This is a genomic window from Pedobacter steynii, assembly GCF_900103665.1.
GTDB lineage: Bacteria > Bacteroidota > Bacteroidia > Sphingobacteriales > Sphingobacteriaceae > Pedobacter > Pedobacter steynii.
On record NZ_FNGY01000006.1, the window covers coordinates 57,672 to 115,342 of the forward strand.

The window sequence follows — 57,671 nt, forward strand, 5'->3', positions numbered from 1 at the left end:
GGTCAAGCCAGCTGTCTCCGGCTGCATTGGCCGGTTCAGCTTGTTTTTTGGCTTCAACCGATTCCGTATCGGTTGGCTTATCGCGGATAAATATCAGAAAGATCAGGGCGGCAAATGCCAGGGGGATCAGAGGCAGACGGAACAACATGCGCCATTCCAGGTGCATTTGTATCAGAATGATAGAAAAAAGATAAGTCACGACAGAGGACAGGCCTGCGGCCATGGTATAGAAACCAAAGGCCTTTCCATGTTCGTCTTTGTGCCACCAGTTGGAAATAACCTTAGCTCCGGGTGCCCAGGCCATGGATTGGAAATAGCCGTTCATTGCCCAAAGTAACATGATTAACATGGGGTTACTGCTGAAGCTGATGGCCACATTTGCGGCGATTGACAAGAATGCACCGGTAGGGACCATCACTCTGGCGCTTATTCTATCTGCAAGGTTTCCATTGATCAATTGGCCTATGGAGTAGCCGATCAGCATAGAGAAACTGATCCATCCGATCGTGGTGTAGGAAATGGCCAAAGCGGAGCCCATGTCTTTTACTGCCCAACCGAAATTATGACGTCCGGTATAAAAGAACAGGTAACAGAGCATGGTTACCAATAACATTTTCCACTGTTGATTTCTAAAAGACATAGGAATGCAGGTTATTGGTTCATTTTTATACCTACCCTCAGAGGGCGGTGTTTAATCGCGTACTCAAAGGCTTCCTGAGCTTCTGCTAAGGGGAATTCTTTGGAAACCACCTCCGAAAATGGAAAATGTAGATGATGATCGGTGATGAAATTCAGGGCATATTGCAGGTCCTCGAAATTGTAATTGTGCAGACCTTTGATGGTAATGAGTTTTCTGATGACCTGCTCGGCATCAATACCGATTTTCCTGGTCTTGAAAACAGCTCCTGCCCAGATGGCCGTTCCACCGATGGTTAATGATTCAATCCCCATCTCAATGGCATCTGGAGAACCACTCATATCGAATACGACATCAATTTTATGATTGGCCAATGTTTCTGTCAGGTTTGTCTCTTTAGTGGAATTGTAGCTGAAATCGGCACCAAATGCCTTTGATCCTTCGAGGCGCTCGTCGATTACATCCACTGCAATAACCGCTTTGGCTCCTGCTATCTTGCTCATCGCTGCGGCAATGTTTCCGAGCAGACCTAAACCGGTAATCAATATGTTTTTTCCTTCTACAGGGCCAGCCAACCTCATGGCTCCGGCAACAGTAGCCATGGCACAATTGATGGTTGCAGCAATGGGTAGGGGCAATCCCTCAGGGATTTTCAGTATACAGGTGTGTTCTTTCAGGATGCAATACTCACTTAGTCCTCCATGAAAAGCGTCTTCTGCTATGATCTGTGCATGGCCATATTTGAACAGACCTTCCGATTTTTGAGGCATGCCTTTCGATAACCAGTTTTCCTGAGGAGTGCAGCAAAATATTGCCCAGGTAACCAGGTCTCCTTTAGATAAGGTATTTCCGGCCATGTCTGTTCCGGGATGGTCTTTGTCCAATGTGACAATCCGGCCAACAATCTCGTGTCCAAGGACAGTGGGTGTTTTTTCCTTTCTCAGACCAGCAAATGTATGTAAGTCGCTCCCGCAAATGGTGGTATAGAGATTCTCAATAAGTACCTCTCCGGATTTGAGTGCTGGTATTGCTCTTTCTTCTGATGTCAGCTTTTTGCCAGCTGCCTCAAAGACCATGATATTTCCTTTCATAATTTGCATATTCTTAATATAGCGCATAATTACTAAACAATTGTTTAGTAATATTAAACTGTATGTTAGGAAATTGTTATTTTACAGAAGGATACAAAACGCTGGGATACCTGACCGAATACGAGAAAAGGTTTGTCACAATTAAATTTGTGACAAACCTTTTGCTAATTGACTTTGTTTAATCAGTTCCTAACTTAATTATTATGCAAATTGAAGTAAAAGAACCCGGCACAGGAGCGTTGTTGCGACTGGATGCAAAAACCGAAAACTACAAAGGACTACACGGAATGAGAATCAGATACCCAAACGGTGCCAGCTTTTTTATTGTTGCCAAATCTGGAGCCTGGCGTTCGGCAGATGACCATCATGTGGCCCCTGGCTTTTTAGCGAATATTGGTTTAGCATTAGAAGGAAGAAAACTAAGTGAGCAGATTGTGGATCATGAGTACCATTCTTAAAAAACTGTTAATCCTGTATTGAGTACCAAAATATAGCCCAGCATAAAAACGATAAAAAAGGATAAGGAAAGCGAGAAATAACGGGTTACACCAGGACTTCCTTTTTTGAAAGGCAGCAGGAATAAAACATTAAATATCTCCGCAAGTATTGCGCATACAAAATTCAGGCTCACCAGCACACAGGTAAAAGCAATGGCAAATACCGCCGGTTGAAGGATTATGCCTGAACCCAAACCATAAAGCGCGCCTGAAAGTGCTGTTAAAGGCCATACGATCGCCGCATATTTAAATCCGCTTTTGAGGTTACTTTTGAAGTTCTGCCATAGCGGGATTTTAAACTTGGGTGCTTTTTCTTTTTTAGGACTTTCTACTAAGACATCTGTTTGTTTTTGTCTTTTTTCTTTCTGCTTTTTAAAACGGGGCCACCAGATGATGAATCCTGTAATCAATAAGGCCAGTGGGATTAAGCCTCCGATTAGTGCTAAAATCTGTGTAGGGAGGCCGCCAAAACTACCGTAATGAATGGGCGTAAGCCAGCTCAGATAAGCATTGCCTACATTAGGAAAGTCTTTTCTGCTGTTCAGCAGAATCTTACCGGTATACTGATCTACCGTTAGCATCTCTCTTTTTCCTTCTTTTGGCAGCTGACCGGAAATCATATCGAACCTGTAAACGCCAAACTTATCTTCAGGAAGAGCCAGTCCTCCTATATGGGCATCAGGCATTTGCGCTTTTACCTTTTCGATGACCTGCTTTAATGGCATTTGCAGAATATTTTTCTGATACTGGGATTTAGCCCCAAAGACTTGTTGTAAACCCGCCGGGTTTTTACCACTGAAGATAAATAAAAGCGGAATAACAAGATTGGAAAAGGTAATGCAAAAGCCGGTCAGGCTGAGCATAAAAACAACCGGAGAAGAATAAAATCCAAGCACATTATGCCAGTCGTAATTCTGACGTTTGAACTTGCCGCTGAATTTTACCCTGAGAACTGACTTCAGTTGCTTCCATTTTTTAGGTAACCATAGACGCAGACCGGAAATGGTCAGAATCAGCAAGCAGAGCGATGCCATACCAACAATGTAACGGCCAATGGTTGGAACGAGTAAAGTCCGGTGTAAGTCCATTACAACACGGATAAATGAACTGGAAATAATTCTTTTTCCACTCAGTTTACCGTTATAGGGATTTATAAAGAACTGTTCTTCTGTTTTAAAATTGAAGGCGCTATAGGCTTCTAAAGGGCTATCTCCCTTTTCGACCATGACGTAATCAAATTTTAACTTAGGGTTTTGTTGCCTGATTTGAGGAATCAGTTCATCAAAAGATAATTTTTTTTGTTGGGCAATGATATCAAATAACTCTTTGTTTAAAGCCCGGTCTATTTCATCCTGGAAAACCAGAATGCTTCCTGTAGCACCCACAAAGGCGAGAATGGCACCCGCGATGATGCCCAGGTAAGTATGCCATTTGCCGAACCAGCGTTTTTGATGTTTTGCCCATTCCCAGGACCTTTTTATTCTTGTTGCCATTTGTAAATTGTACTTAATGATAAAAGCAATAGGATATTTTGCCTTGATGCCATGTTTTTTGTGAATGAATCAGAAATATGCCTGAAAATTTAGACAGGCCAGGTTCAGGATCAAGGATGTAAAGTGCAAAGACCGTATAGGCATAGGATCATTTTTATGGCCAGCAATAGTAAGAAGATGCAGATCGCAATACGCTTTACAATGTTCATATTGATGGTGCTTTTTTTGACCTTTTCCTTCAACTTTAACATTAATTTTAAGCCTGGACCATTTGATAGATTTGTTGCATGTAAACTGCCTGGTGCAGCGCTGCAAAGAATTCATGCCACTCTACCCGGGTAAAAACGAGGCTGATATCCGGAAATGGTGAGGCCAGAATGACCACTTCCAGTCCGTCAGGATGGTGTTCAATATAGTCATCAAACTGAAGTCCTCTGGTGGAATCTACAAAGGCATTGAACTGTTCAAAAGAAAAAGTGATTAAAACATTCCTGTTCCATATATTGACAATTTTGCAGTCCATGCAATGTGTCACGGAAACATCTCCCTCACGACTGATTATAGTTGGTTTACACATAAGCTTTATTTTGCATTTTAATAGGTTAAGTTTTTCCTGATTCCGGCAATGAGCAGGTTGTTTGCATACAGCTGTGGGATATGCTCCATAAATAACCATGTCCGTTGCAAATCTGTACATTATTTAGAATAATTACAAATAAGTAAGGTGAATGATTGCTCATGACCTGGCTGACTCAATCGGGGAATTCATGTTTTAACGCGATACTTAAACTAATGTGCTTTCCAGTTGTTGTATTTACATCATCAGAACCTAACCTATTGAAAATCATGAAAAATTGAACGCAGGCTATCCGCAAAGCAGTTCTTGCTTCCAGTCGACCGAAAAAAATCTGAAATTCAGCATCAAAAAATTACTTTTAGTGTTTAAATAATGCTACATTTCCTTAAACAGGATGAGAAGGGTATAAGCTAAACAATGGAAAATAATAGTTATTATCATTTATTTGAAAAGTCCCCACTGCCAATGTGGGTGGTTGACATCAGTACGCTCCGTTTTCTTGACGTAAATCATGCTGCCATAGTACATTATGGTTTTTCCAAGGATGAGTTTTTAGTGATGACGGTTACTGATATATTGGCTCCTGAGGACGTTCCTCTTGTTAAAAATGAAAATACCTTAAGGCATGTTAAAAAGAACGGACAGCTGATACATGTCGAAATAGAGAGTAATCAGATGGAATTCAAAGGGACGCTTGCCAGACTGGTATTGAGTCATGATATTACAGAAAGAATCGCTCATCAGAAAGAGATTTTGGAAAATGTGGAACGCTATGATATTGTATCCAAAGCAACCAGTGATGTCGTTTGGGATTATGACCTGACTACAAAGGTGGTAAGTTGGAATCAGGGAATCAATGGTGTTTTAAAATACGAAACCATAGGCAATACGACAGATATTGACTGGTGGAGAGATCGGGTTCATCCCGAAGACCAGCAGCGGGTTTTGGCCGGATTTGATGAAAGTTTAATCAATGGAGGAAAAAGCTGGGAAGATAAATATCGCTTCTTTTGTGGTGATGGGAGTTACAGATATATACAGGACAGGGGATACATCGGTTTGGATGAACACGGAACAGCCTATAGGATGATTGGTGCAATGCAGGATATCACCAGACAGATGGAGGAAGAACACTGGTCAAAATTGCTGGAATCTGTCATTATCAATACTACCGATGGGGTCTTGATTACAGATGCCAATTATGATGCCGGCTTGTCTATTGTTTATGTAAATGATGCTTTGGTTGAAATGTCTGGTTATTCAAGAACAGAATTGATTGGTGCCCGTCCCGACATTTTTCATGGTGATGATCATAACCAGCAGGGTTTGGAAAAAATATATCAGGCGATAAAAAAGAAGGAACCATGCAATATTGAGCTTAGCAATTATACGAAAGAAGGCAGGTTATATGATGTCAGTATTAATCTCTCTCCGGTTACCAATAGTGTTGGAGAGATTACACACTGGATTTCTATCAGAAGGGACATTACAGAGACCAGGGCTTATGTAAAAGCCATAGAAGCGCAGAATAAAAAAATGATGAATATAGCCTGGTTGCAATCGCATAAGGTTCGGGGGCCTTTGACGAGGATCATGTCTTTGGTGGAACTTCTTGCAAATTCAGATCCGGATAACGAAACGAAGGTTTTACTGGAATATTTATCTAAATCTGCAATGGAACTGGATGAAATAATTGTCGATATCACGAACCATGCCGGCAACCACAACGTAGATTAGCAGCATATAGAAACTAAATCATATTGAAAAACTAATGATGACTACCATTTCTAAATCTTTTAAAAATATTATTGCTTTAACTCCGGTTCCTATGGCCATTGTGGATACCGAAATGAGGTATCTGGCTGTTTCAGAAAGATGGATCAGGATGTATGAACTTCATGATCAGGAACTGATTGGGAAATCGCATTATGAAGTGTTTCCGGAAATTGAGGAGCGTTGGAAAGAAATTCATACCGCTTGCTTAAGCGGAATAGATGATCAATCTGCAGAGGATCGGTTTGAGCGGATGGACGGCACCGTGATCTGGTTAAAATGGGAGGTAAAGCATTGGCTGGACGACGAAGGTAATATCGGTGGAATGATGATGTACAGTGAAGATGTTACCAGGGAAACTCATATTGTGATGAATGAAAAGCGGTTCCAGCTGTTTATGGATGAATTGCCTGGTTTATGCTGGATCACGAATAGGGAACATATCTTAAAATATGCCAATAAATGTTTCTTTGATACACTTCATTTACCTGTGGAGGTAATTGGTAAAAGCCTTGAAGAGATTTTTGGATTGGACATTGCCCATACAGCGGCATTAAATAATACGGATATTCTGCAATCTGGAAAAAATAAGGAGTTTCTTCAGACGGTGAGGGATAAAAACGGGCATCCCCAATATTATAAAACCTATAAGTTTCCTTTTCAGGGGATGGGACATGAAGGTGATATGGTAGGCGCTGTTGCGTTTAATATTACCAAAAGTATGTTGCTGGAGGAAGAGTTGTATCAAAGCGAAACTCAGTTTAAACAGGCTTTTGAACATTCTTTAATTGGAATGGCCCTGATCAGTCCTGAAGGGAAATGGAAAAGGGTCAATAAAAGCTTGTGTCTCATCCTGGGCTACACGGAAGATGAAATGAAGGAATTGACGATTAGAGATCTCACCCATAAAGAAGATCTTGAAGTGAGTCTTGAAATTCTGGAAGACCTGGCAGCCGGTAAAATCGGAGAAGTAAAGTATGAAAAAAGATATATCCATAAAAATGGAAAGCCAATATGGGTAATTATTGCAGCTACCATGCTTTACGACAGCACGGGTATGCCGTTACATTATGTTTCTCAGATTGAAGACATCACCAAAAGAAAAGAAATTGAAAATGACCTGGTCCTGAGTGAAAAAAAATACCGGACAATTTTTGAAAATGTGCAGGATGTATTTTATCAGACCGATCAGGAAGGAATAGTGACGGAGATCAGTCCTTCCATTGAAAAGCATTCCGGGTATACACGTACCGAGATCATAGGGATGCCGGTAGATATGTTTTATTACTACCAGCAAGACCGGGAACGCATCATTGATCAGGTTCGCATTCATGGCTTTGTGATTGATTTTGAGGTGAGATTGAAGACTAAAAATGAAGAACTGCGTTATGCCTCTGTGAATGCCAGATTGATTATCGAAAAGGGGCAGATCGTTGGTACGGAAGGGAGCATGAGGGATGTGACTACAAGGAAATTTCAGGAGAATGCGCTCCTGGCCCTGAATACTGAACTCACCGCATCAAATGAACAGAAAAATAAGCTTTTCTCGATCATAGGTCATGACCTTAGAAATCCGATATCGGGGAGTTTACAGTTGTTAGACTTAACCCTTAACGATTTTGAATCCAGCTCAGCAGATGAGGTCTATACTTACCTCTCAATGATGAAAACGGAGTTGTCTAATGCCAATATACTTTTGGAAGACCTGCTGATCTGGGCGAGGTCGCAGTTTAACGCAGTAAGTTTTAATCCCATTGAGATTAAAAACCTGAGAGAATTGATCCATAAAAGCATTCAGACCGTTTCTCCGATGGCTTTAAAAAAGCAGATTGAAATTGTGGAGTGCCTGAAAGGTGATCTTTTGGTGTATGCAGATACAGGGATGCTGGAAACAATTATCCGAAATTTACTTTCTAATGCCATCAAATTCACCAATCCTGGAGGAGTGGTGACGATTACCGTGTTGGAGAGCGATAAAGAGATTGTGTTTTCTGTTAAAGATACCGGCCTGGGAATTCCCGGCGATAAGTTGAAAGAATTGTTTAACAAGAATTCTAATTACACCACTTACGGCACTTCAGGAGAAAAAGGAACCGGGCTTGGTTTGAGCCTGTGCTATGATTTTGTATTGAAACACGGGGGTAAATTATGGGTGGAGAGTGAAGAAGGCAAGGGAGCTGCATTTTATTTTATAATCCCTGATTTGCTCGATGAGTAACTATGGTGAAAGCGAGGGTAAATAAAAAGACAGGGAAGTCTCTGGTTAATTTATAAACCGGGTATTTTTACCTGTTTTTTATAAGAAAAAAATGTTGTTACTTTATTGATAACTGCTCAGTTGTTTTTAACGCTAATTCTCTCATATCTCGACATAAATACGCTTATCCCTAATCATAGAACTCTCTCATCCCTAACCATAAAACTCTCAAAACATGAAAACACCACTGAACTTCGAAGAAAGATTGGACGAAGTATGGAAACACTGTCAACGCGGACTGGTTTATCCATCTCCATTTGCAATTTTCACCACCTTCTGGTTGAACAAACCAGCAGACAAACCACTCGAGAGAGCACACCTGGCTCAGTTAATGGCCTCCTTCCGCGAGGTAATCAACAAAAATCCCGAACTAAAAAACAAGAACACCTCTGTTGTATTGGGTGTTTCTTTTAGAAACTGGGCAATCCTTTGTGAGGAATACGGCATGTCTCTGCCTAAAGGCATGCGTTTAAATTTCCCTGCGAGGGAAGATGAATATACTTCTGATGTTTTTGATGCATCTAAAGGAGTTTTTGACGATTCTCAGGGCGATATCTGGTTCCATATCAAAAGCGATAAGGAAGAAGCCTGCGATGAGGTATTGGAACTGATTGTTGCCGCACTGAAGAATGATACCAAAGATTATTTTGCACAGAAGGCTGCCTCTAAATCTGACCAGGAAGATGGGCACAAAGGAAAAGTATTGGGTTGTCGCTTTTCGGAAAACCTGAACAATCCTTCCGATCCGATTACGATTGCAAAACATACCCTCATTGGTGGCGAAGATGTGGAACATTTGGGCGGCTCATTTGTGCTGGCACAACGTTTTCTAATCAACTGGAACCAGATCAACATGATGACGGAAGATCAGATCGAAGACCTGATCGGCCGGAAGACAGACGATACCATTATTCCGGATCGCGATTCACGCAGTCACATCAAATCAGCAAGGATTCAGGACGAAAATGGGAATACCACTCCTGTATTGCGTTTAGGTTTGCCTTTTGGCAGGGCTAAAAAAAGCGCCAATGGATTCAGAGCACCAAAATCAGTAACGGTTTCTGATGAAGAAGGAATTTATTTTGCCGGATTTGCTAAAGAAGCAGGTATCCTTGAAAATATCATGAGCAATCAGATTGGAGGAGATCGTGGCTTTATGAACGACCGTTTGTTTAACCACCTGAAATCAGACCTTGGCGGCTTCTTCTATATCCCAAGTGTAGATGACCTTAAACTTGATGAAGAGGAGGGGTATTCGAATGATTTCTCTCACATGGAAAACGGGAATTGGAGCTTGTTTCCTGGGGTAGACTGGACCAGACTTGACCGTCATTACCAGGATGCTTCTGAGAATGGGTTAATGTATTACAGTCATCAGAATTTCCTGTTCACCATGTCTACCGGAATCGGCAGGAGTAATGCTTTCTTTAAGGTTCCTACCAATCGTATCCTGAGTTTACTGGAAAACATCTTTTCCCTGTGGCAGGACAATTGGTATTTTAACCGCAAGCAGGAAGAAATTAAGGAAGATCTCAGTTACTATATAAATGCCTATCCCGGTGCCGATAAGCCTGCAGATATCATGAAAGAATCGATCATGATCCGGAAAGGATGGGCCATACGTCTGAGTTTACAATTGTTCAGTTCTGCTGATTATGGTTTCAGAGGACGTAAGATCAGAATGCCGGACGGTTCCCTGATCCCTTATTCTGCATTCCTGGAGGATAAAGGGGAATGTGTTTATGGCTCTGATACCTTTAGAATTTCCCCGGAAGAAATCATTGTTGGTGCGATGCCAAACCTCTCTTTGGGAGAAGGGCGCTATGTGATGAAGTACCTTTCTGAACTGGAACGTATGGATGGATTTTTAAGCAACCTTAGTGAAGCCTCTGGTGTTGGACATGTCATCCCACATTATGAAAAAGCATTGCAGAAAGGTTTAAGCGCAATGAAAGATGAGGTGCTGGCTTACGAAGAAAAAGCAGGTACTCCGGAGCAGAAAGAATTGTATCGCTCTGCTTATCTGTCATTGGAAGGTATTTCTGAATACATCAAAAACTACGAAACACTGGCCAGAGAAACGGCAGAGAAAATGAGTGCCGGACAGGCCTGGGAAAAAGAAAATCTCCTGGCCATTGCCGGACGAATGAAGAAACTGGCCAATGATAAGCCGGAGAGCTTTGTCGAGGCCGTACAATTCATTTTTACCTTACATACTTGCTTGCATTTGAATGGAGAGCCAACAGCCATCGGGCGAATGGATCAGCTGTTACAGCCTTTCTATGAAAACGACAACATTACAGAAGACGAAGCACAGGAAATTATTGATGCTTTCTATATCAAACTGGACGAAAAAGTACAGCAGAACAGGATCTTTATGGAAGACCATCAGCCTTTTGGCAACCTGGCCATGGGTGGAAGTTCCGGACCATATCCGCAAGGTGCCTCTTTGGGCCAATGGATTCAGCAAATCACAGTAGGCGGAACGGTTGCCGATGGTACTGCCGATTTTGAAAACACAAAACCGGCCTATAACGATGTAACCAAACTATTCATCCGTGCTTCCGGCAGATTGCCTTTAAATGCACCTTGCCTTTCACTTCGGACGAGGAAAGACATTCCGAAAGACATTCTGGAAGAAGCAGCACATGCGATCCTTTCAGGCGGTGCCCATCCGATATTGCTGAATGACGAAAAGATCATCGAAGGTCTTTATCGTAGTGGCGACAATGTAGGCGGAGATTTGAGTTCTGAAACCAAAAACTGGAATTCTTCGGTAACGATGAAATCTGCACAGAACTATGCATGTGATGGTTGCTATGAGCCACAATTCCCAGGTGAAAACTGGTTCTCATTAGGCGGTTTTTCTACATTACAGCCTTTGGAATGTGCTTTAAACCAGGGAAGGACCTATTCTTCTGCCGGACAATCGTATCTGTTCGGACAAACGGTTTCTCTGAATTCTAAACCTGCTGATCAGATCAAAAGTTTTGATGAACTGGTTAAAATTTACTTCCAGCATTTTGAACTCTTAAACAGAAAAGCCTTTAATGGTCAGTTGATGGGCTACGGTGCCAATACCAAATTCTGCCCTTCGCCATTGTTAAATGTGCTGATGGACGATTGTCTGGCAAAAGGACTCGATTTTTATAGCGGTGGTACCAAGTACAGCATTTATGGACCTTGTTATATCTCTTTAAGCTCAACGATCAATTCCCTTTATGCCATTAAAGTGATGGTATTTGATGATAAAAATGCGGTGACTACGCTGCCAGAACTTTTAGAGTGCCTATGTTGCGACTGGGGCTATAAGATGACGGAACCTTTTATCAGTAACCTGGCAGGTGAATCCCGTATTGCCGGCCGTTCTGACCGTTTTAAACGCCTGAGAGAAATGGCGCTGGATTTACCACGTTATGGCAGAGGTCATGAGGAAATAGATACTTTCGGAAACACGATTGTGGAAGGTATAGCCAGGATTTCGGTAGAAACATTTACACAACCACTTCCGCAAATGTACAAGACCTTACAAGCTTTGGCTGCCCGCTATGGTACGGAAGAACATCCTTTCGGACTTCAGATTCAGCCTGGTGTAGGTACTTTTGAAAACCATGTGGAAATGGGCGCCTGGAATGGGGCAAGCGCTGATGGACGCAGGTTGGGAACAGCCGTGGCTTCTGATTTGAGTGCGGCACCAAGTCCTATGGATTTGCCTATTGATCATCAATATGCCGGATTTGAAGAATCCCTGGCCGGATTCGACGGAAAAGGCGCAGAAATGATGACCGATGGTGCGCCAACAGATTATAATATCGATGAGAACTTCCCTGTGGAGAAAATCGTCACGATTATGCAGCAGTTCGCAGAAGGCCGGTCGTCCAATATCTTAACGATTACAGTTGCCAGTCCTGAAACCTATGGTAACGCTGTGGATTCACCGGAACAATATAATTTGTTGCGTGTGAGGACCGGTGGCTGGTCTAACTTCTTTACTTCAGTATTCCCGCTTACGCAGGATCAACACCGCAGACGACCGGTGTCAACTCCGGTAGCCGTAACAAAAGAAAAGAAGGTCATCGAAGGCTGTCCTTATCATTCCCAGCAAGTGGTAGAGGAATAAATAGCAAAGGGGCTGAGCAGATCAGCCCCTTTTTTTCTTTTAGGCCTCCAGGCCATGTATTTTCTTCATCACCAAATCAAAGCCAGATCTTAATGTAGCAAGCGTATCTGCGGGGTGAACATGTTGCTGATAGTGTTGTATTGCTTCTTGCTCATCCACCTGATTTTTCTTAATGGCATGTAATATTGCCCTGGCTACGACTGATTTTTGTAAATCATTTGCAGGCTCATCTTCAGCAACGGTTTCATAATCATTTGGTGTGATCAGTGGGGTATCTTCCCTTAGTTTTGTCGCATTTAATACCGCTTCAAATGTAGGTGCATTGGCTACCCTTGCGCCTAGTCCGCAGGTAGCAGGATCAATGTTTTTCCATTTTAAGATGGTTGCAATAAGAGAAGTATGGTCAAAAGGGGTGTTTCCCGGAGCTTCCCGGAATACGGTATTGGCCTGAATTTGAGGGGAAACAAAAATAGCAGGTACACGGACCCCAAATGTATCAAAAGCAAAGTTGCATTCCAGTTGATTGGGTTTGGCCGGATGGCCGTCCTGCCAGGGTGGTGTTGCATTTTTAGCGATAGGGAAATGATCGTAGGTGCCGCCATGTTCATCAAAAGTGATGATAAATAAAGTCTCCTTCCAGCAGGGACTTTTGGAAATGGCCTGATAAAGATCATAAAGGAATTCTTCTCCCGGACCCACATTGGTCGGCGGATGGTAATCATTTCCCTGGATACCTATGGGACCAAGCATATTTCCCCAGGAAGGTTCGATATAGGAATAAGACGGTAAGGTACCTGCTGCGGCGCGTTCATAAAATGTGGTGATGTGATCAAAATGATCATTAAAGCTGCTGTCCTGAATTTGTGAGAACAAATCACGGGTATAACAGTAATCGCTCAGATACCATAATTTGTTGTAATAAATCATCCAGTCGTCCGTGCTGTGGTAGCCCTGGTTACTCAGGATGTTCCAATGGGTAGGTTCGCTGAAGTTTACTTTCAATTTAGCCGGATCAAAGGTGTCAAAATGGTTGTCTACCCAAGCGCCCTGCTGCCCTGTATGATGGTCTATACCAATTGAATTTCCTGTTGCAGCAAAGGCCCGGTTACAATTGGTTTGCGAAGGGATGGAAGCAAACCACTGGTCGCAGACGGCGAAATTCTTTGCTAATCCGTTGATCACCGGCAGGTCTGTCGGGGTATAGGTTTTCATGATGTCTTCGGGGTTCTCGAACCAGCCATAATAGTCCTGATAAAAACCACCCATTTCGGGGTTGTCTGTAGGGTTTTCGACACCAGGCGTCAACGAAGTATAACATTGTTTGTGTACATGTTCAAACACTTCATGTGGATCCCAGGCAGGGATTTTTAAATCACCATCCGTTCCCTTGATCACAGGTTGTGGAGTGCCGTTTACATCGAGATTGAACAAATCCGGCCGGAGTCCGTGGAAAGTATGCGGATGGCCGGGATCAATGGCAGTAATAATGTTCTTTTTTTCTTCTTCTTCATACAACCAGCCAAGGAGGTTGTCGAAGGATCGGTTTTCCAGCATAACATGTACGATATGCTTGATGTTGGGCATGAAGTGACTCATGGTTAAATGAATTTGAGCGTTAGATAATGAGACCGTTAATGTGTTATTAAATATAGTAAATTATTATTTAATGGTGATATTTTTGATGGCGACAAACTATGATCACATTTCTGACGTTTTATAGCTGACGCCGGGAATTTAGTGGCTACTGCGCCTCAATTGTATCAGGAAGATTACAGTTGATGATCCCTATAATTGGGTATATTTCGTTAATCGTAGGATAAAATTTTAAAATATAGCGCATGTAAACTGTCGCGATTGTATTTTTGTTAAGGCAAATTTAGCCCCTTACAAAATCCTTTAAAGACCTTATCATGTTTTCCTTTTTTAAGAAACGAACGCACGTTGACCATATGGAGTGGTTAGGAGTGGATATGCATTCCCATTTATTGCCCGGCATCGATGACGGGGCAACGGATATGCCACAATCTGTTGGTTTTATAAAAAAGTTAAATGAACTCGGCTTCCAAAAGCTGCTCTGTACCCCGCATATTTTCTCGGAACTCTATCCCAATACACCGGATACGATACAAGCTGCATTAGACTGTACACGTCTGGCTTTGAAAGCTGCTCAGGTCGAGGTGGAAATAGGGGCAGGAGCGGAGTACATGATCAATGATACGTTTAAGGTTTCAAATGATCTGGTGTCCCTTCCAAAGAAACACCTGCTCATTGAAATGTCTTACCTCTCTGAAATGCCGAATATAGAACAGGTGATCTTTAACCTTCAGGTGAAAGGATACGTGGTCATCCTTGCGCATCCCGAACGGTATAACTTTTATTTCGAGCGTCACCAACGCTTTCACCGTTTCAAAGAAATGGGGGTATTGTTCCAGCTCAACCTGTTGTCGGTATGCGGATATTATGGGAAAGAAGTGAAGAAACTATCCGAATACCTGCTTCAGAAGAACTATTATGACCTGGCAGGTACCGACCTGCATCACGACAAACATTTGCAGGTATTGACGCAGGAAATACAAACCGGACGCCTTTTTAATAAGATTGGTCATGTTGGTTTTAAGAACCGAGAGCTGTTTTTTTAATTAAATACCCATTTCTGGCTAGGTGTACTGAAATTTAAATCAATTAGTTTTGCTTTTACGGAATTCTGCTGGTTAGGCGGTTTTTTTAGAACGAAATTACTATGATTAAATTAATGTTAACAAAAAAATACCTGAATTTTTTAATTATTTTCTCTGTTTTTCTGTTAAGTTCCTGTTCTGTCACTAAAAAAGTCCCTTATTTTCAGGATATTGATGCAGATGGCAGGTCTTTGTTCGCTAAAACAGGTGAATTTAATGAATTAACCATTCATTCGGATGATATTCTATCTATTTCCATTGTAACTATTGATGCCGCAACATCGATGCCGGTTAACCAACTGGCAGGTCAGAGTGTAACTGCAGCAATTCAGTCTGCTAATCCGGCAGGACTTTCTTCAGCAAGTGGTTTTCTGGTCGATAAAAACGGAGAGATAGACATTTCTGTCGTTGGAAAGGTGAAAGTGGCAGGGTTAACCACCTATGAAGCCAGAGAATTGATTAAAACCAAGGCATCTGTGGTTTACAGAGATCCAAACGTACAGGTTCGCTATGCAAACTTCAAGGTGACCGTGTTAGGAGAAGTAGCCAGGCCTGCATCTTATGTTCTGCCAAATGAAAAAGTAAGTGTTTTAGATGCACTGGGAATGGCGGGTGACCTCACCATTTTTGGGAAAAGAGAGAACATCTTACTCATCAGAGATATTGATGGCAAGAAGGAATTTGCAAGGCTGGACCTCAACTCTTCCCAGGTCTTTAACAGTCCCTTTTATTACCTGAAACAGAATGATGTCATCTATGTGGAGCCTAATAAAGGTAAGGCAGCCTCTTTAAACCAGGCAAGAACACAAACTTTCGCCGTTATTGGAACCGCCCTCTCAGTCTTGATCGTATTGTTTTCAAGGCTTTAACAAATAGTATCATGCTAACATCTATGCAATATTAAATGAAGAACACGATTTCAGAATATAAAACTGCACATGAGGATACCGAAGGACTGGATTTAAAGCAAATCTTGTCGAGAATCCTGGCAAATTGGTATTGGATTGCTTTATCGGTATTGGTCTGCCTGGCATGTGCGAATCTATATGTGCGGTATAAAACGCCCAGTTATAAAATTTCTGCAAGAGTATTGGTGAATGACGAGAAAAAGGGCGCAGGATTGTCTGGTGGAGGAGATCTTTTGGGTGATTTAGGAGGACTATTGGGTACGAAAAGTACCGTTGATAATGAAGCAGAAATCCTAAAGACAAGGTATCTGATGGAGCAGGTGGTGAAAGATATGAACCTCAACATCACCTATTACAGAAAAGGGAGACTGAAAAAGGTGGAACTTTATGAATCTCCTTATCGGGTAAAGGTCGTGGCTGCTGCGGATACCATTAAGGCCACAGATGTGGAAGTCAGCTTTCTGAAAAATGACCGGGTTGCGGTAAGTGCTGATGGCATAGATACGCTGGTGGCTTTAGACCGTTCTTTTACGATCCCTTTTGTTGGGGTTGTGCAGATCATTAAAGGAACCGCAGTCCCTGTTTTGGAGGAGAAATATTCTTTTAACATCATGTCTGTGGATACTAAAGTGATCGCACTGATGGATGCCATTACGGTAGAAGTTAAAAACAAGCAGGTGACGATTATAGACCTGAGCTTAACCCATGCGATCCCTAAAAAAGGAGAAGACATCTTAAACAAGCTGATCGAAAAATATGTACAGGCCAACCTGACGGATAAGAACGAGGTGGCCGACAGTACCGTGAAGTTTATCCAGAACCGCCTGGCTTATATCGGTGGGGAGCTGGGAGGCCTGGAAGGAAATATCCAGAATTTTAAGCAGGAAAATAACCTTGCGGATATGACCGAACAGTCTAAATTGCTGGTACAGACCACCGGACAATATGTAAATGACCTCGGGAAAATAGAAACCCAGATCAGTATCCTAAAGAGTTTACAGGACTACCTGAAAGATGAGGGCAAGAATAAAAGAGTATTGCCAAGTTCACTCATTCCTGCAGATCTGGTTTTTAACGGGGCCGTAGAAAAATACAATTCCTTAACCCTGGAGCGGGCAAGGCGCCTGATCGGGGTAACCGAAGCCAATCCTGGAATCCAGTTGATGGATAAAGAAATTGCCAATGCCAGGGCAGATATTGAATCTAATATTTCCACTACCCTGGATGGATTTCTCATTACCAGAAACCGGATCAACGGACAAATGAAAAAAGCGGAAGGACAGGTCCGCAATGTTCCAAAAGTGGAGCGAAACTATTTAAATCTGGCCAGACAACAACAGATCAAACAAGAGCTTTACATCTTTCTGATGCAGAAAAGTGAAGAGACCGCCATTTCTAAGACGTCTAATATTGCTAACTCCAAAACCATAGACCCCCCCAAGTCTGAAGTTAAGCCTTTTAGTCCGAAAAGAATGGTGGTCTATTTATTTGGATTGGTGGCAGGACTGGTGATTCCATTGGGATTAATGTATGTGAAAGACTTGTTGAATGATAAAATTCAGACCAAAGAAGACATCATGAGGATTACCCAGGTGCCGATTATCGGAGAGATCAGTCATGATGAGGGGAACGACAATATGGTGGTGGCCAACAGTTCCAGATCTGCCATATCCGAGCAGTTCAGGGCCTTGCGTACCAACCTGTCTTTCTTCTTCAAGAATAGCGATGAGAAAGTGATTCTGTTAACCAGCAGCATGTCTGGAGAAGGAAAGTCATTTGTGGCGATCAACCTGGGGCAGATTTTAGCGCTGACCAATAAGAAGGTTCTGTTAATGGAGCTGGATTTACGTAAGCCCGGTCTTTCTGCCAAACTGGAGATCTCAAACCCGATCGGTTTTACCAATTATGTGACCAGTCCGGAGTTGACCAGCGGTGATATTGTGAAGCCATTGAAAATTCAGGAAAATCTGTTTGTGGTGAGTTCAGGTCCGATTCCACCGAACCCGGCAGAATTGCTGCTGAGTGAAAGAACAAAAACGCTCATGCAGGAATTGAAGCAGCAATTTGATTATATCATCATTGATGCACCACCAGTGGGAATCGTAACCGATGCCCAGCTGCTGGCTTCCTATGCAGATGTGTGTCTGTATCTGGTGCGTCAAAACTATACGCTAAAACAACAATTGAATATTGTAGATGGCCTATCCGGAAGCCAGAAAATGAAAGGTTTAAGTATCGTCGTCAACGACATCAAAGCCACCAAAGGTTATGGTTATGGATACAGCTATGGCAATTACGATGTGACTGGTAAAGAGTTGGGTTTTTTCAGCAAACTGTTTAAAAGAAATAAATAATTTCAAATGAAATCAGCAAATAAGGTGGTTGTCAACACGGGTATATTGTATGCCAGGATGTTAATAACAATGGGGATTTCGTTGTATTCCACGAGGCTGGTATTAAATGCGTTGGGTTCGGTTGACTATGGGGTTTTTAACCTCGTTGCCGGAGTGATTGCCATGTTGTCTTTTTTAAATACGGCAATGGCTACTTCTACCCAAAGGTTTCTTTCTTTCTTCCAGGGGAAAAATGATTTGAACATGCAAAAGCGGGTTTTTACAAACAGCCTGCTCCTGCATATCGGGATCGGTTTACTGATTGTCGTTGTGCTGGAAGTTTCCGGATTCTTTCTCTTTAATGGTTTTCTGAACATTCCTGCGGATAGAATGGAGGTGGCGAGGTTGATCTATCACTTTATGTCGGTAACGGTGTTTTTCACTATTGTGGCGGTCCCTTTTACGGGCTCCCTTGTGGCGCATGAAAATATGCTCTGGGTAGCAGTGGTGAATGTGGTAGAGACCTTGTTAAAACTGGCGATTGCCTATGTATTATATGTGGTGGCCCAGGATAAATTATCCGTCTATGGCCTGCTGACGGCCGGAATAAGCATTGCCAGCTTTTTGCTTTATGCGGTGTATTGTTTTGGCAAATATGAAGACTGCACGCTGGAAGGGCTTTTTTCGGTAGATAAAAAGATGATGAAAGAGCTGACCTCCTTTGCAGGATGGAACCTGTTCGGTTCTTTATGTTCGCTGGGAAGGGCACAGGGCCTGGCGATCTTGCTCAATGTTTTTTTTGGAACAGTGGTCAATGCAGCCTATGCCATTGCGAATCAGGTGGCGGCGCAGTTGAACTTCTTTTCTTTGACGCTCCTACGGGCCATCAATCCGCAAATCATGAAAAGTGAAGGGGCAGACAACCGGGAAAAGATGCTCCGGCTTTCTATGATTGGAAGTAAGTTTGGATTCTTTCTGCTTGCTTTTGCTGCGGTTCCCTGCATTTTTGAGATGAAAGCGATTCTTCATTTGTGGTTAAATAATGTACCTGAATATACAGCGTCTTTTTGCTCCCTGATGTTGTGTGCGACCTTAATCAATCAACTGACGATAGGTTTGCAGTCGGCGGTACAGGCAACCGGAAAGGTGAAGGTTTACCAGGCCGTAGTGGGCTCTGTTTTATTGCTGGCATTGCCACTGGCTTACCTGCTCTTAAAGTTGGGGTATCCCGTTTATACCGTGTTTATAGGCTATTGTTTTATCGAGGTAATCGCCTGTATATTACGCCTGTTTTTTTTAAGAAATATAGCGGGATTATCCATTCCACTGTATTTTTCTAATGTGATTTATAAAGTGGTAATTCCACTTTGTCTGCTGATCCTGACCTGTTATTTAAGTGTAACCTATGTTCATTTCGGATGGAGGTTTGTCTTTACAGGTGTCACTGGCGTTTTTGTCTTCGTGATCAGTATTTACCTCTTTGGCTTATGTGAGGATGAGAAAGAAATCATTCACAAAATAATGAATCAGTTGATCCATAAACTGAACCGAAAGAAACAATTTAATCACGTGTAGTCTGTACCAAGTATGAAAAGTATCTTAAAAAAGATCGTTCCGAAATCTGCAAAAAGATTCTATCGGTCGAAGCAAACCCAGTTGTCGATTATCAAAGATTTCGTCTATGATTACCGGAAATTTAACAGGGAGTCTGCTTCGTTTAAATTGAGGAATAAAGAGATGATGCAGGCGTATATCATTAAAGAATATCACGCCATAGAAAAAGGACTGGCACTGCTGGAGCCGCGTCCGGGATTTGGCGCAGCGCGGATTTCTGCTCTGGCCGATGTGGTGGAAGAATACATTAATGGTTATGGGATAGACTCGGTTACGTCTATCACGGCCTTTACGCTGAGGGAGTATCTGAATTATGATGCGCCTTACAATCAGATTCCAAAAGATTTATCCAGGAAACTGGAAAACCTGTTGGCGAGGTGTGATGAATCATCTCAGGGGAAGACCGGAGGAACGAAGATCATTCCCAAAACTGAAATCACCGAAACGCTGAATTTTGATTACAGTAGTTTCTTTAAATCCAGACATAGCGTCCGGGATTTTTCGGAAGAACCGGTGGATACACAGTTGATTCTGAATGCGATTGATACGGCCAGATACACGCCATCGGTGTGTAACCGCCAGGCATGGAAGGTTTATGTGATCGAACATTCTAATGTGGAGTTGAAGAAAAGACTCCTGAATGTTCAGAATGGAAACAGAGGTTTTGGCGAACACATCAGTTCATTGATCGTCATCACTGGTAAGTTGTCTTCGTTTTTCGCTTATGAACGAAATCAGGTTTTTATTGATGGAGGAATGATGGCGATGTCGATTGTGCTGGCGCTCCATGCGGAAGGACTGGGCGTTTGCTGTCTGAATACAAGTTATGCGGTGAAGCAGTACGAAGCTTTTAAAGCATCTATGCAAATGGATAGCGATTGTGTTCCAATCATGTTTTTGGCGGTAGGAAATCTGAAAGATGATTTCAAAGTGGCCATTTCTGAGCGGAAGCCCTTGGCGGATATTGTTGAAGTGAGGTAATAAGATATATATTTTAATTTTTAAGTGATGAGTAATTTGAAGCAGCAATTTAAGGGGTTATATGTTGAGTTTTTCTGGTCTGCGGCCTCTTTCTGTTCCCTTTTTGTAAAGGCGAATAAGAACGCAAACAAAATTTTAGTGCTGCCTGCTGCGAACCTGAATGGTGGTTTTGGCGAAGATATTATGATCACCAGTTTCATGAACAATTTCGCAAATGGTACGCCAGTCTGTATCTTAAACGGATATAAGATTATTCGTGAAGATTATAAGACGATCAATAAAAATATAGAATTTATCGATGGCTTTGACGACCGGGTTAATTTTCTTAAACTGTTGTTCCTGATTAAAAACTGTTCCCTGGTCTATGTGATTGGCGCAGACATTATGGATGGAACATACCGTGTTCATAATTCGATCAATAGGCTGAGGGTTATTGAACTGGCAAACCGCATCGGGGTAAAGGCACAGATTTCCGGATTCAGTGTCAGTAAAAACATCCTTCCGGTGGTTAAAGCTAAATTCATTAAGGTAGCGAAAGACGTGAGGTTAAAAATCAGGGATGTGGAATCCTATGTGAGAATGAAAGATTTTATTCCCGCAGAACAGTTGATCTTAACCAATGACATCGCTTTTATTTGTCCTGATGTTCCGGCGAGTTATCAAAGTAAAACCTATGAGGATTACAAAACATGGGTTGCTGCAGCCAAGGCAAAAGGAAAGTCAATTATCGGCGTTTGCCCAAATGCCATCCAGGCGAAGAAAATCGGATTTGAGAATTACCTGTCAGGCTTTAAACAATTACTGGAAGGCTTTTTAGAAGTCGGGGATTATGCTTTTGTGTTCCTTTACCACGACATCAGGCCGATTTGTGACGAGGCGAGCGATAGTACCTTCAGCCGTATTCTGAATGAATATTTTGGCGCTAAATCTGTCGATTGCTTTTATACGGACCAAATCAGGAATGGGGTAGAGCTGAAGGGATATGTTTCCCTGGTTGATTTTACGATTACTGGCAGAATGCATTTAGGCATTTCGGGGCTGACTTTCTCCAAGCCGATGTTTGGCGTTTCCTATGCGAATAAATTCGAGGGTATGGTGAAGTTATTCGATGTAGATCCGAACAGCTGCCTGATAGACTATGATAAGCTGAGTGAATCAAAAGAGAAGATCAGACTCTTCACCAAAAACTTTGCGGCGATTGAAAACAGCGTAAAAAATAATATTCAGAAGGTTAAACTAGAAACAAGTAACAATTATACCCATGGGTAAAGGGATTCTATTATTTATTATAATCTCCATTTATCTTTTCAGAACGGTTATCCTTAAGACTAAAAAAAAGGATACTAAATTTTTATGGGTCAGCTTTTTTATATTCTGTATCCCCTTTGAATTTGGGAAAGCCTTAAATACGCCAAAGCTGAACGATATTGCAGGCACTGTACAGCCGATCTATATCATTTCTTTATGTATTGGGTTAATTGTAGCCGTGCTACCTTATGCGAAACGGAGGTTTATAAATTATTCCTTTAAACTCAATCATTGGGTCAATGGCTTCTGTGTGCTGTTGATCATCTCTTTTCTTAATCCTTACAATTCCTTTTATACCGGGACCTGGGTATTGGCCATCTTTTTCTTATCAAATATTCTCTTATTTAAATTGCTGAGTAGTTTTCTGGATCAGTCTGATGTAGTGAACGGTCTTTTTGATGGGTTGAAATGGCTGGCTTATACCCAGTTTTTTCTGGCCATTTGTTTTCCTGTTTTGGGAATTTCGGCGGTGACAAAGCTCTTTCATGAATCCGCGGAAATCTGGGCCACCCGATTGGATACCAGGAGTGGGGCGGTCGGTTTCTTTAACCACCCGGGAAGGCTGGCCTTATTTATGGTCGTCGCTTCTTCCTTTTTTCTGGCTACCTATTTATACAACTTTAAAAGAAAAGCAAGTGCCATCTGTTTAGGGATTTGTGTCCTTACCTTATTCCTGACCTATTCCAGAACTTCTTACCTGGCTTTAATCATTACGCTGTTCTCCTGCTATTACATAGATAAGAATGCCCATAAAAATATATTCTCCATTGGTAATATTTTGAAATTTGTGGTGCCAACAGTGTTGGCGCTGGTGTACCTGATTGCCTACTCTCCTTTGAGTGAACTGTTCCTTCAAAGCGACTCATCGGATCAGTATGATAACAGGATGGTGCACTGGTTAATGGCATTTCATATTTTCGAAACTTCTCCAATTATTGGCGTGGGGCTCAATGCCCACCTTTCCTACATTTCACAACATCTGGGGATCGTAAATCAGGTCACTATGGACGACTTCTTTTCGGTCAATCCCATACATAATATTCATTTGATCATCTTGTGTGAAATTGGGATCGTCGGAATTCTTTTATGGGTCTATTTTTTATTTGGTAACATCATTAAAGCAAAAAAAGAAATTAAGGAGGGGCATAATGAGGTGCTCTCTCTCACTTTGGTCGGCCTCTTTGTCGCTTACATTATCTATGGTCTAACAGGTTGGGCTCCCTTTTCAACAGCCATTTTGCCAATATTTCTTTTTATCACTTTTTTTTCAATTAAATACAGAGACCAATGAGGAATATACTGATTGTTACCCCCTATATGCCATTCCCTCTAAATTCTGGTGGAAGAATAGCTCAATTTGAATTCAATAATGAATTGCGTCATCAATTTAAGGTGACCCTTGCTTTTACAATGAAGCCCGAGGATCAAAAGGATCTTGAGGAGCTGAAAAAATTATGGAAAAATGTAAATTTTAAACCTTACCTGATCACGAAGAAAACCTTTTCTGATCAACTGGGCTCCGTCTTATTTCGCTTTTCTGAATTTTTTAACCGTTTAATCGGTAAAGGTGTCTTTTTCTTTGGTTGTAAAACCAATCTGGATAAATTGCTACAGCAAAATACGACGCTCTTCAGGTCGAAAAGCTTCGGATTTCCGAGGGGATTTATTGACCATTTCAGAGATGTCTTACTGGAAGACAGTTTTGAATATGTTCAGGTTGAATTTCACCAGCTGATCTCTTTTGCCAAATATATCCCCCGGAGTTCTTATCGGATCTTTGTTCATCATGAACTCCGCTTCGTACGGGAAAAGAGAGAACTCGAGCTCTTTAGTTTCAAATCCGGTTTTTTAAAATGGGTGTACCGGAAAAATAAGAAGTTTGAATTGTCTGCTTTGGAGAAGTACGATATGGTTTGTACGCTTTCAGATGTGGATAAGCTGATCTTGGAAAAGGACATCAGAAAACCACTTTTAGTCTCTTCTCCTGTTCCGATTAAGGCCGGTAAATCAGCAAACGATTTTTTATCTGCAAGTAAGCTGGTGTTCTTAGGCGGGGAAGATCATTTTCCCAATAAGGAAGGAGTGGATTGGTTTTTAATGAATTGCTGGATGCCCTTAAAGTCAAAATATCCGGATTTAAAGTTGTCGGTTATCGGTAAGTGGCATCAGCCAACAATTGATAGCTATGCAGGGCTGTTGGATGCGGTAAGCTTCCCCGGATATGTAGATCAGTTGTATGAAGCGTTAGCAGACAGCATATTTATAGTTCCTATCCGCATTGGCAGTGGCATCAGAATGAAAATTATTGAAGCCGTAAACGCAGGCATTCCATTCGTATCCACAGAAGTCGGTGTAGAAGGATTGTGCTTTAAAAACGGACATGATTGTCTGATTGGAAACACCCCTCAGGAATTCTGTTCTTCTATTGCAAAAATTTTAGAGAGTAAAGATTTAGGACATCGGTTGATGACGAATGCCCGAAACACGCTAAGTGTAGAGAATTCATATGAAAAACTGATTGAACGGAGACTGGCGATTTACAACTAAACGGAAAAAGAGATGAAAGCTACGATGAACAGGGGAGAATCCCTCAAACCGAAATTAATTGTTTTAGTGGTGCTTTATAAAAAGACAATTTCAGCATCTCCAACAATTAGTCATTTGTTATTGCAGAATAAAACACTGTTTGATCTGGAACTGGTGGTTTGGGACAATAGTCCTGAACCTTGTCCGGAGCAGGAGGTGGCAGAACTATCGGCAGCCTTTGATCAGTTTCAATACATCTCGACTCCCGAAAATGTATGGTTGTCGAAATTATACAACCAGGTCCTTCGTTCCAATACTTACGATTATGCCTTATTGCTGGATCAGGATTCTGAATTTCCTGAGTACTATTTTGATAAATTAAATGCTGCGGTCCTGGGCTTCCCTAAAATTTCTCTTTTTCTTCCCATTGTGATGAACAATAGAAAAGTGGTAAGCCCGGGGTCCTTTGTTTATTTCAAAGGTAAACACTGGAAAAAAATACAGACCGGAGCGATCCCTGCAAAAAATGTTTTGGCGATCACGAGTGGTATGGTTATTTCTGTTAAGGTATTCCTGGCACATCAAATGAAGTTTGATGAACGGCTGAACCTGTATGGGATTGATACGAGTTTCATGTTAAGGTATTCCAAATTTGAAGAGCAATTGTATGTCCTGCGGATCAAGTTTGATCACGATACCGTGTTGTGGTCTAATCCTTCGGCGGATGTCATGTTAAGCCGCTTCAGGAATTTAAAAGGAACCTGGCCCAAGATCTTATCGGACAGGCCTGTGGCACTTGTCCTGGCTTATTTTTATAGTAAGGTGGTTTCCTTGAAACTGGCGCTAAAATATCAGGATCTAAGGTTTCTAAAGTAAAGTGGATAACCGTTAAACCAAAAACAATTATATACTGATGAAAATTATTTGTGTACACCAAAGTGCGGATATGTATGGTTCTGACAGGAGCTTTTTGCAGGTCATCAAATACCTGAGTCAGTCTGGCGATTATAAAAAAATAACCGTTGTCCTTCCGCGTACGGGGCCATTGGTTGATGAACTTGAAAAATTAAATGTCGACATCAAATACCTGACGCTTTCTTTATTGAGCAAAACTTATCTAATGAAATTACAATGGGGGAAAATCATTTTTCCGCTATTCCAGTTTCAGGCTAAAAAGAAACTGTTCAATGAATATGATGTGGTATATACCAATACTTCAGTGATCCTGGATTTTTATCTGCTTGCGCCTTTTCTTCATCAAATGAAGATCATCCACATCAGGGAGATCCCTGGTAAGCTGTTGAGTAAAGTACTGTCTTTATTCCTGAGGCAAGCCAAATCAAAAATTATATTCAACTCGAACTCCACATTGAGAAGTTTTGGAAAATTGAAGAATAGTGTCGTGATCCACAATGCATTTGAGGGTTTTGATGGGGAAATAGCAGTCAGTGGAACTCATAGTCATCCGCTTCGCATTTTGCTGATCGGCAGGATCAATGGCTGGAAAGGACAGGATTTTGCAATAGAGTCCTTACTTAAAATGAAAGCCGCTTCGGTTTTACTGAGAATTGTAGGCAGCACTTCTGCAGGAAATGAAGATTTAGTGCTGCAACTCAAGAAAAAAGTCGAAAACCTGGGCCTAAGTACACAGGTAGAGTTCCTGGATTTTGTTTCAGATACTGCCGAAATCTATGCCTGGTCCGATGTCGTAATTGTGCCAAGTACCAAGCCGGAACCTTTCGGAAGAATTGCCATAGAAGCAATGAGTTTATATAAGCCTGTAATTGCCGCAAATCACGGTGGATTGCCCGAAATTATTGAAGATTCGGTAAATGGGTATTTATTCGAACCCAATAACACCACTTCATTTGTTAATGCTTTAACGAAGTATGCGGACGACAGAGCATTATTGGAACGACATGGAAGGAACGCCAAAAGATCATTTGATGAAAAATTTTCCTTAAATGGATTCTATAAAAAGCTGGATTCTGTTTTTAAGGAGGAAGCTGTTTGAGCAAGGATAAGATCGTTTAACAAATAAACCCGGAAATAATGAAGCGTAAACTAGGTATCGGACTTTTACTTTTAGCAGGGCTGACAGGAATGGTAAGCGCTGAAGTTAATGCTCAGAATAAGCCTTCCAAAGATTTGTTGGTTGGTGCTTATTATTTTGATGGCTGGACAGGGAAAACCAATCATATCACGAAGTCATTGACGGAAAATTTTAAAGGAAGGCAGCCGATATGGGGCTGGGTAACAAGCAAACCGGAGATCATCCAAAAGCAAGTGGATGCAGCGGCAGAAGCAAGCATAGACTTTTTTAGTTTTTGCTGGTATGATTCAGCTTTGTCTAAAAAGAATATGGAAGAGCCCCGGAACAATGCGCTCGGCTTATTTCTTAATGCGAAGGATAGAAAAGGGATGAAGTTTAACCTGCTCGTGGCAAATCACTTTGGTTATTTGATCGGTCCTGAGGATTGGGAACGGGTTTCAAAAATATGGATTACATTATTTAAGAATAAGGATTACCTGAAATTTAACCAGAAGCCCCTGATCACTTTTCTGAGCTTAAGGATGCTGATCAGTAAATTTGGTTCTGCAGCAAAGATTAAAGTTGCATTGGATAAACTGAGGGCGGATGCAAAGGCTAATGGTTTGGAGGGCATAAGTATTGCCGTTTGTATTGGCCCGAAACAAGCAGATGCAGACCTGGCAAAATCCGCTGGTTTTGACCTCTTAACGGGATATAATTATCATGATCAGACTTTAATTGCCGGGCAATCCGTGAGTCCGATCACTGCTTTGAGCCCAAGAGAACAATCGGTCTGGGCCAGCTTTCTGAAACTGGGGATGCCCTATATGCCCGTCAGCACACTCAATTGGGATCCACGGCCCTGGGATGATACGAATAAAGTAAAAAAAGCTTCTCCACATTTTGATGGTTATTCACCGGCGTCGGTATATCAATCTATAAAAGGGTTGAAAAAATGGACACTGGAAAATGATCCTTCCGGTTCAGCGGATCATATTGCAATGATCTATGCCTGGAATGAATATGGGGAAGGGGCCTGGCTCACTCCATCTGTACAATATCAAAACAAATTTTTACGTGCGGTTAAGGAAGCACTGAAATAAAAATATATTGATGAAACCATCATAAGTATACCGCTTACAAACAGTAATGAACCTCGCTTGCGAGCTCATGAATACCATTGAAAACAATAAATATCAATGAATAATATACTTATGATAGCTTCATAACCGATAAACCGAGTTTACGAGTTCTTGAGAACTTTTAAAAATCAATGATTAACGCGAAAAAAAACAATTATTTTCTGATGAAAACACTATTGCAAACGATTATTAAGAAGAGAAATCCTTCCTTTCAATTTGATGAAAACCTCAGCAACCGTACCTTGTTCAATTTGGCGCGGAATAAAAGTTTCGATCTTTTGAGAGGTGTTTTTTTTCTCTTGTTTCATTTGAAAAAGCCCGGACTTATCTTTGTAGGGAGGGCGGTAAGGTGTTTCAATAGCCAGAACATTCGCTTCGGAAAATGGGTGAAAATTGATTATGGGGTATACCTGAGTGGTCTCGGTAAAGGGAAACTGATCATCGGTGATTCATCCGGGATAGGGGCCTATTCTCAATTGATCATCTCTACTTCTTTTAACAACCTGGGAGAATACATTCACATCGGGCACCATGTAGGGATTGGCCAGTTTGCCAGTATCGGAGGCTCTGGTGGCGTTTCCATTGGGAACAATACCATCATCGGACAATATTTTAGTTGTCACCCTGAAAACCATAATTACAGTGATCCAAATAAACTGATCAAAAATCAGGGAACTACGCGTTCCAAAATCAGTATTGGAGATAACTGCTGGATCGGTGCTAAAGTGACCATCCTTGCAGGGGTTTCTATTGGCGAGAACTCCATCATCGCGGCAGGGGCTGTGGTCAATAAAAGTATGCCGCCAAATTCAATCATTGCGGGTGTTCCTGCCCGCGTTATTAAAGGAATATATGATTAGAAAGATTTTTTTAAGCGTTTTAAGCAGTGTGATGTTGTTGGCCACTTTGCCTGGCCATGCTGCTCATCAGCAGGTAGATTCTATTCCATCAAGGGTGTTGATTCTGGGAAACAGCATCACCTGGCATGGTGCCAAAGCATCGGTTGGCTGGACAGGGAACTGGGGTATGGCAGCAAGCAGTCCCGAAAAAGATTATGTGCATCTTCTGGAGGCGAGGGTAAAGCGTAATCATCCCAACACCAGCTTTAAGACTGGTAATATTGCGGCTACTTTTGAACGGCAGTTCTGGAAATATAAGGTCAGTGATTTTAAGGGTTTCAGCGACTTCAATGCGGATCTGATCATTCTGGTGATTGGTGAAAACATCAGCGATGCGTTGGCAGTTAAACACGGATTGGACAATCAGCTGGAAAAGTTTATCCGGGAGCTCTCTGCAGAGAAAAACGTAAAGGTCTGTTTGGTGGGGAGTTTTTGGCCCAATCAGCATATTGATCAGATCATGAAAACTGCGGCGGAACGAAACAACTGGCGGTACGTAGATCTTCAGGGACTTTATAAAGAGCGGAATAAGAATACCGCCATTCAACAGTATGTAGATAAAGGAGTAGGAATGCATCCTTCTGATCTTGGAATGGAAGGCATCGCAGAAAGGATCTGGAATGGCATACAAGACTTCTTTAGGAATCAGGAATGAAACCTTTAAAATAATACGAAAAAAACAATTATATACCAATGAAAATAGCAATTATTGGAACTCGGGGCATTCCGAACCATTATGGGGGATTTGAGCAATGTGCAGAATATTTAGCACTGGGTTTAGTGAAAAGAGGACATGAGGTACTGGTTTACAATTCTCACAACCATCCTTATCAGAAAGACCAATGGAATGGGGTGGATTTACGCCATTGTTATGACCCGGAATATAAATTGGGGACAGCCGGACAGTTCATTTATGACTTAAACTGTATTCTTGATGTCAGAAAGCGGAAATGCGATGTGATCCTTCAGCTGGGTTATACGAGTGGTTCCGTTTGGGGCTGGTTGCTGCCAAAGAAAGTAGTCGTGACCACCAATATGGACGGACTGGAATGGAAGCGGACTAAATATTCCAATAAAGTAAGAAAGTTCCTGCAATGGGCAGAAAGCCTGGGTGTAAAATATAGCGATCACCTCATCTCGGATTCCATAGGTATTCAGGATTATCTAAAGGAAAAGTATCAGGCGGATTCTACTTTTATCGCTTATGGAGCAACATTATTTAAGCAACCTGTATTGCAGGCGCTTGATAATTATGACTTGTCGGCCTATAAGTACGACATGCTCATTGCCAGACTGGAACCGGAAAATAGTATTGAGATCATTTTGGATGGTGTAGTCAAAGCGGCGGTCGACCGACCGTTTTTAGTGATTGGTAAACATGAAACGGAGTATGGTAATTATTTAAAAGAAAAGTATTCCGGCGCTACTCAAATCCGCTTTATAGGAGGAATCTATAATATCGATATCCTGAATAGCCTGCGCTATTATTCTAACATCTATTTTCATGGACATACTGTGGGCGGGACAAATCCTTCGTTACTGGAAGCAATGGCCTCAAACAGCTTAATTTGTGCCAATGATAATCCTTTCAACAGGTATATCCTGGGTAACGATGCTATTTATTTTAACGATGCCGGGGGGGTAGCTGATCAGCTGAATAAGGTGAAATATCAAGAGGATAAATACCAGTCCATGCTTCAGGCAAACAGCGATAAAATCACGAATATTTACGATTGGGAGTTGATCGTAGACCAATACGAAAAACACCTTTCAGAAGTGAAAGGTGTTTTAAACAGGTAATATTTGGTTAGTTTTTTATTGGAATTCCTTTTTCAGTTTAAGGATTAATCCTAAGGAATTATTTAAGAGTTTTCCCTGATCAAGAGCGGTTGCAAAGCCTGCGCTGTAACCGTTCTTTAACTTCTTTGTACTTTCCAGGTAGAAGGAGAATTGTTCAACAGGTTTGAAGATGTTCTTCGTTTGAGGATTTCTGATATGACCTGTTGAGCTGCCGTAAATACTGGTTCCGAAAGTCCCATAATTTTTGGAATAACTCAGCTTGGTCATAAAGTTCCAGCCGTACAGCCTGCCGCTCAATCCGGCATGTAAGGCAACGACTCTGTTGTTAATAAAGTAATCTGCATTTTTTATCGCTTGTCCGCTTCTGGCATCATGCCTGGGTGTAATTAATGGATTTCCTAAACCCAGGCCATTGTAAGACCAGCCCTTCACATAATAGAAGTTATTGTAATAATCTTCATCTCCGGATTTTGTGAACGTAGACCAGGGATACCCGGCCTGATCCTTAGAATAAAAGAGTTCAAACAAAGCCTTCTTCCAGACAAATGCACTGGTATTATCTTCGTATTTCTTGTTTTCAAAACTGATGCCGTTCAGTCCGTCATTAATGTTTCCAAGCCTGGATAAAGCACCTACATCGTAAAAACTCTGGCGATAGACCATGACCTTAACTGCATTGAAATTATAGGCCAGCCCAAGATCTATTGAGCCCAATTGGTTGCCGATCTTTGAAGTAGGGACACCTTTAGTGCCATATCCTTTTCCGGTAACGACATAAAAAAAGGTTTCTGCGGGCGATAGTTTGAAATTAGAACCATAGGCGGCCTGCTCATTTCCCCAGAATACCTGATGGTTGAAACCCCCATATAGTTCCAGTTTCCAATCTGCTTTTCCTAGCCTGAAGTAAAGTGATTTTTGATGGAAATAACTTTTAGGCCTTCGGTCGTTAATGTAATAGGTGATTTTGGAAGTAGGAGAGATGCTGTCCAGGATTTGTGTTCTGCCCAGCCATCCATGTACAAAATTCCCCTTAACAGAGAACAGTCCGCCGAAAACAGGAACCCTGTAATACTCAGGAATGGAAAGTTCCAGCTTTGGAACGCCGGCAGCATTGCCCGAAAGCGCAAAATTACCAGAGCTCAATACCGTATCTCCATTGAGTCCCATCACATCCCTTGTCCTGCCTGCTTTGAACTGAAATATGCCAAGCTTTACTTTTGCATAAGCGTCAATGAGCTGAAGGTTGGAGCCTTTGCCTGCATTGGCTCTTCCTTCCAGGCCAAAACCCCAGTCTATCCGTTTAGACTTTTCATAATCTTTATAAGCCCTTCCAATGAAGGCCGCCGATGCGCCGGAAAGAGGAATGGAGCCAAACTGGTTTGACCGCATCCAGAAAGGAACAACATTTTTTGTTGTTCCGATTGCCTGGGCTTCTATTTCATATTTAATCTGAGGTTTTTGCGCATCAACCTGACTGGAGAACGTCAAAAGAAAAACAAGAGCGGAGAGCGCGTGTTTTACTGGTCGTATGCGATTGTTACCCATAGTAGTTGTTTTTGATGTGGATTTAAATAAAACTATCTCCGAATTCTACCGTCATTTGCCTGACCACCTCTTTAATCTCCTGCTCCTGGTCTTTAGGGTAGATGAGTAATGCATTGCCATCATCGACCACAATAAAGTTGTCGAGGCCCCGGATAACGGCTAGTTTGTTTTCGTTGATATGAATGATGCTGTTCCGGGTGTCCTTCAGGTCGACCTGTTTTGCGGCAATGACATTGTTCTCCGCATCTTTATCCGCGGTTTCATGTAATGAGGCCCATGTTCCGAGGTCAGACCAGCCAAAGTTTGCCGGAATGGTGTAAATGTTGTCTGCCTGCTCCATAACGGCATAGTCTATGGAAATATTCGGAGAACTTGCATAATTTTCATCAATGAATGCACGTTCATCCGGTGTATTGTAATGGGCTTTTCCGCTTTCAAATAAGTCATGAATGGCTGGCGTATATTTTTTTAAAGCACTGATGATGGCACTGGCTTTCCAGATAAATATTCCTGCATTCCAGAGGTAATTTCCATCCGCCAGATATCCCTGGGCTTTTTGAAGCGTTGGTTTTTCTTTAAACCGGGCTACTTTATAAATGCCATTTTCAGTTTCTTCTCCATATTGAATATAGCCATATCCCGTATCCGGTCTGATCGGACTAATGCCGAGCGTCACTAAAACCTCATGTTTTTGGGTATAGGCCAAAGCAAAGTTGAGGCGCTCTACAAAAATATCTTCGAATAAAATGAAATGATCGGAGGGGGCGACAATCAGATTGGCATCAGGGTTAAGTCCGGCCAGTTTGAAGGAAGCATAGGCAATACATGGTGCGGTATTGTTTCTGCTTGGCTCACAAATCAGCTGATCAGCAGAAATCCCTTGCAGCTGATCCAGGATAATATCCTGATACTGGCTATTGGTGACAATAAAAATATGCTCTGCCGGACATATTTTTAAAAAACGGGCATAGGTAATTTGCAGGAGCGATTGGCCTGTTCCTAAGATGTCCAGAAATTGTTTCGGAAAATGGTCACGGCTCTTTGGCCAGAAACGGCTTCCAATACCGCCGGCCATAATGAGTACATAGTTGTTTTGATCCATGAATCTATTGGTTATCAATAAGCACTTCGTTTTCAATAAGTGTTCTGCCGATGCTGTTGTAATAATAACCCAGGTCGGTCATTTTCTGAAGATCATATAGATTCCGGCCATCAAAGATCACTTTGTTGACCAGGCTTTCTTCCATGAGGTCAAAATCAGGGTTTCTGAATAAAGACCATTCAGTAGCAATCAGCAAAGCATCAGCACCTCTTAGTGCATGGTATTGGTTTGCAGCATAAGTAATTCTATCACCAAGCAAGGTCTTTACATTTTCCATTCCTTCGGGATCAAATGCGGTAACTGTAGCTCCGTTTTTGATCAGCAGGTCTATGATGTATAAGGCCGGCGCTTCGCGGATGTCGTCGGTCTCCGGTTTAAAGGAAAGACCCCAGAGTGCAAAGTGTTTTCCTTTGATGTCGTAGTTGTAATATTTCAATATTTTATCAACAAGCACGGTTTTTTGTTTTTCATTTACGGTCATCACTGCCTTCAGAATCTGAAAGTCATAGGCATTTTCCTCGGCAGATTTCGAAAGGGCCTGCACATCTTTGGGAAAGCAGCTGCCTCCATAACCCAGGCCTGGAAAAAGAAAACGCTTCCCGATCCGCTCATCGGAGCCAATGCCACGGCGCACCGCATCCACATCTGAACCCACAAGCTCACAGAGATTGGCAATCTCATTCATAAAAGTGATCTTCGTAGCGAGGAAAGCATTTGCGGCATATTTAGTGAGCTCTGAAGACTTTTCGTCCATAAATAAGATCGGGTTTCCCTGTCTTACATAAGGTCCATAAAGCTCGGTCATGAGTTTAATGGCGCGTTCGCTTTTTGTTCCAATCACTACCCGGTCTGGTTTCATAAAATCTTCTACTGCAACACCTTCGCGTAAAAACTCAGGATTTGAAACGACATCAATCTCTACATTGGTATTTGCTGCAAAAACAGCCTGTACTTTATTTGCTGTTCCTACCGGAACGGTTGATTTATTGACGATCACTTTGTATTCCGTAACGAGTTTTGAGATGTCTGCTGCGGCACCCAAAATATAGGAAAGGTCTGCATTGCCATCTCCACCGGGAGGGGTAGGCAAGGCCATAAAGATGATTTGAGCTTCTGCAACAGCGAGGGCAAGATCGGTTGTAAAGGTTAATCTCTTTTGTGAGATGTTTCTTAGAAATAAAGTGTCAAGGCCAGGTTCATAGATGGGGATGATCCCGTTTTGCATCTTTTCCACCTTTGTTTTATCAATGTCTACACAGATTACATTGTTTCCTGTCTCTGCCAGACATGTACCGGTTACTAAACCTACATATCCTGTTCCTATTACCGCAATTTTCATAAGTAGTTTCTTTTTTTTTATTGTAAAACTACCTATCGTGAGCCTAAAATCTTGCTGTTTTTCTTAAAATACCTATTTGTGGGGACATTTTGAATCTGTAATCAAGCTAATTTTGGTAAATGTTAAGAGGTTTGTTATAATGGCCTAAATATTTTAGGTTGTTTTTTGTGAATGAAGGCTTTTTGCTTACAATTTATTAACGACATCTTAACAACTCAACCCTATTTATCCAATTTAAGATGCAAACACGTTATTTGTACTTGCTCAAATACATCTTGCCCATTACGGATCTCGTAATGCTCAATTTGGTCTATGTTTTATCCTATTATCTTACTGAATATCTGGGTAAGACGGTCTCTTATGAACTTTGGCAGCATTATATGGTGGTCTGTAACCTGATGTGGATGTTCAATACCGTGATTTTCGGTTTGTATACCGACTACGGTTCCAGGCGATTGGAGCGAATTTACAGAGGAACATGGCGCAGTATTGCGCTTCATGGAATCGGCTTCGCGTTATACCTGCTTTTCTCCAGGGACATAGAATTTTCCAGAACTTTCCTGGTGGTATTTTATGCCTTGTTAGTTGGCGCATTTGTATTGAACCGTTTTTTGGGGACTGCCTTCCAGTTTCTGTTGGTTCAGCGCTTTAATGTAAATAAAAAAGTGGCACTGATTGGTGTTAACCCTACAGGACGCCGTCTGGCGCATTACCTGGATAATCAATACAATATTGATTTTTATGGCTATCTGGATGATGGCAGCAGAATCTATGCGGATGAAAATGGAAATCTGCCGACAAGGTTTATCTCCAAAATGGTCGCAGCAGCATTAAGTGGTGTTAAGGATATTTATGTTTCCCTGGAGCCCCATCGAATGTCGGAAGTTAAAACCTTTCTGGAAGTGGCCGACAAACATTGTCTGAGGGTGAAATTTATTCCGGATATGGCCACAACGCTGGCTACACCTTATACGATCAGTTATGTGGGAGACGAATTTCCAGTGATCTCACTGAGAACAGAACCGCTGGAAAGTGTAAGTAACCGCTTTAAAAAACGTGCTTTTGACATCATCTTTAGCCTGGGCGTTATTATTTTCCTGATGAGCTGGTTATATCCCCTGATTGCGATCCTCATTAAATTACAAAGTAAAGGACCTGTTTTATTTAAGCAGCAGCGAAGCGGTAGAAATGATGAGCCTTTCTGGTGTTATAAGTTCAGAAGTATGAAGGTGAACAATGACAGTGATAAGAAACAAGCGACTAAAGACGATAACCGGATCACACCGATTGGAAAATTCCTTAGAAAATCCAGTCTTGATGAATTGCCTCAGTTCTTTAATGTGCTGCTGGGAAATATGAGTGTAGTAGGGCCAAGGCCACACATGCTGAGTCATACGGAAGAATATAGGGCCATCATCAACCAGTTTATGGTGCGGCATTTCCTAAAACCGGGAATCACCGGATGGGCTCAGGTAAACGGTTTCAGAGGTGAAACGAAAGAAGATGGCGCAATGCAAAAAAGAGTGCAGCACGACATCTGGTATCTGGAAAACTGGACGGCAATGCTGGAAGTGAAAATTGTCTTCATGACGGTCATTAATATGATCAAAGGAGAAGATAACGCCTATTAAAAGCTTAAAAACATTTTAAATATGAAGAAGATATTAATTACCGGTGGGGCTGGTTTCATTGGCTCTCATGTAGTCCGATTGTTTGTTGAAAAATACCCTGACTATGAAATTATCAACCTTGATAAATTAACCTATGCCGGTAACCTGTTGAACCTTACTGATATTGAGCAGTCTGCCAATTACAGGTTTATCAAAGGGGACATTACAGATACCCGTTTTATTAGGGAGCTTTTTCAGGTGGAAAATCCTGATGCAGTGATTCATTTGGCTGCGGAGTCTCATGTAGACCGCTCCATCAGCAATCCAATGGAATTTGTGATGACCAATGTGATCGGAACGGTCAGCTTACTGAATGCGGCCAAAGAATGCTGGCAGGGAAATTACGACCGCCATCGTTTTTATCATGTCAGTACAGATGAGGTTTATGGTGCGCTGGGTGAAACGGGAATGTTTACTGAAAATACGGCTTATGATCCCCATAGCCCTTATTCTGCATCAAAGGCGAGTTCGGATCACTTTGTTCGGGCTTATCATGATACTTATGGTTTGGATGTAGTCATTTCGAACTGTTCCAACAATTATGGATCCCATCATTTTCCTGAAAAACTGATTCCACTTGCGATCAACAACATCAAAAATAATAAACCGGTGCCGGTGTATGGTAAGGGCGAGAATGTCCGCGACTGGCTCTGGGTAGAAGACCATGCCCGGGCGATCGATACCATTTTTCATCAGGCTAAGGCTGGGGATACTTATAATATAGGCGGACATAATGAATGGAAAAACATTGACCTGATCCATTTGTTGTGCCGGATTATGGACGAGAAGCTGGGAAGAACAGCAGGTGAATCTGCGGCGCTAATTACTTATGTGACAGATAGGGCAGGACATGATCTTCGCTATGCAATTGATTCTTCTAAACTGCAGAATGACCTGGATTGGGTGCCTTCTTTACAATTCGAAGAAGGTCTGAAAAAAACAGTAAATTGGTATCTTGAAAACCAGGAATGGCTGGAAAATGTAACTTCCGGTCATTATCAGGATTATTATAAGCAACAATATGAATATAATGAGCAGTAAAAATAAGATACTTGTTTTCGGAGGTCTTGGTCAGTTAGGTCAGTGTATTGCTGAAGTTTGTAAAGAAAGAGGAATATCTTCTGTTCTTTTTCTGGATGAGTTTGAAGGGAATATATTGAACCCGGCTATTTTAGAAAAATTGTTTCAGGAGCAATCACCCGACTTCGTGATCAATTGTGCAGCTTACACTGCCGTTGATAAAGCGGAAGATGAACCTGGCCTAAGTGAAAAGATCAATAAAGAGGGGGCTGCAAATCTGGCCCGCTGCTGTGATCAGTTTAAGGCAACCCTTATTCATATCTCTACGGATTTTGTTTTTGAAGGAAATGTTCCGAAGCTGTTAAAAGAAGAGGACCCTGCTGAACCGATCAATGTGTATGGTAAAACCAAGTTGGCCGGAGAATTGGAAATCATGAGCCTGTTAAAGGAGCATTACATCCTGCGTACAAGCTGGCTGTACTCTGAGTTTGCCGCTAACTTTGTGAAAACAATGTTGAAGCTCGGCGCCGAAAGGGAAGAGTTGAGCGTCATTGCAGATCAGGTAGGAACACCAACCTACGGAATAGATCTGGCCTCAGTGATATTGGATATTATCGCGTCGGACAATAAAGCATATGGAACTTATCATTACAGCAATGAAGGAGTGACTTCCTGGTACGATTTCGCAAAAGCAATTTTTGACCTCAGTGAAACCGAGGTAAAGCTTTATCCCATTCCAGGGTCGGCTTATCCAACCAAAGCAATCCGGCCTGCTTTTTCCGTAATGGACAAAACAAAAATTAAACAAACATTTGGCATCGCAATCCCCTATTGGAGGGACAGCCTGGTCAGGTGTATTAACGCTATAAAAAAGACATCATAAAATGAAAGGAATTATACTTGCAGGAGGTAGCGGAACCCGTTTACATCCTTTGACCCTGGTTATGAGTAAACAAATGATGCCGGTCTATGATAAGCCAATGATCTATTATCCATTGTCCACCTTAATGCTTGCAGGTATCAATGAGATTCTGATCATTTCTACGCCTCATGACTTGCCGAATTTTGAAAAGTTACTTGGAGATGGAAGCAGACTTGGCTGTAAATTCTCTTACGCAGTGCAGGCAGAGCCCAATGGCCTTGCTCAGGCATTTGTGATCGGTGCGGATTTTATCGGAACAGATAAAGTGGCATTGGTCCTTGGCGATAATATTTTTTATGGGGATGGGATGGCCAAACTCCTTCAGGGAAGTTCTGACCCTGAGGGAGGTGTGGTCTTTGCCTATCCGGTGTCTGATCCGGAACGTTATGGCGTTGTTGAATTTGATGAAAATAAGAAGGCCATCTCTATTGAGGAGAAGCCTGTTATTCCAAAATCAGACTATGCGGTGCCGGGTCTGTATTTTTATGACAACAGTGTTGTGGAAATTGCAAGGAATATTCAGCCTTCTCCAAGAGGCGAATATGAAATTACAGATGTAAATAAAGTATACCTGGAGCAAGGTAAACTTAAAGTCGGGGTATTGAGCAGGGGTACGGCCTGGTTGGATACCGGAACTTTTGCGTCATTGATGCAGGCCGGTCAGTTTGTACAGGTAATTGAAGAACGCCAGGGACTGAAAATAGGCTGCATTGAAGAAGTAGCCTACCGGATGAACTTTATAAATGATGAACAACTTACCGCAATCGCTACACCTCTGGTGAAAAGTGGCTATGGAGCTTATCTTTTGAAAATGATTAAGCAAACAGCGCCTGCGGTGTTGAGTTAATTTTTCGGGACTTTTGTTTTCTTTATTGTTTAAAATATTGTAACTAAAAATCGGGTATAAATTTTTTATATTTTGCTTTCTTCCAGTTTTATGGACAAAAATGAAGAATAATACCCGATTTTGTAGCTAAAAAGAACAGTAGCGCTGAAATAAAGTTTCCCGCAGTGTGTTGGATTTATCTTTCTGTGCCTCATATCTTCCGGATTTGACTGATTAAATCAAAAAAATACTTTCTTAATTGCCCAAAATCGATTTACTAATGATTTTTGTGGTAAAATCCCCACTTATAGGGATGTCTTATTCCCTTAATTGGATTAGTTTTTGTTGTTAATTGATCTTGATAAGTTAAATCTAAAACTTCCTTTTTTTTTAAAATAAGGTCTTTTTAGCTTGAATTACTTAAAGATTAATTTTTACTCCTAATTTGTTTAAAATCCGATGCTGATCCATTATTTACACTTAATCAAATGCATTTTGCTCCTTTCAGGAGGGGTGATGTTCAGTTTGATTTCTTTTTTTTCTTATCGTGTTAATTGTCTTTTAAGAGAAAATATTACTGCCTGTCTTTTTAGACTATAGGGCAGTACTTTGTCGTTTAAATTGTGAACGATCAGATCGGAAATATTACCAGTGCGCACTAAATATGAATCTAATCAATTTATAATTTTTTTAATCTAACCCCTATTTCACCATGTCAAAATCATTTCTTACTCCTGTTATCCCGCGAGTCGTCGGCGTAACAAACCATTACGATGGTCACCAGCTCTTTAAGCCCAATTTGTTAATGAATAATTGTATCTGGTAAGTATTTGAGGTAGAACGCGTTTTCAAAGCCTCCAAAACTTACTTTATATTCTTTTAGAAAAAGATGAAGAAAAACTAAAAACGTTCTCAAAACTCGTCATGAATATTCTGATGAACCGTTTTTTATTTTTTAATCTGTTTAATTAACCTTATGGAATTTATGGAATTTAATAATAACGTCATGAATGCTCCCTGGGACAGGTGTAGCGACTTCTATACACGTTCAAATATGGCTTTACCTAAAGTGATTTTAGATCAGTTTCTGCCCTCATTTCTTAGTCCGGGACAGTTTTACTACTACTTAGTTGATTTCTATGGCCAGCAGATCAGATACATAGATCCGAGCATCGCAGATATTTTAGGCCTTGATCCTGAATCGGCAACTGTAGACAGCATCCTAAGCTGTATCCATCCCGAAGATATCAATTATGTAACCCAGACAGAATCCGCAAGTCTCAGGTTTATGTTGAACCAGGTTGGAAAGGATAATCTCAAGAGTTATTACAAAACCACTTATTGTTTCAGATTTAAAGTCGTTGGTGGTAATTATGAATTATTCCATAACGAGTCTGTTTTCCTTTCTGACGAAGAAACCGGACGGATCTCACAAGTGCTTCATATTCATACGAATATCAATCACCTTACCGCATCTAATGATTATACCCCCTCTTTGATGGGGTTGAAGGAAAGCGGATGGCCGGTAAACATCAATAAAGAACCGGAAAGTAATGCGCTGAATTTACATTTTAGCAAGCGGGAAATGGAGATCATCAATTTGATCGCCCTCGGATATAAAAGTGAAGAAATTGCAGAATCACTGTTTATTTCACTGCATACCGTACAATCGCATCGTAAAAATATCATTCGGAAGTCTGGGGTTAAAACCAGCTCAGAACTGATCAGTTTATGTGTGAAAGAAGGACTGATTTAGTCCGTTTTTTGCAGCTCAGGGAAAAGAGAAAGGCGGACCATTGGTTCGCCTTTCTCTTTTAACAGGATTTTCTTTAGTTTATGACAATGTGATGCCTGCTTTAATTCTCTAATTTTGAAGTATAACGTTGGAGGTTGGTTTTTAGCTTTATTGAGGATTTAAATGAGCAATATAGGTTGCGCCATTGTCATTGTCTCCTGAAATTCTGCCTTTTCGCTGGCTGTACTTTTTCAGAAACTTATTAAAATGACTAAGGTCGCTAAAACCGAATTTATAACTCATCTCTTTTTTTGTCGCATTGCCGGAATTCAGCAAGCTTTCAATGACCTTGAATTTATAATCATCGATGTATTGTTTGATCGAAACATTCATCTGACGCTTAAACAGGCTGCTTAAATAGTTGGCGGAGAAATGGAAATGAGTCGATAATGTAGTCATTTTCAGTAATTCCGGTTGTTGAATATGGGAGTGGATAAACTGAACTACCGAAATCAACACCTGGCCATTTGAGGACTGCTCAGGAATCATATCATTGATGGCATTCTTTTTCAGAATGGAGAACACCGCTCGGATGAGGTGAAAGATCACCTCATTGGCAGCGCTCAAGCTGCTTTGCCATTCTCTGACAATGAGCAGCATGAGCTGATCAATCTTCTCTAAGTCATCCTCCAATTTTACCAATCTGGAATCATAAGTCGCACTAATGGCCAATAGCTGAGCGATCAGTTTGCTCCAATCTTTTGTCGTCTTTTCATTTGAAAAACCTTCCAGGTAAATGTTGTTGAATTTCAGTACACTAAATGTGGTTTCTTCCTGTATATCGAAAATGTGTGCATCTTCCGGAGCGAGTAAAAAGAGGCTTCTCCCTTGGTAAGACTGTTCTATTTGATTGTGGTAATGCCTGCCCTTCCCGGAATGGATAAATACCAATTCAAAATGATCGTGGTTGTGCAGGGGGAAAGGCCATTTTAGCGTGCTAAAATGCCTGATGAAAAGGGCTTCATGTTGTATAAATCTTTTCAAGTTTGACTTTTTACAAGTATAGGATTAATATGTACAATTATTAAAATCAAGCCGGTCATAGATTTGCGACATTCCTAAAACAACAAATCATGTTAGCTGAACAAAGTACAAAAATACGACCTGTGGTGATCCCTTTAATGGCAATTTCCGCAGGTATTATAGTAGCAAACGTATATTATAATCAACCCATATTAAAGGAAATTGGCCTTTCTGTAAATGCAGGGGAAAGCGAAATCGGCAGAATTTCCATGATTGCCCAACTCGGTTATGGGCTGGGGATGTTTTTTCTGCTCCCCCTGGGGGATAAGGTAAACCGGAAAAATCTGATCATCGGCCTGTCCGGATTGCTTGCCATCACATTGGTGATGGTTGCCTTTTCTTCGAGCCTGCTGCAAATCTCCATCCTGAGCTTTTTTGTAGGGCTTTTTTCTGTGCCGGCACAAATTATTTTACCAATGGCGGCAACCCTGGATAAGGTAAACAGGGGCGCAACGGTAGGGAAGGTTTTTAGCGGTATCCTGGTAGGAATACTGGGCGCAAGGGTGACTGCCGGATTGTTGACCGAATGGCTGGGCTGGAGGTCTGTATTTGCAGTCTCGGCCTTCATGGTGATGGTAATGGGGGTTTTATTAAAGATCTATCTCCCGGAAGCCCCCTCCAGATTTAAAGGGAATTATGTAAATCTTTTGAAATCTACCTTGTCCTTAATTAAAGAATATAAGGTCCTGAGACAAGCCGCAATATTGGGCGCATTTACATTTGGCGTATTCTGTTCTTTCTGGACAACCTTAACCTTTCATTTGAGTGGTTCTCCTTTTCATTACCATGCAGGAACCATCGGTCTGTTTGGTTTGATTGCCATTGGCGGAGCGCTTGTTGCTCCTTATTTTGGGAAGCTGGCCGACAAAGGAAGTGTGTATAAATCATTATTGATTACCGTTTCAATGCTTATTGGCAGCATCCTGCTGATTAAAATATTCCCTTTTTCTGTGTCTGTGTTGATCATCAGTGTATTCTTTCTGGATATCGGAGTCCAGGCTACACAGATTACCAATTTTACCAGGATCTATAGCTTGCATGAACATGCACATAGCAGGCTGAATACCATTTACATGACGACCTATTTTATCGGGGCTGCGGTAGGAACTTATAGCGGACTGCTGGCATGGAAGTTTGGAGGCTGGAACGGCGCAACATGGCAAATGCTCATTTGGAGCAGTCTCGCCCTGGTGATTGTCATGATTTCTGCACGTTCCAGACCGGTAGCTGTTTTGCGGACAGATACTTAGTTTACCTTTTTGAGCCTCATCTCGAAATTCTTAATCCAGCTGACTCCTTTGTCTGTAGATATTTCTCCGATTTCAAACCAATCTCCCTGATCTAAAGTGAGGCTGAATTTAACCATATACCTGGGGTTATCCATGCTCCAGGTATAACCAACGTTATCTTTTACCTCTGGTGCAGTATCTGTCATATAGCCCATGCCTGTCATCGCTGTAAACCGATAATCTTTTTACTTGTATTTCAGTTGATCAAAGCCATTGTGCCTGACTTACCTGTGCGTCTTTATGCACAGGTAAACAGGACTTGTTCTCTAACCAAATAGCATGACAAATGTAAATTATTTAGAATTATTCTAAACAACATAAGCAAGAAAAGTTGAGCTATGACATTCAAATTACAATTTATGCGTTATTGATCCTTACTCTTATACATAATGTCTGTTCTCAATACGTATTTAAAACCGTCAATGAGGCGGTCGCCTTCGTGCCGCTGACTATGTTCAAAGATCAAAGCCATTCCTTTCTTCGGACTGATGACCTCTCCGGATTTAAATTTTGTCTGTCCACCTTCATAATCCTCATTCAGGTATATCATAAAGGTGTAATAGCTGAATTCTGTTTCGTTACGTATGAAACTCCCGTCTCTGTGCATTTTGAAGCGCTGTCCGGGACTGTATTTATAGAACCTGAACAACTCATTTAGTCCAAGGGACTCACTGTTCCCGATAACGGGTTTTATATAGGATTTCAATCTCTGCCATAGTTCGCCGGCATAATCAGCATCTGTATATAAGACCCTTTCATTGTCCCGGATCATCTTCATCATCTCTTGCTTGCCATCGATATTTACCTTTGCTTCTTCAAAGCCCATATCTTCCGCCTTTGCAATTAACTGATCGCATTCTTCCTCACTTAGGAAACCGTCAATGGTGAAAATTTCGGTGTGTTCATTAATGTTGTTCATAAAACAGGGTTTAATGGTGATGATAACTTTTGATAAATCTCATAGTTTTCGTCGTCAAAGCAGACGAAGATAATCTTGTCGAATGCCGCAATGTTTTCAAAATCCTGCACGGCCTGTAGGGCTATTTCTGCTGCTTTCTCTTTAGGAAAATGATAAATTCCTGTACTTATTCCTGGAAAGGCAATTGTTTTCAATTGATGGTCATACGCCAGTTTTAGGCTGTTCAGATAGCAGCTGCGCAGCAATTCATTTTCCTTTTTATGGCCGCCGTTCCAAACCGGGCCAACGGTATGAATCACAAATTTTGCAGGAAGGAGGCCAGCGGTCGTAATCACTGCCTGTCCTGTCGCACAGCCACCTTGTCTGTTACGGATCGCAATGCATTCTTCCAGAATAGCTTTGCCGCCTTTTTTATGAATAGCGCCATCAACACCACCTCCCCCTAACAGGGAGGTATTTGCAGCATTCACTATCGCATCTGCTGTGATGCTGGTGATGTCTCCTTTGATCAGTTCAATTTTCATCAGCGTATATTTGTTTTTTTTCGTTTTGTTTATTGATCCTCAAAGGTTCTCAAGAACTCGTAAACTCGGTTTAATGGTTATGAAGCGGTCATGATCTTTATTATTCATCCAGATCTATTGTTTTTTTATTGCATTCAGGAGCTCGCAGGCTCGGTTCATTTCGTGATGTGATCTGTGAGCTCATGATGGTTTCATCAGAAATAGAATTTAGTCTTTCCCTCACTTCCATCAAGGCAAAGCCGAGTAAGTTTTCCCCTTCCCAGAGCAAGGGGTTTTCTGCTTTGGAATCATCTGCGGCTAAACCTATCCCCCAAATTGGATCTACAGGACTGGCCTCTACAAGAACCCGTTTATTGGTCTGTAGCAGAAAGTCCTTCAATTCCTGATGCTGACTGAACTTTTGATAATTGCCGGCAACAACAAGATCGAATTTCTGTGCATCCCATACTTCAGGATCGAAACGCTCCACCAGCCGTCCTAGCTTTTTTGCTTCCGCAGGAGATTTTGCATTTAAAATCCTTTCAGCGATGGCAACATCGCCAAAAAGCTCCGCCTTCTTTACCATCATCCAGTGCTCTGCGCTGGGATAAACCTTTCCTTCATATTCAAAATGAGCGACCCACCACTGACTAAAGCAGCTTACCGAAGCGCTGCCGTCTCTACTTGGCTGATGTCCCCAGAAGAATAGAAATTTGATCTTTTCCTTTTTCCGGTATTTTTCAATTAAGGCTTTTTTGTGGTTGTTATTCATAGCTTTAAGGTTAGGGTGAATTGAAAATAGCGCTATTGCGGTGATGAAATGTTCAATTGAAAACTGTTTTGTTTCAGGTCTTTGTTAAACTTGTATAAGTCCGGGTGGCGGTTTTTTAGACCTTCCCGTTTGCTGCCGGTCAGTAAGATGAACCCTGCATCGAGTATTTTCCTCCGGAAGTTTCTCCGGTCAATGCTGATGTCAAGAATACATTCGTAAAGTGCCTGCAGCTCTGTCATGGTAAATGTTTCATCCAGCAGCTCAAAACCTACAGGATGATAAAGGATTTTAGACTTTAAACGCTGCGATGCCTGACGGAAAATTTCTGTATGGTCAAAACCAAGTTCCGGAATCTGATTTACGGGAAACCATTGAACGTCATTGGCCATTTTTCCGGCAATAATTTCAAAGCGCTCCGGATTGATTAAGGTGTAATGTGCAATGGAAATTACCCTTCCTCTTGGGTCACGCTGTGGAGCATCGAAAGAATATAATTGTTCCAGATAGAGATTCTCGATGCCAATTTTAGTGCGCATGATCCTGTTGCATACCTGTTGTAGTGTTTCTTCCATTTGCAGGAAACCTCCGGGTAAGGTCCAGCCGTCTTTAAATGGCGCATCTTTTCTGTTGAGCAGTAAGACGGACAAGGACTGACGGTGATAACCGAATACCACAAGGTCGACTGCAAGGGAGGGGTTTTTGTAGGTATGGAATTCTGGGTTCATTCTTCTTTGCGTTATTATGACACAAAGTAACGTTGAAATTCCGGTAACTTCCAAATAAATCTTTAATCTCCTGAAATAAAGCTGCTAATTTTAGGGTTACCATGCTTAGGAGGGATCGTGAAACGCCATTTTTATAAAACGCATAATTAAGAGGATTTGGCGTTATAACCTGAAATTCATTAGCTCTTCGACAATGAAATGTATTTAACTATTAAAATCTACCCATGAGAAAAGTACTTTTAGCGGCAAGTTTTTTAACCATCTTCGCGGCCTGCACACAAGCACCCCCGGTCAATGGTGATTTAGTCGGAGAAGATACTAAGGCAGTTGATGCTGCTACATCGCGAATAATTGAAACCCCGGAGCATGCAGGTAAACAAGTGATTGCAGTTGATCCAGCACTTTCTAAACAATATGCAGGTGAATACCGTGGTGATATCCCTAATGCTGATGGAACAGCCAGGACAACCCTGATCTTGAATGTTGACGGGACATTTAAGCTGACTGAGCTCTTCAGAAGGGCAGGCGCAAGGCCGCTTAGCACTACCGGACACTGGATTGTGGAAACCGATCATGCCGGCGTCATCAGCCTGACTGAAAATAATATTGAAGTCTACAAAAAGTTTAAAACTGAAAGAAAACAGCTGCGTCAGTTAACCGTAGAAGGAGAAGTAATTGAAGGTGAAATGAAAGACCTTTATGTACTTAAAAAAATAAAATAATCGCGGGAAGCGCAGTCGAAATTCCCAATTTAGCTGCGTTTTTTTTATAAAATCCGGAGGATAATCTGAGCTGTTTTATGATGTTTTGTCTGCCGGGTTTAATTGTTCTAAAAGGCTGATTGGTAGCGCGCTCTCGTTCTTAATTTACATAGTGTTCTATTTACACCATCTACCCTCAATAAATTATCTTCCTGTAAATGTACCTTCAATAAGATTAATGTTATTGAAAATGAGTTGATTAGCTTATTTTTTCTTGACTGGAGCTCTGGTTCCGGTCGTAGTTTTTTGTCAAAAATTAAGTATACTAAATTAATAATTATATATTTGCAACCTCAAAAGGATTTTACCTGTTTTGAACTTTATTACAGGTAATTGGATCTAAATCAGTCCTCAGATAACCTCTGAAATCAGGTTGATTTAAGCTCAAATCCTCTAGAAAATAGTCAACAAAACAAAAGGCTGGTTTTGAAGACTGCAAAGATTTTATGGTTTTATACCTTTTTTTGTTTATCCGGTGAATTTACCGGATCATAAATTTAAGGGCTGAAGTCATCTGATTAATTAGACTAAACAAAAAACCAAAGCCTTACTGCCAATGTAGGAGGCTTTCTAATTTTAAAGACAACCCAAATGCTAAATTTTGTTCTCTTTGGCCCACCGGGTGCAGGCAAAGGCACTCAATCTCAGAAATTGATCGATCAGTATCAATTGATTCACATTTCAACAGGTGACCTTTTTAGGGCTCACATTAAAAATCAATCCCCATTAGGCCAGAGAGTAAGTGAGCTAATCGCAGATGGACAATTAGTTCCGGATGAGATTACCATTGCTATGCTGGAAGAAGAAGTGGATAAAAACCCCGGAGCCAAAGGCTTTATTTTTGATGGTTTTCCACGTACTGTTCCTCAGGCGGCTGCTTTAGATGAGTTTCTGGAGAGTAAAGGTAGCTCCATTGCAGGTGTAATTGCTTTGGATGTTGATCAGGACGAATTGACCAAACGTATCGCTCAACGTCAGTTGGAAACCGGTCGTGTGGATGATCAGGCAGATAAATTGCAAAAAAGAATTGACGAGTATTTTAGCAAAACAATTCATGTTTTGCCGTACTACGAAGCACAAAACAAACTGAGCAAAGTAAATGGAATCGGTAAGATCGATGCCATTTTTGCAGAGCTGTGTGAAGTAGTAGATAAATATTAGTTTTATAATAGGATTAGATCCTGATCTCATCAGGATAACAAAAGCCCGGCTTAAAAGCCGGCTTTTTTATTTTAAAAAAAGAAGGTTATGTCGCAAGGTTCAAATTTTGTAGATTATGTTAAAATATGCTGTCGCTCCGGCAAGGGAGGGGCAGGTTCTGCACACTTGCATCGTGATATACGCACTTCTACGGGTGGACCGGATGGAGGTGATGGCGGACGCGGTGGACACATCATCCTGAAAGGCAACTCGCAGTTCTGGACTTTACTCCACCTGAAATATCGTAAGCACATCATCGCTCAGGATGGTCAGCCGGGTTCCAGTGGAACTTCTTCCGGTAAGTTCGGTAAAGATGAAATCCTGGATGTACCCCTGGGAACGATCGCTAAAGATGCGGAGACAGGTGAGGTACTTTTCGAAATTACGGAAGATGGAGAAACAAAAATTCTAACTGCAGGTGGTCGCGGCGGACTTGGAAACTGGCATTTTAAAACGCCAACTCTACAAACACCACGCTTTGCACAACCTGGAGAAGCAGGTAAAGAGGAATGGATGGTGCTGGAGTTAAAGGTACTTGCAGACGTTGGTCTGGTAGGCTTTCCAAATGCAGGAAAATCAACTTTACTCTCTGTCCTTTCGGCAGCAAAACCGGAAATTGCAGATTATCCTTTTACGACCTTAGTACCAAACCTGGGTATCGTAGCTTATCGTGGCGGCAAGTCGTTCGTAATGGCTGATATCCCTGGAATCATCGAAGGTGCTTCTAAAGGTAAAGGCTTAGGATACCGCTTTTTACGTCACATTGAAAGAAATTCAGTCCTTCTGTTTATGGTTCCTGCGGATACACACCGGACAATTACAGAAGAATATGCCATTCTTAAAGCAGAGCTTCTGGATTACAATCCGGAGCTGATGCAAAAACCACATTTGCTGGCCATCACTAAATCAGATATGCTGGATGAAGAGCTGGTTGCCGAAATGAAGAAAGAATTGCCAAAAAATATTCCAGCCATCTTTATTTCTTCTGTAGCCCAAAAGGGGTTAACAGAATTGAAAGATATGCTTTGGGAGTCGATTAACAGCGAGGCCTAAATACTAAAAGACCTTTCCTCTGGGCCTATACGGCTGAGGAAAGGTCTTTTAACTTTTTCTGCATACAGATACTGCTCTCTACATTCTCATACTGTCCGTAGTTCGGAATCACTTCATAACCCAGGTTCTGATAAAGGCTTACTGCTTCTGTTTGTTTATTTCCTGTTTCCAGAATACAGGTTTCATATCCAAGCTCATTTGCCCAGATCTCCAGTTGTTCCAGAACCTTTTTTGCAATCCCCTGTCTGCGGAAATCAGGATGGACAAACATTCTCTTAACCTCCATTGTCCCTTCTCCGAATTCTTTTATGGCACCACAGCCCACTGCATTCCCATCAATATAGGCTACAATGGCATGCTTGATGGTATCCGTTTTATTGAATTGCGTAAAAAAGGCCTGATCTTCTCCATTGTTGGCACTGAGATTGTCGTCCAAAAGGACGATTAATTTTCTGAAGTCCAGGTGTTCAGGGTTTGTCCTGCTAATGTGTATGTTCCTATTCATAATATATGTATTTACTAAATAAATGTCAGTCGAATAAATCTATATAAGGGATGAGGATGTTTCAGGTTAGTTAATATATGGATTTTTAGGGATGTTTACGATTTTATAGCCATCATTTTTAAGGGCTGTTAATTGCTTTTCATCAGGGGTCTCTTTAAAGATAATTGCCGATAATACCTGCCCCGGAATGATCCTCAATTTTAAAAGAACGTCGAGAAATGACTTTTTGAGATAAATAGACCTGAATTTTTTATTTTTCATACTGGCTTCCAATGCTTCAGCCCCACTAAAGTAGAAATTGGGGTTGATCTTTTTAAAAGCAACCATTGGAAGGTTTAAGCCTGCAGCGAATTTTTCAAACTCGCGTTCTGATACTTTATACACGAAATTCCCAACAGGCTCATAGGAAAACCTGTTTTTCCAGATCGAAGAGCCTAAATTGCTTTTGATCGTATTGAGGCTGTTCACCATAAACAGCAACAGGGGCATTTTTGAAATGGGATCCTGAGGTTCAATCACGACAATCCCTTTTTTGGATACCCTGATCATTTCATATAAAGCCGAATAAGGGCGGGGGAAATGATGGTAGGATTCTTTGCAAAGCACGAAATCATAGCTGTCGTCGGTAAAAGATAACTTTTCCGCGTTTTCAGAACGAAAATCATTTACAATACCTTCCTGATGTGCAATGCTCAGGAAATCGGTGTTCAGGTCGCTCGCGGTAGCTTTATTTCCATTTTTAAGAATATACCTGGCATCAAATCCATAAGCATCGCCAACGGTGAGCCATTGCTGGTCCTTATGCTTTAGCAATGGATTCAGGCAATCGAAAAACAGGCTTTGAAGCCAGGACCCTATGCTGCTGGTATCTTCGTATCTGCTTTTCTTAAAATAGTCGGATTTAGCCTCCGGGGTAGGAAACTTTTCGTTATACCATTTTTCATGAAGCTCATAGCTTTCTTTATGGAACATTATATCTTTATCATTTAATGTATGTCAAATTTAAGTTAAAAATTTTCTGACTGAAAAGGGGTAAATGTTAAATTGTGTTAATATTCTATGGCGTATTTTACTAAAACCGTTTAATTAAGTATAGTTGGGGGATTGAGGCGCGATATTTGCCTGCCTAACAAAATTCTATTGATGAAAGCTGAAATTGACAGGTAAAATATTATCTTTCAAAAACCAGTAAGTTAAAGAACTTAGCTGCAATAAAAATAATAAAAATAGATGGCTTTATCGCCAATAAAAAACAAATTACAGTAATGAAGAAATGTTTGGTAATCCTTTTTGTATGCTTGAGCAGCATCGGTTTTGCACAGGAAAAATATTGGCAGCAAGAGGTCAGTTATACAATTGATGTAGCCCTGAATGATCAGGCAAAGACACTGAAAGGCTCGGAACAGATTGTTTATAAAAACAACTCGCCCAATACGCTTGATTTTATTTGGTTCCACATCTGGCCGAATGCCTATAAACAGGAATCTACAGCCTTATTCCAGCAGTTAAAGAACGACACCAGCAGGGTGAAAAAAATGGAAAAATATAGCTATGGTAGTATTGACGGCTTAAATTTTAAGGTAAATGGGAAGACTGCCCTTACAGGGGCGCATCCCAATCCTCAGTATATCGACATCATCAAAGTAAAGCTGGCCACGCCGTTAAAACCCGGAGCATCTGTGAACATCTCTACAGATTTTAATGTGAAACTTCCTTCTTATTTTTCGAGATCAGGTTTTGCCGATGGAGAATTTATGGTGTGCCAATGGTATCCGAAACCGGCAGTATTTGATAAAGATGGATGGCATGAATTCCCTTACCTGGACATGGGTGAATTTTACAGCGAGTATGCTTCCTTTAAGGTGAACATTACCCTGCCTTCTGATTATGTGGTAGGGGCTACAGGTGTTTTGCAGAATGCGGATGAACTGAAAGCTTATAAAACGATAGGTGCAAAAAATGCAGCGAACAGAACAGCTGCACCTGCACTTTATCAGCCGAAAGATAAAGGCCTGAAGAAATTAACCTATGAAATCAGCAATGTTCCTGATTTTGCCTGGTTTGCAGCCAAAAACTTTGTCGTACAATATGATACGGTAAAATTGGCTTCAGGTAAGAGCGTAGATGCATTTACGTATTACCACAATAAGAAAGAAACTTTGTGGAGCAATAGTATCGACTATGCAAAAGACGCAGTAAAGCGTTACAGCAAATGGGTTGGAGAATACGAATATCCTGTCGTTCAGGTGGTAGAAGGTCCGGCAAACAATTCCAGTGGCGGGATGGAATACCCAACGATTACGTTGATCACCAGTCCGGATGCGAAGAAAGAAACGCTGGATGCCGTCATTGCCCATGAAGTTGGCCACAACTGGTTTATGAGCATGCTGGGAAGTAACGAAAGAAAACATACCTGGTTGGATGAAGGTCTGAACAGCTATTTTCAGTTCAGGTATGAAGCAGAAAAATACAGGTCAAATTCCTTATTTGGAGATGCAATTCCTGCACAGATTAAACAATTGCCTGAACCGGAATTCTCTTCCAGAATTTACCAGGTAATGGGCTCTATCCCGATGAAATCAGCCATTGAAACCCCGGCGGATAAATTCTCCAGCTCTGATGAATATGGTTTGATCTCCTATGTGAAAACGGCATTGTGGTTACATATGCTGGAAAGCGAAGTGGGCCGAGAAAAAATGGATAAAGCCTTTCAGCACTATTTCAGCTTGTGGAAAAACAAACATCCACAGCCTGAAGATCTGAAAGCTGCATTCGAGGAATCCCTGGGCGTTAAACTCGATGCTTATTTCCGACTTTTAAATACAGAAGGAAGTTTTAAATAAGGCGGAACTCCCTAAGAAGAAGTAAAAGGACCGTCTATAAAGGCGGTCCTTTTGTTTTTACCAGTCCTGATAACGGAGAATAAGAAAGCTATTTCCGGTTAATAAAAGATTCCTTTTTCATGGTTTTTGTGCAGATCCATACGCTGATCAACATTAATACCGCGGCGGCTAAAAAGGGCGCACCGGAGAATTTAACAGGGGCGTTTGGTCTGGTAAACCAGGCAAAAAGATTGGTCATTAACAATGGTCCTACAATCGTCGTGGCACTCATCAGACTGGTCAGTGCGCCTTGTAATTCTCCCTGTTCGTTCTGAGGTACATTCCCCGAGATGGTGGCCTGTAGTGCCGGGCCTGCGATTCCTCCCAGGCAATAGGGAACAAGGAAGGCAAACATCATCCAGCTTTGGTTGGCAAAAGCAAACAATACCATTCCAAAAGCCGAAAAGCCCAGACCGATATAAATGCTTTTTTCATTGCCTAGCCGCGGACTGGTATAACGGATCAAACCGCCCTGTACCAATGCCACTAAAATACCGGCTGTAGCCAGGGAAATGCCAATCAGAAAAGTGTTCCAATGGAAACGTTCAATATTGATGAAAGTCCAGGTGCTTTGCAGGGCATGTCCGGCAATATAGATGAAGATCAAAGCGACAATTAATCCGCCTACTCCTTTGTATTTCCTCAGGCAGAGCAGGGAGCCTATAGGGTTTGCTCTTGACCATTCAAAAGGACGTCTGTGTTCTTTAGACAGGGATTCAGGTAAGACAAAATAGCCGTAAATTACATTGATCAGGGTCAGGACCGCTGCAGCAATGAAGGGGATTCTCGGGCCAAGCTGACCTAACAGTCCACCCAATGCAGGGCCAATAACAAAACCTAAACCAAAAGCAGCACCGATCATTCCAAAATTCTGAGCCCTGTTTTCTTTGGTACTGATGTCTGCAATGTAAGCGGTAGCTGTAGTCATGCTGGCGCCAAAAACTCCGGCAATGATCCGCCCAAGAAATAGCCACCAGATGCTGGGGGCCAAAGCAAGAAAAATATAATCGATCCCGAAACCGAAGAGAGATAACAATAAAACAGGCCTTCTTCCATACTGATCACTCAGATTTCCTATAATTGGCGCGCAAACAAATTGCATGATCGCATAAGCAAACATGAGCAATCCGCTCCATTGAGAAGCCTGACTGATATTTCCATGGATCAATTGTTCTATCAATTGAGGGAATACAGGGATAATCAGTCCAATGCCGATGACATCCAATAACATGGTGATGAAAATGAAGCTTAACGCTGCCTTTCGGGTAGAAGCCATAAATTTGTTGTGGGTTTGAACCCGCAATTTATATTTTTTTAATCTATTAGGTTGCTTCCTATTTTATTTTCATCTTGGTTTTTTATTTTTGCAGGCATAGAACGCGTTTTTTTTAAGAAACTAATCCGGGGGGATGAAGGAACAATAAGGGTGGATATTAAGGTGCCTGTTTACAGCACCTTAATCCACCTGTTCCGGGTCAAATCAATTGGTGTGCTTTCCTTCGACAAAATCTTTTAATGAGGTACCTATGATAAAGGTCCATCCTGCATTAAATGAGGAAGGTGCAAAATCAGGATTGTCTGTAGTAAAGCTTTCCAGGCCTGCATGTGTGAGCTTCAGTCTCGTTTGTGCCCCTTCTTCAAACAATTCAAAAGTAACGGCAGACTCACCGGGAAAATTTTCATATTTCCAGGTATAGGTTAGTCTCTTTTCAGGAATGAGTTCTGTGATTTTGCAAAGGTGGAGGTATCTGGTGTCGTCCTTAGAGCCATAGAACTGGAACTCAAAGCCGATTTCAGGCTTAAAGTCTGCAATATCAAAATACCATTTTTTCATTTTTGCATTGTTGGTTAATGCATCCCATACACTGGCAACCGGTGCATTCAGGGTTCTTTCAAGTACAAGTGGTTCTGCTTTCATTTGGTTGTAGATTTGAATTTCTTATTTGGGTTGATTTTCTGAATCAAGGAAGTTGGCTAAGGCATCTAGTTTTTGTGACCAGAATTCCCGGTATTTTTCGGCCCATGCAGCAACTTCCTGTATTTTTTGAAGTCGTGGTTCACAATAACGTTCCCTGCCATCCTGCCTGATTGCCAACAGCCCGCATTCCATTAAAATCTTGATGTGCTTGGAAACTGCTGGCCGGCTGATCTCAAAATGATCTGCCAGGGCATTCAGGTTTAATGATTGCTGAGAAATCAAGCCAATAATCTCTCTTCTGGTGGGGTCGGCTATTGCCTGAAAAACATCTCTTCTCAACTTACTCTGTTTTATATGAAACCATTCGGTTACTAATTTAAGTGTAACCGTTCGGTTTCGCAAGTATTCGTTGAAATTTTTTAATGAAAGAAATACTATTGACCTGGCACTCTTTGAATGGCACCTTAAGGGATAGGGAAAATATTGAATTTAGGCTCCTGTTTAAACGGGTTTCCGGGGAAGGTGCTCTAATTTATGTTTAAGTACCTGATATTCTTTTTCTAGATTCCGGAAAGCCTTGCTGTCGACTGGGTTTCCACCGTTATCGTTCAGTTGTTGGAGATAATCCAGTTCTATCTGATCAAATCTTGTTTTTAGTACGGCATATTTCTTTTTCTGACTTTCTTCTTCCGGAGTGTCTGGTTCACCATTGAGGTTGCCAAGATAAGCACTGTCAGAAATCTTTTTACCATTTGCAGATTTGAAGCAGATATAGGCCTCTATTGGCTCATTAAGCTCGGTATTGGATAAAGGAATAAAATGTTGACCGGCATCCCTTCTGCAGGCATTAAGGACCGTTGTTGATCTGTGATCTAAAGGATGATGGAGCATGAGCATCACCATATCGTTGTTTAATGCAGGGAAATCCTGGTTGCTGAGCCCCCAGCTGATCAATACACCAGTTTCTGTTTTTACCATTTTCAGGTCATTCGCTAATGGTAAATCACCATAACTTAGTACGATTTTACTGTAATCTATCCTGAGATTAGGATATGCTCCCTTCAGGGCATTCTTTTTATTATAAGAGATGGCCAGGTTAAAGGGATTCCTTACCGTTCCCCTTGCTTCCAGCTCAAAACTTGAATTAATAAAACTTTTCATTGATTTAAAGACCTTCATCGTTACCGACATCGCCTGCTGATTGCCCTTTTGATTTATACTTGGCTTACCTGGATCTCCGATTGTCCGAACCACAGGCTGTCCATTTAACAGGTAAAAGACGAGGTTACCTATTTTTCCTTTGAGATGACCATGAGGACCATTAAGTGATAGTGCCATAATTAATATATTAATTGTTTTAATTCTAAGGTACGTAAATTTTAGTTCACAATATGATTTGTCCGAAAATAGTTTGAGTGGTATTCGTACCAGGGTTTGATTTTTCTAAATCTAAATGATACTTCTGGAATGTTAATGAACGAGGTTGATAAGGTTTTTAACCTGATAAGGCCCTAGCAACCTCGAAAGGAGGCCGAAGATAAATACCCTAAACCGGAATGCTGATACGGACAAAAATGAAATGCATTATTGCATATTCATTTGTATTGAGTATCTTCAATAGAAATAAGTTTAGAAGGAATTAAAATGAAAGCAATATTTGTCTCCCTTTTTTGTTTGTTGATGAGCAGCTCTGTTTTCGGGCAGGCTAATGAGCTTTTGTTTTCGCGCTTGCAGGGGCTATTTACCAACAAAACCGAGTTTTATAATGTCGATGGATTTGAAATCTCCAGCCAGAAGCTGGATGCAGAATTTTCAAAAAAGAATATCCTGAAGACTTTTAAAAAATTTGGAATCAAAGAAGCGGACCTGAATGCAGCGGATTCCTTATTGAAAATTAACAATTGGTACGTAACAAAAGCAAGCGAAGAGGTTAAAGGAGTTTTAATAAATTCTTCGTATTACTTCATAGAAAGCACCGATAAAAAATTGATAGGGGTTACTTTCTCTGCAATGAATAAATCGGATAAGGATTTTGAAAGGAGTTTTGTGACTTTAATTAAGAACAATGCAGTTCCCAATAGTGTCTTTAACTCCCTGGACCTTGATAGCCTCAATTTTGCAGGTAGAAAGATCGCAGTAGGGGAAGGTTGCCGGTATATGGGGGTAAATAATGTGCAATGTTCTTCCAACGGACAAATGAGCTGGAGCGTTCATAAAACCCAGGAAGATGCAGCTCAGACGGTCAATGCCCATTGGAAAACGATCCTGGAACAAAAGGGAGGTAAAGCCTTATCTGATACTACGGTAAATGTTATTTTTGAAGGAAAGGAAACAATGGCTAAAAAGATGATTTATGGTTTTAAGGGAGTAAATTCATTGTTGATTAAAATGGATGGAGCTAAGACGTTAACTGTTTATGCGGTAGCCTGCCCGGCAAGAAATAATTTTGTGAGCTGTGTGATGAGCTTTTGGAATACGGATAATGTGAATAGGAATGGATTGCCAAGATTGCTGGAAAAAGTAATGACATTGAAATAGCAGCAGCCTGAATTTAAAGTGTATTTGTTAGCTTTTCTATCAGCTCTTTGAAGTTTCTGAAAGAATTAGGACAATAGCCTACAAAATTTGGTTCCTGGAGTCTGTATTTTATTTTATGGAGAATCGGCTTAATCTTATGATCGCTGTGTACTAAAAAATCATTGTTATCCATCATGTTATGGCATGGGGGATCAAATATTAAAAACAAGTGTCCATATAGATAAGCCCTGTTGGCAAGAGAGCCTACCTGATCTCCCTCAGCCGTTAGGGCATCAGCGAAGTTTTCCAAAAAATCTCGTTCCCAGTCTTTAAGTCCGGCAACAAGTTCTTCCAAATCGTTGTCATCAAAGTGACTTAAAAAACTGGTGACCTGACTATAGCCACCATACCAATATTCACTATCCACTTCGTTGTACTGAGCAAGGTGTAGATACAGTTCTTTTATTTTTTGGTTGTGTTCTAAGGAAGGCGCCATATATAATGGCAAGTTATGAATTTTAATAATTACTGAACTGTCATCTGCTTTTTACTGACCGTATGCGCACTAAAGTATCCCAGGGCTTTGTTGTTAATATTTGAAGGTGGATTTCCAGGAGTTGCTCCGCCAGCAGGGCCATTTGAAGATTGCTGGCCCAGTGTGTACCAGTAAAGGAATACATTTTTATCGATAGACTGCATTTCGATATCCACTACATCTC

General features: G+C 41.3%; 51 protein-coding genes (2 of these 51 cut by a window edge). 29 read left to right on the forward strand and 22 right to left on the reverse strand.

The features are described from left to right. Together BLQ87_RS17055 and BLQ87_RS17060 are read right to left on the reverse strand one after the other, a co-directional pair. On the reverse strand, positions 1-640 hold the 5' portion of the coding sequence (locus BLQ87_RS17055) for an MFS transporter (RefSeq protein WP_074609126.1). Its footprint begins 623 nt before the window's first position; the window shows 640 of its 1,263 coding nt (coding positions 1-640); it begins with the start codon at positions 638-640; the stop codon falls past the left edge of the window. Positions 641-651: 11 nt separating this feature from the next. Beyond that, entirely contained in the window at positions 652-1,728 is a 1,077-nt protein-coding gene (locus BLQ87_RS17060) for a zinc-binding dehydrogenase (protein WP_143010462.1), read from the reverse strand. Between the two features lie 203 nt (positions 1,729-1,931). Between BLQ87_RS17060 and BLQ87_RS17065 the strand changes: the two genes are divergently transcribed. Then, the gene (locus BLQ87_RS17065) at positions 1,932-2,186 is read left to right on the forward strand and encodes a hypothetical protein (protein ID WP_074609128.1); all 255 of its coding nucleotides are present in this window, start codon (positions 1,932-1,934) and stop codon (positions 2,184-2,186) included. Here the strand turns inward: BLQ87_RS17065 and BLQ87_RS17070 are convergent. Further along, positions 2,183-3,718 carry a PepSY-associated TM helix domain-containing protein gene (locus BLQ87_RS17070; protein WP_074609130.1) on the reverse strand — a complete coding sequence of 512 codons (1,536 nt, stop codon included), beginning with the start codon at positions 3,716-3,718 and terminating at the stop codon, positions 2,183-2,185. The two genes, BLQ87_RS17065 and BLQ87_RS17070, sit on opposite strands and share 4 nt — an antisense overlap. Positions 3,719-3,974: 256 nt before the next feature. Then, a complete protein-coding gene (locus BLQ87_RS17075) occupies positions 3,975-4,295 on the reverse strand; it encodes a hypothetical protein (protein WP_143010463.1) in 321 nt (106 codons plus the stop codon). A 417-nt stretch (positions 4,296-4,712) separates the two neighbouring features. Here BLQ87_RS17075 and BLQ87_RS17080 point away from each other — a divergent pair, with 417 nt between their 5' ends. The 3 genes from BLQ87_RS17080 to BLQ87_RS17090 all read left to right on the forward strand — a co-directional run bounded on the left by BLQ87_RS17080 (position 4,713) and on the right by BLQ87_RS17090 (position 12,445). Further along, complete coding sequence (locus BLQ87_RS17080) at positions 4,713-6,032, forward strand: PAS domain S-box protein (RefSeq protein WP_074609135.1); 1,320 nt, start codon at positions 4,713-4,715, stop codon at positions 6,030-6,032. 34 nt (positions 6,033-6,066) lie between these two features. After that, on the forward strand, positions 6,067-8,286 hold the full coding sequence (locus tag BLQ87_RS17085; protein WP_083361920.1) for a PAS domain S-box protein: 2,220 nt from the start codon (positions 6,067-6,069) through the stop codon (positions 8,284-8,286). Between the two features lie 214 nt (positions 8,287-8,500). Then, on the forward strand, positions 8,501-12,445 hold the full coding sequence (locus BLQ87_RS17090; RefSeq protein WP_074609140.1) for a Dyp-type peroxidase: 3,945 nt from the start codon (positions 8,501-8,503) through the stop codon (positions 12,443-12,445). Positions 12,446-12,484: 39 nt separating this feature from the next. On the opposite strand, the gene BLQ87_RS17095 is transcribed toward BLQ87_RS17090, so the two are convergent. Further along, on the reverse strand, positions 12,485-14,041 hold the full coding sequence (locus BLQ87_RS17095) for an alkaline phosphatase family protein (protein WP_083361921.1): 1,557 nt from the start codon (positions 14,039-14,041) through the stop codon (positions 12,485-12,487). A 353-nt stretch (positions 14,042-14,394) separates the two neighbouring features. Between BLQ87_RS17095 and BLQ87_RS17100 the strand changes: the two genes are divergently transcribed. The 14 genes from BLQ87_RS17100 (at position 14,395) to BLQ87_RS17165 (ending at position 30,666) form a co-directional block, all read left to right on the forward strand. After that, complete coding sequence (locus BLQ87_RS17100) at positions 14,395-15,084, forward strand: tyrosine-protein phosphatase (protein WP_245723875.1); 690 nt, start codon at positions 14,395-14,397, stop codon at positions 15,082-15,084. A gap of 113 nt (positions 15,085-15,197) precedes the next feature. Further along, on the forward strand, positions 15,198-15,992 hold the full coding sequence (locus BLQ87_RS17105) for a polysaccharide biosynthesis/export family protein (protein ID WP_245723876.1): 795 nt from the start codon (positions 15,198-15,200) through the stop codon (positions 15,990-15,992). Positions 15,993-16,027: 35 nt separating this feature from the next. After that, a complete protein-coding gene (locus tag BLQ87_RS17110) occupies positions 16,028-18,385 on the forward strand; it encodes a GumC family protein (RefSeq protein WP_074609149.1) in 2,358 nt (785 codons plus the stop codon). 6 nt (positions 18,386-18,391) lie between these two features. Then, a complete protein-coding gene (locus tag BLQ87_RS17115; RefSeq protein WP_074609152.1) occupies positions 18,392-19,939 on the forward strand; it encodes an MATE family efflux transporter in 1,548 nt (515 codons plus the stop codon). A 12-nt stretch (positions 19,940-19,951) separates the two neighbouring features. Beyond that, positions 19,952-20,959: a nitroreductase family protein gene (locus tag BLQ87_RS17120; RefSeq protein WP_074609154.1), complete on the forward strand. Its 1,008-nt coding sequence runs from the start codon at positions 19,952-19,954 to the stop codon at positions 20,957-20,959. A gap of 27 nt (positions 20,960-20,986) precedes the next feature. After that, positions 20,987-22,228, forward strand: coding sequence for a polysaccharide pyruvyl transferase family protein (locus BLQ87_RS17125; RefSeq protein WP_074609156.1), 1,242 nt, complete (start codon positions 20,987-20,989; stop codon positions 22,226-22,228). Further along, entirely contained in the window at positions 22,221-23,558 is a 1,338-nt protein-coding gene (locus BLQ87_RS17130) for an O-antigen ligase family protein (RefSeq protein ID WP_074609158.1), read from the forward strand. The genes BLQ87_RS17125 and BLQ87_RS17130 overlap by 8 nt, the downstream gene beginning before the upstream one ends. Next, a complete protein-coding gene (locus BLQ87_RS17135; protein ID WP_074609160.1) occupies positions 23,555-24,814 on the forward strand; it encodes a glycosyltransferase in 1,260 nt (419 codons plus the stop codon). The genes BLQ87_RS17130 and BLQ87_RS17135 overlap by 4 nt, the downstream gene beginning before the upstream one ends. A gap of 12 nt (positions 24,815-24,826) precedes the next feature. Beyond that, positions 24,827-25,669, forward strand: a complete 843-nt coding sequence (locus BLQ87_RS17140; RefSeq protein ID WP_074609163.1) for a glycosyltransferase — start codon at positions 24,827-24,829, stop codon at positions 25,667-25,669. Positions 25,670-25,706: 37 nt separating this feature from the next. Next, the gene (locus BLQ87_RS17145) at positions 25,707-26,807 is read left to right on the forward strand and encodes a glycosyltransferase family 4 protein (protein ID WP_083361922.1); all 1,101 of its coding nucleotides are present in this window, start codon (positions 25,707-25,709) and stop codon (positions 26,805-26,807) included. Between the two features lie 38 nt (positions 26,808-26,845). Continuing rightward, positions 26,846-27,928 carry a glycoside hydrolase family 99-like domain-containing protein gene (locus tag BLQ87_RS17150; protein ID WP_083361923.1) on the forward strand — a complete coding sequence of 361 codons (1,083 nt, stop codon included), beginning with the start codon at positions 26,846-26,848 and terminating at the stop codon, positions 27,926-27,928. 203 nt (positions 27,929-28,131) lie between these two features. Next, positions 28,132-28,827 (forward strand): acyltransferase, encoded by a 696-nt coding sequence (locus tag BLQ87_RS17155; protein ID WP_074609970.1) that lies wholly within the window; start codon positions 28,132-28,134, stop codon positions 28,825-28,827. Further along, positions 28,820-29,521, forward strand: coding sequence for an SGNH/GDSL hydrolase family protein (locus BLQ87_RS17160; protein WP_074609168.1), 702 nt, complete (start codon positions 28,820-28,822; stop codon positions 29,519-29,521). The genes BLQ87_RS17155 and BLQ87_RS17160 overlap by 8 nt, the downstream gene beginning before the upstream one ends. 38 nt (positions 29,522-29,559) lie before the next feature. Beyond that, positions 29,560-30,666, forward strand: coding sequence for a DUF1972 domain-containing protein (locus BLQ87_RS17165; RefSeq protein ID WP_074609170.1), 1,107 nt, complete (start codon positions 29,560-29,562; stop codon positions 30,664-30,666). A gap of 15 nt (positions 30,667-30,681) precedes the next feature. Here the strand turns inward: BLQ87_RS17165 and BLQ87_RS17170 are convergent, their stop codons facing one another. The 3 genes from BLQ87_RS17170 to BLQ87_RS17180 are packed head-to-tail and all read right to left on the reverse strand — an operon-like array spanning position 30,682 to position 34,652. Continuing rightward, positions 30,682-32,211, reverse strand: a complete 1,530-nt coding sequence (locus tag BLQ87_RS17170; protein WP_074609173.1) for a capsule assembly Wzi family protein — start codon at positions 32,209-32,211, stop codon at positions 30,682-30,684. A gap of 22 nt (positions 32,212-32,233) precedes the next feature. Further along, a complete protein-coding gene (locus BLQ87_RS17175) occupies positions 32,234-33,313 on the reverse strand; it encodes a mannose-1-phosphate guanylyltransferase (protein WP_074609175.1) in 1,080 nt (359 codons plus the stop codon). A 4-nt stretch (positions 33,314-33,317) separates the two neighbouring features. Continuing rightward, the gene (locus BLQ87_RS17180) at positions 33,318-34,652 is read right to left on the reverse strand and encodes a UDP-glucose dehydrogenase family protein (protein ID WP_074609177.1); all 1,335 of its coding nucleotides are present in this window, start codon (positions 34,650-34,652) and stop codon (positions 33,318-33,320) included. Between the two features lie 239 nt (positions 34,653-34,891). Here BLQ87_RS17180 and BLQ87_RS17185 point away from each other — a divergent pair, with 239 nt between their 5' ends. The 5 genes from BLQ87_RS17185 to BLQ87_RS17205 all read left to right on the forward strand — a co-directional run bounded on the left by BLQ87_RS17185 (position 34,892) and on the right by BLQ87_RS17205 (position 40,846). Next, entirely contained in the window at positions 34,892-36,283 is a 1,392-nt protein-coding gene (locus tag BLQ87_RS17185) for an undecaprenyl-phosphate glucose phosphotransferase (protein ID WP_074609179.1), read from the forward strand. 21 nt (positions 36,284-36,304) lie between these two features. Beyond that, complete coding sequence (gene rfbB / locus BLQ87_RS17190; RefSeq protein WP_074609181.1) at positions 36,305-37,363, forward strand: dTDP-glucose 4,6-dehydratase; 1,059 nt, start codon at positions 36,305-36,307, stop codon at positions 37,361-37,363. After that, positions 37,353-38,225 carry a dTDP-4-dehydrorhamnose reductase gene (gene rfbD / locus BLQ87_RS17195; RefSeq protein ID WP_074609183.1) on the forward strand — a complete coding sequence of 291 codons (873 nt, stop codon included), beginning with the start codon at positions 37,353-37,355 and terminating at the stop codon, positions 38,223-38,225. Before rfbB ends, rfbD begins: the two co-directional genes overlap by 11 nt. 1 nt (position 38,226) lies before the next feature. Beyond that, positions 38,227-39,111: a glucose-1-phosphate thymidylyltransferase RfbA gene (gene rfbA / locus BLQ87_RS17200; RefSeq protein WP_074609185.1), complete on the forward strand. Its 885-nt coding sequence runs from the start codon at positions 38,227-38,229 to the stop codon at positions 39,109-39,111. 964 nt (positions 39,112-40,075) lie between these two features. Next, positions 40,076-40,846, forward strand: a complete 771-nt coding sequence (locus BLQ87_RS17205) for a LuxR C-terminal-related transcriptional regulator (RefSeq protein WP_172664857.1) — start codon at positions 40,076-40,078, stop codon at positions 40,844-40,846. A 147-nt stretch (positions 40,847-40,993) separates the two neighbouring features. Here the strand turns inward: BLQ87_RS17205 and BLQ87_RS17210 are convergent, their stop codons facing one another. Continuing rightward, on the reverse strand, positions 40,994-41,869 hold the full coding sequence (locus BLQ87_RS17210) for an AraC family transcriptional regulator (RefSeq protein WP_074609189.1): 876 nt from the start codon (positions 41,867-41,869) through the stop codon (positions 40,994-40,996). Between the two features lie 89 nt (positions 41,870-41,958). Between BLQ87_RS17210 and BLQ87_RS17215 the strand changes: the two genes are divergently transcribed. After that, the gene (locus tag BLQ87_RS17215; protein ID WP_074609191.1) at positions 41,959-43,158 is read left to right on the forward strand and encodes an MFS transporter; all 1,200 of its coding nucleotides are present in this window, start codon (positions 41,959-41,961) and stop codon (positions 43,156-43,158) included. Here the strand turns inward: BLQ87_RS17215 and BLQ87_RS17220 are convergent. From BLQ87_RS17220 to BLQ87_RS17240, 5 genes are all read right to left on the reverse strand, one after another. Beyond that, positions 43,155-43,352 (reverse strand): hypothetical protein, encoded by a 198-nt coding sequence (locus BLQ87_RS17220; protein ID WP_143010464.1) that lies wholly within the window; start codon positions 43,350-43,352, stop codon positions 43,155-43,157. The two genes, BLQ87_RS17215 and BLQ87_RS17220, sit on opposite strands and share 4 nt — an antisense overlap. Positions 43,353-43,561: 209 nt before the next feature. Further along, on the reverse strand, positions 43,562-44,116 hold the full coding sequence (locus BLQ87_RS17225; protein ID WP_074609196.1) for a prolyl hydroxylase family protein: 555 nt from the start codon (positions 44,114-44,116) through the stop codon (positions 43,562-43,564). Next, positions 44,113-44,640 (reverse strand): O-acetyl-ADP-ribose deacetylase, encoded by a 528-nt coding sequence (locus BLQ87_RS17230; RefSeq protein ID WP_074609198.1) that lies wholly within the window; start codon positions 44,638-44,640, stop codon positions 44,113-44,115. The genes BLQ87_RS17225 and BLQ87_RS17230 overlap by 4 nt, the downstream gene beginning before the upstream one ends. 100 nt (positions 44,641-44,740) lie before the next feature. Next, on the reverse strand, positions 44,741-45,391 hold the full coding sequence (locus BLQ87_RS17235; RefSeq protein ID WP_074609200.1) for an NADAR family protein: 651 nt from the start codon (positions 45,389-45,391) through the stop codon (positions 44,741-44,743). A gap of 32 nt (positions 45,392-45,423) precedes the next feature. Then, the gene (locus BLQ87_RS17240) at positions 45,424-46,116 is read right to left on the reverse strand and encodes an NUDIX hydrolase (protein WP_074609202.1); all 693 of its coding nucleotides are present in this window, start codon (positions 46,114-46,116) and stop codon (positions 45,424-45,426) included. 224 nt (positions 46,117-46,340) lie between these two features. Between BLQ87_RS17240 and BLQ87_RS17245 the strand changes: the two genes are divergently transcribed. The 3 genes from BLQ87_RS17245 to obgE all read left to right on the forward strand — a co-directional run bounded on the left by BLQ87_RS17245 (position 46,341) and on the right by obgE (position 49,130). Beyond that, entirely contained in the window at positions 46,341-46,838 is a 498-nt protein-coding gene (locus BLQ87_RS17245) for a copper resistance protein NlpE (protein WP_074609204.1), read from the forward strand. Between the two features lie 630 nt (positions 46,839-47,468). Then, positions 47,469-48,038, forward strand: a complete 570-nt coding sequence (locus BLQ87_RS17250; protein ID WP_074609206.1) for an adenylate kinase — start codon at positions 47,469-47,471, stop codon at positions 48,036-48,038. 87 nt (positions 48,039-48,125) lie between these two features. Continuing rightward, positions 48,126-49,130, forward strand: a complete 1,005-nt coding sequence (gene obgE, locus BLQ87_RS17255; RefSeq protein WP_074609208.1) for a GTPase ObgE — start codon at positions 48,126-48,128, stop codon at positions 49,128-49,130. Positions 49,131-49,155: 25 nt separating this feature from the next. Here the strand turns inward: obgE and BLQ87_RS17260 are convergent, their stop codons facing one another. Together BLQ87_RS17260 and BLQ87_RS17265 are read right to left on the reverse strand one after the other, a co-directional pair. Further along, entirely contained in the window at positions 49,156-49,635 is a 480-nt protein-coding gene (locus BLQ87_RS17260; protein ID WP_074609210.1) for a GNAT family N-acetyltransferase, read from the reverse strand. A 66-nt stretch (positions 49,636-49,701) separates the two neighbouring features. Next, a complete protein-coding gene (locus BLQ87_RS17265) occupies positions 49,702-50,607 on the reverse strand; it encodes a class I SAM-dependent methyltransferase (protein WP_074609212.1) in 906 nt (301 codons plus the stop codon). Positions 50,608-50,900: 293 nt separating this feature from the next. On the opposite strand from BLQ87_RS17265, the gene BLQ87_RS17270 reads away from it, so the two are divergent. Continuing rightward, entirely contained in the window at positions 50,901-52,478 is a 1,578-nt protein-coding gene (locus BLQ87_RS17270) for a M1 family metallopeptidase (protein WP_074609215.1), read from the forward strand. Between the two features lie 88 nt (positions 52,479-52,566). Here BLQ87_RS17270 and BLQ87_RS17275 read toward each other — a convergent pair whose 3' ends face one another. From BLQ87_RS17275 to BLQ87_RS17290, 4 genes are all read right to left on the reverse strand, one after another. After that, complete coding sequence (locus BLQ87_RS17275) at positions 52,567-53,793, reverse strand: TCR/Tet family MFS transporter (RefSeq protein ID WP_074609217.1); 1,227 nt, start codon at positions 53,791-53,793, stop codon at positions 52,567-52,569. A 204-nt stretch (positions 53,794-53,997) separates the two neighbouring features. Next, positions 53,998-54,435, reverse strand: coding sequence for an SRPBCC family protein (locus BLQ87_RS17280; RefSeq protein WP_074609219.1), 438 nt, complete (start codon positions 54,433-54,435; stop codon positions 53,998-54,000). Between the two features lie 21 nt (positions 54,436-54,456). Further along, the gene (locus BLQ87_RS17285) at positions 54,457-54,774 is read right to left on the reverse strand and encodes an ArsR/SmtB family transcription factor (protein ID WP_074609221.1); all 318 of its coding nucleotides are present in this window, start codon (positions 54,772-54,774) and stop codon (positions 54,457-54,459) included. A 162-nt stretch (positions 54,775-54,936) separates the two neighbouring features. After that, positions 54,937-55,773 (reverse strand): DUF6266 family protein, encoded by an 837-nt coding sequence (locus BLQ87_RS17290; protein WP_074609224.1) that lies wholly within the window; start codon positions 55,771-55,773, stop codon positions 54,937-54,939. A gap of 306 nt (positions 55,774-56,079) precedes the next feature. Between BLQ87_RS17290 and BLQ87_RS17295 the strand changes: the two genes are divergently transcribed. Further along, entirely contained in the window at positions 56,080-56,973 is an 894-nt protein-coding gene (locus tag BLQ87_RS17295; RefSeq protein ID WP_143010465.1) for a hypothetical protein, read from the forward strand. 13 nt (positions 56,974-56,986) lie between these two features. Here BLQ87_RS17295 and BLQ87_RS17300 read toward each other — a convergent pair whose 3' ends face one another. Both BLQ87_RS17300 and BLQ87_RS17305 read right to left on the reverse strand, forming a co-directional pair. Continuing rightward, positions 56,987-57,448 carry a hypothetical protein gene (locus BLQ87_RS17300; protein WP_074609228.1) on the reverse strand — a complete coding sequence of 154 codons (462 nt, stop codon included), beginning with the start codon at positions 57,446-57,448 and terminating at the stop codon, positions 56,987-56,989. Positions 57,449-57,477: 29 nt separating this feature from the next. Next, a protein-coding gene (locus BLQ87_RS17305) for a DUF4249 domain-containing protein (protein ID WP_074609971.1) crosses the window boundary here: on the reverse strand, positions 57,478-57,671 show its 3' end. Its footprint extends 619 nt past the window's final position; 194 of the gene's 813 nt are visible here — the last part of the coding sequence; the start codon falls outside the window, past its right edge; its stop codon occupies positions 57,478-57,480.

What these genes read in the sequence shown, in the direction of transcription:
- BLQ87_RS17290 (WP_074609224.1), bottom strand. Translation starts at nt 55,773, where the DNA reads ATGGCACTATCACTTAATGGTCCTCATGGTCATCTCAAAGGAAAAATA.
- rfbA (WP_074609185.1), top strand. Translation starts at nt 38,227, where the DNA reads ATGAAAGGAATTATACTTGCAGGAGGTAGCGGAACCCGTTTACATCCT.
- BLQ87_RS17090 (WP_074609140.1), top strand. Translation starts at nt 8,501, where the DNA reads ATGAAAACACCACTGAACTTCGAAGAAAGATTGGACGAAGTATGGAAA.
- BLQ87_RS17140 (WP_074609163.1), top strand. Translation starts at nt 24,827, where the DNA reads ATGAAAGCTACGATGAACAGGGGAGAATCCCTCAAACCGAAATTAATT.
- BLQ87_RS17070 (WP_074609130.1), bottom strand. Translation starts at nt 3,718, where the DNA reads ATGGCAACAAGAATAAAAAGGTCCTGGGAATGGGCAAAACATCAAAAA.
- BLQ87_RS17155 (WP_074609970.1), top strand. Translation starts at nt 28,132, where the DNA reads ATGAAAACACTATTGCAAACGATTATTAAGAAGAGAAATCCTTCCTTT.
- BLQ87_RS17225 (WP_074609196.1), bottom strand. Translation starts at nt 44,116, where the DNA reads ATGAACAACATTAATGAACACACCGAAATTTTCACCATTGACGGTTTC.
- BLQ87_RS17205 (WP_172664857.1), top strand. Translation starts at nt 40,076, where the DNA reads ATGGAATTTAATAATAACGTCATGAATGCTCCCTGGGACAGGTGTAGC.
- BLQ87_RS17265 (WP_074609212.1), bottom strand. Translation starts at nt 50,607, where the DNA reads ATGTTCCATAAAGAAAGCTATGAGCTTCATGAAAAATGGTATAACGAA.
- BLQ87_RS17300 (WP_074609228.1), bottom strand. Translation starts at nt 57,448, where the DNA reads ATGGCGCCTTCCTTAGAACACAACCAAAAAATAAAAGAACTGTATCTA.
- BLQ87_RS17080 (WP_074609135.1), top strand. Translation starts at nt 4,713, where the DNA reads ATGGAAAATAATAGTTATTATCATTTATTTGAAAAGTCCCCACTGCCA.
- BLQ87_RS17120 (WP_074609154.1), top strand. Translation starts at nt 19,952, where the DNA reads ATGAAAAGTATCTTAAAAAAGATCGTTCCGAAATCTGCAAAAAGATTC.
- BLQ87_RS17165 (WP_074609170.1), top strand. Translation starts at nt 29,560, where the DNA reads ATGAAAATAGCAATTATTGGAACTCGGGGCATTCCGAACCATTATGGG.
- BLQ87_RS17085 (WP_083361920.1), top strand. Translation starts at nt 6,067, where the DNA reads ATGATGACTACCATTTCTAAATCTTTTAAAAATATTATTGCTTTAACT.
- BLQ87_RS17160 (WP_074609168.1), top strand. Translation starts at nt 28,820, where the DNA reads ATGATTAGAAAGATTTTTTTAAGCGTTTTAAGCAGTGTGATGTTGTTG.
- BLQ87_RS17095 (WP_083361921.1), bottom strand. Translation starts at nt 14,041, where the DNA reads ATGAGTCACTTCATGCCCAACATCAAGCATATCGTACATGTTATGCTG.
- BLQ87_RS17215 (WP_074609191.1), top strand. Translation starts at nt 41,959, where the DNA reads ATGTTAGCTGAACAAAGTACAAAAATACGACCTGTGGTGATCCCTTTA.
- BLQ87_RS17235 (WP_074609200.1), bottom strand. Translation starts at nt 45,391, where the DNA reads ATGAATAACAACCACAAAAAAGCCTTAATTGAAAAATACCGGAAAAAG.
- BLQ87_RS17185 (WP_074609179.1), top strand. Translation starts at nt 34,892, where the DNA reads ATGCAAACACGTTATTTGTACTTGCTCAAATACATCTTGCCCATTACG.
- BLQ87_RS17115 (WP_074609152.1), top strand. Translation starts at nt 18,392, where the DNA reads ATGAAATCAGCAAATAAGGTGGTTGTCAACACGGGTATATTGTATGCC.
- BLQ87_RS17105 (WP_245723876.1), top strand. Translation starts at nt 15,198, where the DNA reads ATGTTAACAAAAAAATACCTGAATTTTTTAATTATTTTCTCTGTTTTT.
- BLQ87_RS17135 (WP_074609160.1), top strand. Translation starts at nt 23,555, where the DNA reads ATGAGGAATATACTGATTGTTACCCCCTATATGCCATTCCCTCTAAAT.
- BLQ87_RS17275 (WP_074609217.1), bottom strand. Translation starts at nt 53,793, where the DNA reads ATGGCTTCTACCCGAAAGGCAGCGTTAAGCTTCATTTTCATCACCATG.
- BLQ87_RS17280 (WP_074609219.1), bottom strand. Translation starts at nt 54,435, where the DNA reads ATGAAAGCAGAACCACTTGTACTTGAAAGAACCCTGAATGCACCGGTT.
- BLQ87_RS17220 (WP_143010464.1), bottom strand. Translation starts at nt 43,352, where the DNA reads ATGGGCTATATGACAGATACTGCACCAGAGGTAAAAGATAACGTTGGT.
- BLQ87_RS17295 (WP_143010465.1), top strand. Translation starts at nt 56,080, where the DNA reads ATGAAAGCAATATTTGTCTCCCTTTTTTGTTTGTTGATGAGCAGCTCT.
- BLQ87_RS17180 (WP_074609177.1), bottom strand. Translation starts at nt 34,652, where the DNA reads ATGAAAATTGCGGTAATAGGAACAGGATATGTAGGTTTAGTAACCGGT.
- BLQ87_RS17065 (WP_074609128.1), top strand. Translation starts at nt 1,932, where the DNA reads ATGCAAATTGAAGTAAAAGAACCCGGCACAGGAGCGTTGTTGCGACTG.
- BLQ87_RS17230 (WP_074609198.1), bottom strand. Translation starts at nt 44,640, where the DNA reads ATGAAAATTGAACTGATCAAAGGAGACATCACCAGCATCACAGCAGAT.
- BLQ87_RS17260 (WP_074609210.1), bottom strand. Translation starts at nt 49,635, where the DNA reads ATGAATAGGAACATACACATTAGCAGGACAAACCCTGAACACCTGGAC.
- rfbD (WP_074609183.1), top strand. Translation starts at nt 37,353, where the DNA reads ATGAGCAGTAAAAATAAGATACTTGTTTTCGGAGGTCTTGGTCAGTTA.
- BLQ87_RS17245 (WP_074609204.1), top strand. Translation starts at nt 46,341, where the DNA reads ATGAGAAAAGTACTTTTAGCGGCAAGTTTTTTAACCATCTTCGCGGCC.
- BLQ87_RS17170 (WP_074609173.1), bottom strand. Translation starts at nt 32,211, where the DNA reads ATGGGTAACAATCGCATACGACCAGTAAAACACGCGCTCTCCGCTCTT.
- BLQ87_RS17075 (WP_143010463.1), bottom strand. Translation starts at nt 4,295, where the DNA reads ATGTGTAAACCAACTATAATCAGTCGTGAGGGAGATGTTTCCGTGACA.
- BLQ87_RS17145 (WP_083361922.1), top strand. Translation starts at nt 25,707, where the DNA reads ATGAAAATTATTTGTGTACACCAAAGTGCGGATATGTATGGTTCTGAC.
- BLQ87_RS17250 (WP_074609206.1), top strand. Translation starts at nt 47,469, where the DNA reads ATGCTAAATTTTGTTCTCTTTGGCCCACCGGGTGCAGGCAAAGGCACT.
- obgE (WP_074609208.1), top strand. Translation starts at nt 48,126, where the DNA reads ATGTCGCAAGGTTCAAATTTTGTAGATTATGTTAAAATATGCTGTCGC.
- BLQ87_RS17130 (WP_074609158.1), top strand. Translation starts at nt 22,221, where the DNA reads ATGGGTAAAGGGATTCTATTATTTATTATAATCTCCATTTATCTTTTC.
- BLQ87_RS17110 (WP_074609149.1), top strand. Translation starts at nt 16,028, where the DNA reads ATGAAGAACACGATTTCAGAATATAAAACTGCACATGAGGATACCGAA.
- BLQ87_RS17270 (WP_074609215.1), top strand. Translation starts at nt 50,901, where the DNA reads ATGAAGAAATGTTTGGTAATCCTTTTTGTATGCTTGAGCAGCATCGGT.
- BLQ87_RS17060 (WP_143010462.1), bottom strand. Translation starts at nt 1,728, where the DNA reads ATGAAAGGAAATATCATGGTCTTTGAGGCAGCTGGCAAAAAGCTGACA.
- BLQ87_RS17175 (WP_074609175.1), bottom strand. Translation starts at nt 33,313, where the DNA reads ATGGATCAAAACAACTATGTACTCATTATGGCCGGCGGTATTGGAAGC.
- rfbB (WP_074609181.1), top strand. Translation starts at nt 36,305, where the DNA reads ATGAAGAAGATATTAATTACCGGTGGGGCTGGTTTCATTGGCTCTCAT.
- BLQ87_RS17150 (WP_083361923.1), top strand. Translation starts at nt 26,846, where the DNA reads ATGAAGCGTAAACTAGGTATCGGACTTTTACTTTTAGCAGGGCTGACA.
- BLQ87_RS17240 (WP_074609202.1), bottom strand. Translation starts at nt 46,116, where the DNA reads ATGAACCCAGAATTCCATACCTACAAAAACCCCTCCCTTGCAGTCGAC.
- BLQ87_RS17125 (WP_074609156.1), top strand. Translation starts at nt 20,987, where the DNA reads ATGAGTAATTTGAAGCAGCAATTTAAGGGGTTATATGTTGAGTTTTTC.
- BLQ87_RS17100 (WP_245723875.1), top strand. Translation starts at nt 14,395, where the DNA reads ATGGAGTGGTTAGGAGTGGATATGCATTCCCATTTATTGCCCGGCATC.